Raw genomic sequence first — 55543 nt, 5'->3', positions numbered from 1 at the left:
ATTACACCTTATATTAGTTATAAACTAATATATTCATTATGAAGATTCTCAATCTAATCAAAATATTTTTAGGCACCTGATTAGGCACTTTTGAAAAATTGAATTGAACATTAGTACTATAAAATCATTTAGTTAAGCGACGAATTCAGACTCCGCCAGCGCTGAGGACAATCTATTTCTATGCGTGGCTTGCGGCTGTGGGATGAGACTCGTTTTTACATAAATACATCAAAAGCCGAAGGAAAGACTGATCATTGACTTTTATTTTCCGGCTAATGTATACAATTCCTTTATGTAAAACAAAAAATATGGATAAAACAAAAAACTGGCGAGTTTTTTCACAAGGCTGTCATACGACAACTAAAACAATACCAAGAAATGGCTGAGCATGGGATTATCAATCAAGATATAGATATATCCGACAAAAAATTACCATTCAACCCAGGGGTCGACTAGATTAGGTTACACTCTTTTCCATATAGTAATATCGCTACTAGTTGCAGCTACAATAAATTCACCATTCCATGAAAAGCCGGCGCAGACAAAAAAGTCAGACATTATTCTCAAACAGCCTTCTTGAAATCTATCTATTAATGGATCTTTACCTAAAGGCGCCCATATTAAGTATTCTAAGGGCCATTTAGGAGAAGCAACTGTCAATGTCTCGCCATAATGGTTTGCTACAGGCAATCCCCCACCGCATAAACCAGATATAGATATGGACTCATTTGATATAATACCTATCCCCATAGATGTTAGGTTAAAGGAGCTATACCAATCGCCATACTCTTCATAATCTCTCGCAATTTTTTCACCTGTATTACAATCTATTAATCCTCTGCCTGCGGATGATATTACCAATAACATATTGCTATACTGCTTAGAAAAACCGACCTCAGTTAAGCCACCAATGGCAATTATTGAACATAACTCCCATCCTAATGGTGCTTTAGCATCAGGGATACTTTCAACTATCTTAACTAACCTATGTTTTGTATTGAATAAATTGCGCAAAGCATCACCATCCCGCCAGTTAATTTTAATAATGTTAGCTTAGCGGAAGTACAAATTGAAGCAAACAAAAGACCCGCGGAATTTGGCTTTACTTACGCCATCGCGATCAAGGCGGTAATTTCAGATAAGCTAACATAGATGGTATTATGCAATCACTTCATTAAATTACTTTGAGAGAAAAGCCATGTTTGAATCTAAAAATATGCCACTAATTTCATTCAGTGCATTTTTAAAACGAATGCTATTGCATTTTAGTTACGCACTTGCGCTAGTCCTTGTTACTTTGCTAATAGGCATTGTCGGGCACATAGCCTTTGATTCGAGCATAAATTTACATGATGCAGTATTTAATAGTGCTTTTATAGCCAATGGCATTGGCCCATATATTGTTCCACAAAATATTTCAGGAAAGGTTTTTTTCGCTTTCTATGGTGTATTCACCAGTGTCGTCTTTATGACCACTCTAGGATTAATATTTGCACCTATTGCCCATCGATTATTACACAAATTTCATTTAGATGATGAATAAGAATAACCATTAGAGTGGATTATTTTAAAACAGTTTCTACTAGAAATTTAAATGGTAGATGCTCATTCACCTCAGCAATTTTTATTGGACCATAAATATAAAGGTGATACGTCTATGTCTGGATATTTTAATTCATTCTTCGCTTCCTTTTTCACTCCTCTAATTATTTTTATTATGGTATTTTTATATAACTATAGTTTTTATTAAAAAGCCTTTAATCAAAGGTTTATTGTTCCATTTCCCGAACTACCATTCTACTCTAAGAACCTTTTTATAATCTAAATGTCTATTGATGCATAATAACAACTTTTTTGGCGCATATGAAAAGTCTATTTACGTTGATATCTGTATTTGCGATAGGTATTGCAGGGTATTTGGTTTATATAGCAGTACTTTATATTAAAGTACGCTTTTAGCAGCCTCAACTTCCCGTATTGCTTGCGCGACAAGTGAAAACCTTGAACTAAGTTAAATTCATGTCGACTACTTGTAATATTTGATATAAGTCACTGATAATGTATTAAATAGTAGATTAGGTGTTATTATCGACACCACTTCAATAAGTGGATCTACACCCTTTTTGACTTTAGTGAATTTTTTTAGGTATTCTGATTTGGAATGATTTTGGAAGTGGCTCTTTTACTAAAATGATGCAAAGGTTACAATGAAGAAAACAACTATTATTAATATCTATAATCGAATAAATATTAAATATGATACAAATGACTTAAGCACACATTTTAATCATAATAGCTAACGAATTAGCACATGCTTACTTCTCATCCAACTAGGTGAATTCATGGCGAAAGTCGCAGAAAGCTTTTATTTAACATTATGTCTCGTCATAAGTTTTATCATTACCTACTATGCGGCAGGCATTGATGCAACACTCTGGAGCTCACTATCAACTCTGCATGGCTACACAATATTCAATAAAGCCAATCAATATAAAAATATCATCTATTCGCTATTGTGTTCCTTATTGGTTTTTTTGGGTTCCGCGTTAGGCTACCTTTTCGGTTTTGACTCTCTATTTTTTATCGTCCTATTCATATCGCCTTTTGTTTACTACCAGTTTTACAATATTGATTCATCATTAGATATGTCAATTAAGTACTTTATGATTTTCTACATCATAGGCGCAACACTTAATGAATCTAGTTTTGATGGCCTTGTAATAGGTCTACTAATAGGAACAATTATAACGCTTGCATTTTGCTACGCCATGAGTAAACGCGAAGAAATCACGCTATTTCAAATAAAGAAATACATCACACTAAAGAGAGATAAGTTATCTTATAATCAATTATTTCAGTCATTTATCTATTCTTTAGGGTTACTTTTATGTGTTTTAACCTCTAGAGCTATTAATCTCGACCATTTTTTCTGGGCTCCATTAACGTATATCTTTGTTTTAAATCCTAAGTTAACCAATATCATTAAGCTAACTAGAGACCGTGTTATTGGTACACTAGTCGTTGTTTTTCTACTCTATTTTTCCTTTAACCTCGTAGAATTTATGCCGTATATTGGCTTTGCACTCATACTCATTTTTGCTTTCTTGATCCCTATTAGTAATACAAAAAAAAATAACGTATTTGGTACGTTTTGTCTTACAGGACTTGTATTATCCTTAATAGAAATGTCCATTTTCTTTAATAATGTAGATTATCACCTTTTACCTGAGAGAGTCATGGAAACGCTTATTGGAGGGATATTTGCAATTATATGTAGTTATTGCATTAAATTAATGATGAAAAAAAACAAATAATAACTTCTAAAATGAATTACCCTTATTTTATCGAATGATAAAATAACTAAAGAACTTGACTGAAAAATGGAAATTTTAAAATAATCCATATAGGTTAAGTAGTTAAATAATTTAATCCGGTGACGGATGAAAGCTCCGTCAGCCCGTTTTAAAATTTATCTTTGCTTTTTGAAAGTTATCTAAATTCCGTCTATATGTTAACGCAATATATTTTCTCGAATTTCTACAAGTGTTTTTATTTGCCTTCCAGTGTCTGTAAAATTTAATGGTGATAACCATTGTTGCATAGTTTTATTGACGATATCCCATTCAGTATCAATAATTGAAAACCAATCTGTATCACGGTTTCGCCCCTTAGCAACAAGTGCATTTCTAAATGTACCTTCATATTGAAATCCAAGGCGTTTAGCAGCACGGCGGGAAGGCTCATTTAAGCTATTACACTTCCACTCATAACGTCTATATTTTAGCTCTTCAAAAACATATTTCATCAAGAGCCAATGCGCTTCAGTTGACATAATCGTGCCACTTAGTAGAGGTGAAAAGTGAACATGTCCGACTTCAATGACGCCATTATTTGCATCTATTCGCATAAGAGCAAATACACCTATGGCTGCCTGTGTGTTTTTATCTAAAATGGTAAAGAAAAATGGATCATTTTTCTGACATTTATTTTCAACCCACGAAAAATATTCAGCAAAATTTTTAGGCGCTTCATCAAACAACCATGTCCAACTTCTACCATCAGGAGATTTTAAAAATGAATTATATAAGCTTTCAGCATGATCCAAATTTAGAGGCTCAACCATACAATATTTGCCTTCCAACACAACGTCAGATGGCTGTGGACGAGGAGACCAATTTTTAACTAAATGACCTATTGGCTGTCCAAATTCATTCTGTGTGTACATAAAAACCTCTTTTTAATGGATTATCACAATTCTAGTGAAATGTTGATAACACTCAAGAACCAGTTTTTTGATATCATTAAGTACCAGTTCTCATCATCAATAATTTATTGTTTAGCTAGTCATGGATATCTAATAGCCATAAGCTATCACTCATTTAAATACTTCACACAATAACCTATTACCTTAGCGATGAATGAAAAATTTACTTTCTTTAAAGATCTTTTAAATCATCAGGAATATTCTTTTTTAAAATTCGCCAAAAATCTTCTGCGGTTTTATTTAATCTCGTATCCATTCGATAAATATATGCCTGAATAGGAATAGTTAGCTCTGGCGTATCAAGGCAGACTAATTTTTTTTCTTTCAGTTCATCAACAACAGAATAAATAGGTAACCAAGCGATACCATGTCCATCTAACGCCATATTTTTCAATAGCTCACTCATCGAGGACATAAATAATGTTTTAGAACTAATCGTCCCCGATTCACTTAATCGGCGATTAACTAACCTCCCCATATACGATGCACTCGTATAATTGAGTAACGGCACCTGTGGTTGATAAATATCGAATAATGGTGCTCCAAATTCATTTGTGGCACAAATAGGGTAAAGCTCAGACTCAAATACATTTAAACAACTAAAGGGGGGTTGCATAAGATCTTCATCATAAAAAGAGATAATAAAATCACTTTTCCCTTCCCGTAAGGTATTGACCACTTGAACAACATCAATCGCTTCAACATGATAAACAAATTCGCCACCATAACTTGATAGTGAATGAACTAACTTAGGTAACATAGTGAGCGATAATGAATGCGCCGCCGCAATTTTTATATTGGGAATACTGAGTACATTACGCCCTGAAAGCTCATTAAGATTACATTCGAGTTGCTGTAAAAGACTCCGAGCTTGAGAATGAAAAACCTTACCTTCTTCTGAAAGCTGTAACGGTAATGTTGTTCTATCAAATAACTCAACACCTATAGCTTCTTCCAGTGCTTTTATTCGGCGGCTAAATGCAGGTTGAGAAATATTGCGCTGTTCTGCTGCGTGAGAAAAATGACGACAAGACTCTAAAGTTAAAAAGTCATATAGCCATTTCGTTTCTATATTTTTCATATTATTTGACCCTAATCACACTTTACGGCAATGATGTTTAATTAATTACTTTAATTTCATTGATAATTAAAGTTAATTATTAGTTACATTATTCGGTAATATTTGTATCTTCATTATTTGTATTATGCATAACCCTACTAATTTAAACATTACTTAAAATCAATTTATATTGCTTATATTCCTCATACTCCCTTCAACACTAGGACAAATAGTCGTTCACTAAATATTTCCAATAAAATATAGACTATCTGAATTTATTTAATGCACATTTTGCATGATGCCATACATATTTGCATTTCTCTTACCCTATAAACACTGATAGAAATTAATTCCAGATTAAATAAAATCGTTAAATTTTTAATTAATCACATTTGCAACCTCATGTTAAATGAAATAGTCAGTCTATTATATTTATTTTAAATTAATCTTGCTGAGATATTAAATATTCAGGAGTAATTATAGTGAAAGGATTAATTGGCGTACTCGGTGGAATGGGTCCAGCTGCAACTGTAGATTTATTTAATAAATTTGTAACATTCACTACTGCAAATAATGATCAGGAACATATCCCATTAATTATATCTTCTATTCCCAATATTCCAGATAGGACAGAGGCTCTTTTAAATCACGGTATATCTCCGTTACCGGCTATGACCGACTATCTTAAAAGGCTCGAAGGTGCAGGTGCAGAATGTATTATAATACCTTGTAATACAGCACATTTTTGGTTTTCAGAGTTAAAGAAATCATGTCATGTAGAAATGCTAAACATCATTGAAACAACCATGAAAGAAGTGCTTTTAACAAAAAGAAAATCAATTGGTTTATTAGCAACCAACGCAACGCTATACATGAATTTATATCAAAAAAACATTGAAGACAAAGGACTTAATTGCATTACACCAGATGTTGAAAATCAAAAAAAAGTAATGAAAAGCATTTATTTATTAAAATCTGGAGATTTCAACCTTGCAGAATCCTTAATGAAAGAACAAGCCACTTTATTATTTTCCCAAGGGGCAGAAATAATAGTATTAGGATGCACTGAAGTACCGGTCATTCTTGCTAATGAAGTTAAAAATAGTCCTGACAAATATATAGACTCTACCGGTTCATTAGTACGTGCTGGAATTGAATGGTATGAAAACAGAGTCGGAAAAATAAATTTAAAAACAAATAAGAATTAACAATAAATACTCATGTGTAGTATCAAATTATAACAACTAAATTTTTCAATTACTAATGACAATATATTGTCTATTGGAGACGATTATGGTTTGGCTAGAGGTCATTGTTGTATTAGGTGCTATTTTCTTCGGTATTAGAATGGGGGGAATAGGTATTGGTTTATGTGGTGGATTAGGATTAGCAGTATTAACCATTGGATTTGGCTTACCTATCGGTTCACCACCCGTTGATGTTATTTTAATTATTATGACCGTGGTTGTGGCGGCCTCTGCGCTTCAAGCTGCCGGAGGTATGGATTTTTTAGTTCGTGCTGCCGGTACCTTTATGCGAAAAAATCCAAAATATATTAATATCATTGCGCCCATTACAACTTGGGTAATGACAATTATGGCAGGGACTGGTTTCATTGTATTTTCCATGCTTCCTGTCATTGCTGAAATTGCAAAAGACTCAGGCGTTCGCCCTTCAAGGACACTAGCAGGCTCCGTCGTTGCCTCTCAGATTGCAATATCAGGCTCTCCTATTAGTGCAGCAATGGCGGCCATGTTAACTATAATGGAAGGAAATGGTGTCACTTTTATTGTGGTGATGTCGGTTTGCCTGCCCGCTTCTTTTGTCGCGGCAATGGTAGCAGCTTTTATTGCATCGCGGCAGGGTTGTGAACTTGAAGATGACCAGGTTTATTTAGAACGTCTACAAAAGGGCTTAGTCCATAAATATGAAGAGAAAAAAGGTGACAGTACAACAAAAGAAAAATTCTCAGTTGTTCTATTCTTATTAGCCACCGTCGCCATTGTCATCTTGGCCGCATTTCCTCAGCTACGTCCAGGTTTCGATATCGGTAAACCGATGGGAACACGCGATATCATCATTATTTGTATGTTGAGTGCTGCGTGTTTGATGGTGATATTTTGTAAGACTTCACCTAATTCCATCGTACTCGCGCCAACCTTTCGCTCAGGTATGAGTTCGTTAGCGGTCATACTCGGTATTGTGACATTGGGAACGACCTTTGTTGATGCACATATGGAACAAATCAAAGAAATTGCGGGAGATGTACTCGCAGCCTACCCAATACTGCTTGCATTAGTTTTATTTTGTACCTGTGCATTATTATATTCACAAGGCGCAACAACACCTTTAATTATTCCACTAGCAATTGCATTAGACGTACCGACATGGGCAATTTTAGCCTCATTTGTCGCGGTAACGGGGGTCTTTGTACTACCGACCTACCCAACCTCCTTAGCAGCCATAGAATTTGACTCAACGGGATCAACTAGAGTGGGTAAATATATTTTAAATCATCCGTTTATGTTACCTGGGCTCGGTGGGATTATCGCCGGTGTGGCTTTTGGTTTTATCATCGCGCCAATGATTGTGTAATCAACTAATATTTGTATAACAGATTTTATTTCTCGAAAAATGAAACTAGAAAATTGAATTATTTGGCTTCAAACCTATTAGGTTAATTCGTACCTAATAAGAATGAAGCCTTTTTTCATCATGATTAATACGTTAAATTATGAACTTAAGGTGGATAAAAAAAGCGTTAGCAACCAGAGTTTATCTCAACACTTTTATCGTCATAAAATACAAATAATTAATCAGGGCATTTATCAGAAACGTTATTTAAGCCTTGCTGTTTATGTTCGAAAGTAATTGTTTTAGTACCGTTATCTCGGTTAATTCGAAGAATATAGATACTGTCAAAATCACTACCTGGCCATTTAGGGACCAAATCAGCATCACCACCTTCATGTTTCATAATATCTTTTGCAGCTTTGACCAAATTGTCATGCTCCCAAGCAATAAAAATAACTGAATTTTCATACTGTTGGCTTAACAATTCTTTGCGTAATTCTTTTGTCTCTTTTGCATGAAAATTAAGGTGAATAGGTAGTGAAACTTTAATCGCTGTCGGGGTGATCGTTTGAACTGCACGTAATGAACTGCCTAACTTACTTTGTTTAGGTGCCGAAGCAAATAATGCATCTGGCTGACCAAATTGGCTAATCAGTACGCTAGGCAAAGCTAGAGCACGGTTTAAGCCTTTACAAGTTAATTGTCCGCTATCATTATTGGGTTTTTCACCATGTCTTACAAAAATAATAGTTTGCGTTGAAAACGCTATCTGACTGAATCCCATGATAAATAAACCTAAAAATATAAGTGCTTTGTTCATATATTTACACCCTTACTCAATGAATGAATAACAACGCTAATCATAGTATAAATACACCTGTACTATTAACTAACCGAAATTCTAAAAGCTTAAATCGTTTTACGCCAGATATTTTCAATCAAGCAAATTAATTATTTATTTAGCTTCAGCCCTACAACGGCCACCTGTTCGATTGTACTTCTTTAAGTATATGTTATTCCTTTAACATGTAGACCTTTTGTTATTTCAATGTGAAAAATGCTTGATATCGATAATGATTTTAAAGATAATGATTATCAGTATCATTTTTATTATCAACAAATTTAATGTGGTAAATAACATGACCAAGCCACTTGTTGCAGATAGCATCGAAATAATCAAGCAACCGATAAAAACTGACGTGATAGAAAGCCAACAGCTATTGGGTCCGACAGGTAAAGTTGAAATACAGCATCGTGGTGAAATTTATCAATTAAGACAAACACGTACCGGTAAATTAATTTTAACCAAGTAATGTATTAAGTTAATAAATATACAATATATTCCGCAAGCCACCTAGGTCGTATATCCAGGCAGCCAGCTTAATCGAGTACATAAGGAAAGGGTTTCTTATGGTGTTTAAACTGGTGTCAGCTTTTGGGATATTACCTGCCAATCGATATCATCTTGTCAAATCCCTCATCGCATTAAGCCATGATTGGGCAAATTATCACATTGCCTATAGGGTCACACAACACCAACAAAAACAACCGCCTAACCAAACTCAAGCCACGCGCCTTTTAGCCGAAAAAACTCATCTCACTTGTTGTTTAAATAACAAGTTAGTTCTCTATTTTAATGTGAGTTATCAACGACAACTAATTCATAACTAAAACAAAAATATCATCAATTCATTTTGTATGTCGGTGATGGCAATTAATAGTGCCCCGATAAAATGAATCAATAAACTTCTGCGGAGTATCACTATTATGTCTCATGTATTACGTGTGTCAGTTTTAACCAGTGCGATTGTTTCAATTATAGCCAGTGCTCATGCAGAAACAGCGGTACCAGCTACAGCAAAAAATAGTCATGAAGTGATGACTGTTTATGCAACAGGAAATGAAAGAGATAGCTTTGACGCACCCATGATGGTGACGGTAATCAAAAATAATTCTCCTGAAACACAAACCGCGAGCACGGTGAATGATATCTTGCGCAAAGTGCCCGGAATTGGAGTGACAGGTGCCAGCCGTGCGAATGGGCAAGATATTTATATGCGCGGTTTTGATAGACGCGGAATTTTGACTTTAGTTGATGGTGTTCGCCAAGGCACTGATACTGGCCATATGAATGGTACTTTTGTTGACCCTGCCCTAATCAAGCAAGTAGAGATTATTCGTGGCCCTTCAGGACTATTATACGGTAGTGGCGCGATGGGCGGTGTAATTGCATGGGAAACCGTCGATGCTAAAGATTTACTGCGTGAAGGACAAAACAGCGGTGCTCGGGTATTTGGCTTAGGAGCAACAGGCGACCACAGTTTTGGATTTGGTGGCACGGCTTTTGGTCGTACCGATAATCTTGATGGATTATTCAGTTTTGTGACTAAGCAAGTGGGAGATACTCGCCTAAGTAATGGCGATGATATGGATAACAAAGAGACTATCGCAAACTTACTGGCAAAAGGAACTTGGCAGTTAGATGACGCACAAAAACTGTCAGGTCAGATGCGTTATTATGATAACGACGCTTATGAGCCTAAGAATCCACAAGAAATTAGCACCAGCAAAAGTAATTTAAAAGTCAATCGCACCACTCGCCAACGTGATGCACAAGCTACTTATCAACTGAATCCTGAATCACAAGACCTACTTAATCTTAAGATCACGCCTTATTATTCAGATATTAATATCACAGCAAAAGGTGTTGGTACCAATTACGAAGGCAGAACTCAAAAAACTTACGGATTGAAATTAGATAACCGTTCCAATTTTTATGACTTACCTGTTGCTGCACATAATTTAACTTATGGTAGTGAAGCTTATAAACAAAAGCAAACGCCTTACGCGTCAGCAACACAATTCCCTGATGCCGATATCACTTTTGCTTCAGGCTTCTTACAAGATGAAATCACCTTAAAAGACTTACCAATTTCATTTATTTTAGGTACACGTTATGACCATTACAAAGCCACAGCAAAAGGTCATGATGATGTTAAAAAAGGTAACTGGTCTTCTAAAGGTGCGGTAAGTATTACGCCGACTGAATGGTCAATGCTATTTGCTTCATATTCAGAAGCGTTCCGTGCTCCCACTATGATGGAAATGTATAACGACGAAATTCACTTCCAAGGCGGCCCTATCATCAATAGATGGCGTCCAAATCCAAACTTAAAACCTGAATCTACCAGCACGGCTGAATATGGTTTTGGGCTACGTTTCGATGATTTGATGATGGAACGCGATAATTTGCAATTCAAAGCGAGTTATTTTGATACCAAAGCTAAAGACTATATCGATACACATGTTAATTCCGATAAAGTTGACTTTAGTAATAACTATACTACATCAGTTAATGTCAAACGTGTAAAAATTAAGGGTTGGGATGCCTCTATGGACTATAAAACCGACTATTTCAGCTGGAATTTAGCCTATAACCATACCGAAGGTAAAAATGAAGCCAATGGCAAATCTATAACCTCTATCAAACCCGATTCAGTCACCAGTAATATCGCAGTTCCTATTGACGATAGTGGTTTTGCGGTGGGTTGGTTAGGCGAATTTACGCGTCACACTGACTTCAATACTGCGGCTAATGTGCAACAACAAGCCGGTTATGCTGTTCATGATTTTTATGTCAGCTATCAGGGTGAAGGCCAACTCAAAGGTTTAGGTACTAGTGTCGTCTTAGGCAATGCCTTTGACAAAGAATATTATTCATCGCAAGGCATTCCACAAGATGGACGTAATGCCAAACTGCTTGTCAGCTTCCAATGGTAATTCACAAAAAAATTAAGGAGATACCCGTGAATTCAGCACTTTTCGAGCGTTACCAACAGGCCAAAACAGAAAACAAAGCAAAATACGCTCGTGATCTAGCCGCTTATCTCGAGGTTTCAGAAGCGGAATTACTGCATAGCCGTGTGGGTCATGATAAAGCTCAACGTCTTAATGTTGATGCGCCAACCTTACTCACCGCTTTAGCGGCAGTAGGACAAGTCAAAGCTATCACACGCAATGAATATGTCGTTCATGAACAAGTTGGCCGCTATGACAATGCGAAATTTAGTTCTCACGGTGGTTTAATTTTAAACCCTCGCGCATTAGATTTACGCATGTTTTTCTCTCACTGGGATTCTGTATTTACCCTCAGTGAAGAAGCTAAAAATGGTGAGCGCCACAGCATTCAATTTTTTGATAAACAAGGCGATGCACTACATAAAGTTTACACCACAGATGAAACGGATCTAGCGGCTTGGAATGCATTAATCGAGCAATATTCCACGACTGAGAACCCATTACTGGAACTTGAAGCGGCTAAGCCTTATACCACTCAACCGATCAATGATGAGCTTAAACAGCAGCTAGAACAAGAATGGCGCAATATGACGGATGTGCACCAATTCTTTATTCTACTCAAGAAAAATAATTTGAGTCGCCAACAAGTATTCAGTGCTGTCAGTGATGATCTTGCATGGAAAGTGCCTACAGATTCATTTAATCAATTGGTCAATACTGCTTTTAATGACCAAAACGAAATTATGATTTTTGTTGGTAATCGCGGTTGTGTGCAAATTTTCACCGGTCAAATTAAGCGCATCATGCCTTATCAAAGCGAAGGTTCAGATCTCAAATGGCTGAATATTTTTAATCCTGATTTCACGTTACACATGATCGAAAATGATATCGCTGAATGTTGGGTGACACGTAAATCAACACAAGATGGTTTTGTCACCAGCCTTGAAGTCTTTGATAAAGATGGCAATCAAATCGTTCAAATGTATGGTCAACGTACTGAAGGCACGCCAGAACAAGAACAATGGCGAAATCAAGTGATGGCATTGCCTCACATTTAACCAGTTAGGTAATTTAATAATGAAACAATGGCTTCTAATGATCGCGACGCTGATAGTGTCCGTCAGTGCACATTCGGTTGAACGTATTGTCACCCTTGGCGGCGATGTTACTGAAATCGTGTATAAACTGGGTGCACAAGACCAACTCGTTGCACGCGATAGTACCAGTCTTCACCCCGAGCAAGCACTCGCCTTACCGGATGTAGGCTATATGCGAATGCTTAACGCGGAAGGTGTGCTATCAATGCGCCCAACGCTAGTGATTGCCAGTGAACTCGCGAAACCGTCGATGGCTTTAACACAGATAGAAAAAAATGGTGTCAAAATCATCAAGGTTACCGGAAAGCCTGCTTTAGAAGCCATTCCAGAAAAAATTACCACCGTCGCGAATGCTGTGGGGAAAACACAGCAAGGTCAGCAACTCGTTGAGCAATTCAACCAAGAGCTAGCTAAAATTAACACGACACCGATTGATAAAAAAGTATTGTTTATCATGAGTCATGGCGGTGTCCTCCCCCTAGCTGCTGGTCAACAAACTGCCGCAGATAGTCTGATAAAAGCAACTGGGGCCAAAAATGCGATGTCGGCATTCAATAGCTATCGTCCATTGTCTCAAGAAGGTTTTATTTCCAGCCAACCTGACTTAATCATATTCACCGAAGAAGGCGTTAAATCACTCGGTGGTATCGATAAAGTTTGGCAATTACCGGGAATAGCCATGACACCAGCCGGTAAAAATAAAGCCTTATTAGTGGTCGATGATGTGGGAATGCTCAGTTTTAGCCTAGGCACACCAAAAGTCATGCAACAATTACGCGAGGCGTTAGAGAAGTCCCAATGAGTCGCTTTAAACACCCGTTACTTGTGATTGTTGTTTTATTTATCGTGCTTTGCGCCATCGCGTTGATTGCATCCAACGCGGGTGCAATGAATTTGTCATTAAAAATGCTATGGCAGGCATCAGCAACAGATCCAGACTGGCAAGTATGGCTAAATATTCGTTTGCCTCGTATTTTATTAGCCATTTTAGTTGGACTGGCACTTGCTGTTTCTGGCGCTATCATGCAGGGATTATTTCGTAATCCACTGGCTGACCCGAGCCTACTAGGGATCAGCAGTGGCGCGGCCTTGTGTGTCGCCGCATTTATCATTTTTTCACTTTCACTACCCAGTGTATTGCAAAGTTATGGTCATATTGGCGCAGCATTCATTGGTAGCTTAGTGGTTTCATTGATTATTTTTAGTTTAAATCGCAGCTCTAATGGCAATTTAGCGCGATTATTACTGGCTGGAATAGCGATAAATGCACTCTGCATGTCTTTTATCGGAGTGCTCAGTTATATCAGTAATGACCAACAATTACGGACTTTTAGTTTATGGATGATGGGCACACTCGGTAATGTTGATTGGACATCCCTTTCTATTGCCGCATCAGTGATCCTGCCCATCAGTTTTATTTGTTTATGGCAAGGTAACAAATTAAATGTTCTACAATTAGGTGATGAGGATGCTCATTACCTTGGTTTAAATGTCGAGCGCAGTAAATTTATTCTGTTATTTCTGAGCGCAATGTTAGTGGGCTGCGCTGTCGCAATGAGTGGCGTGATTGGTTTTGTCGGTTTAGTGATTCCCCATTTGATCCGCATGACATTAGGTCCTGACCATCGCTGGTTGATCCCAGGCTCTGCCATTGTGGGGGCAACGCTGCTATTGGTGGCAGATACCATCGCTCGTATTGCTGTTGCACCAGCTGAAATCCCTGTTGGGCTATTAACGGGCTTGATTGGGGGGCCTTATTTTTTATGGTTGATCCTACGTCAACCCGTCGGGAAGGTTTAACGATATGGAAATGAAAATAGAACCACAATCTACATTGCTTGAAGCCAATCACTTAAGTTATCGCATCAATAATAAAACATTAATTGACGATATAAATTTTTCTATCAAACAAAATGAGATGGTGGTGATCATCGGCCCTAATGGTGCGGGTAAATCAAGCTTATTAAAGCTATTAACGGGTTATACTCATCCAACGCAGGGAGAATGTCTGTTAGAAGGCCGTTCAATTTCCGAATGGGATAACAATGCGTTAGCGCGAAAGCGAGCGGTAATGAAGCAACAGAGCCATTTGCAATTTGCTTTCACCGTTGAGGATGTGGTTGCTATGGGAAGGACGCCTTACGGTTCAGAACATAAGCACGAAGCCATTGAGGAATCCTTAATACAAACTCACTGCCAGTTATTACGTGAACGCGATTATCGCCAACTTTCGGGAGGAGAGCAGCAACGAGTGCAATTAGCCAGAGTACTTGCTCAGCTTTGGCAGCCAACAGCCAGCCCTGCATGTTTGTTTCTCGACGAACCGACTTCAGCTCTCGATTTGTACCATCAACAACACAGTTTACGGTTATTACATCAACTGACTCGCGAGCGTCCATTAGGCGTGTGTTGTGTCTTACACGACCTCAACCTTACCGCCTTATATGCAGACAGAGTGTATTTAATTCATGAAGGAAAACTGGTTGCAAATGGTACACCTACTGAAGTATTAACGACAGATAACTTAACTCGTTGGTATAAAGCAGATTTAGCCGTTAGCCAGCACCCTGAATATGCAACCCCTCATGTCTATTTACGCCATTAAATTACCATTATTTGAACAAATTTAGCATATCAATAATTGTACCTGAAAAGTTATCTATTAACTGATTAAGGTGCCATTCTTATACTTAGTAAAAATAATTAATAAACTCAATAAATACGATGCTAATAAAATCGTAAAAAATCTTTTTTTTATATTTTAAAACTAACTATTCTGATAATTTAAATATCATAAGACATTAAATATAATTTGAATTATCACTCGGATAGATTATGGAAAACAATATTGTTAATACGTTGATTAATTTAACAAATAGAACAAATGATGATATAAAAATTGCTGCAATTAATGCACTGGGAGAATATAAAGCAGCAATTGGTCATAAAACTGCAATTGAAAGGTTACTACTGTTATGTAAAGACCCTAATAAAAACATCGCTATTTCAGCAATAAACTCCATCAGTAAACTTTAACATTAGCTTAAATATTTATTATTAACTAGCTCAATAATATTAATATGACCAATACGCTATTCTTATTCACGGGTGAAACCTATAACAAGTTCCACCCTTAATGACTATTTGACGTCGTTTAAATATTTTGCATGAAAAGCAATATGTTCACCGATAAAACTACTGATAAAATAATAACTATGGTCGTAACCATCACGTAAATTTAATTGATAATGATGCTGTTTTTTATCACATGCTTCTGCAAGTAGCTCAGGTTTAAGCTGCTCATGATAAAAAGAGTCGCCCGTCCCAACATCCACTAAAATAGGCGGAATTGTAGTGGCTTCATTCAGTAAATTCACCGTGTCATAACATAACCACTGAGTACTCTCTGCACCTAAATAAGCGGTAAATGCTTTTTGTCCCCAAGGCACTTGGGAAGGCGCAACAATAGGTGAAAAAGCAGATAAGCTGGTATAGCGAGACGAATTACGCAGGCCAATCATTAATGCTCCGTGACCGCCCATGGAATGCCCAGAAATTGCACGCTTATCGGATGCGGGTAAATGCGCTTCAATCAAGGCTGGTAACTCAGAGACAATATAATCATACATCTTGTAATGAGTGCTCCACGGTTTTTGTGTCGCATTCACATAGAACCCCGCACCTTGACCGAGATCGTATGCCTCATCATCGGCAACATCTTCTCCGCGAGGGCTGGTATCCGGTACGATTAAAATAATACCATGCTGCGCGGCAAACTGTTGTGCTCCCGCTTTAGTGATAAAATTTTGTTCGTTGCAAGTAAGCCCAGACAACCAATAAATAACCGGACATGATTGTTGTTCAGCTTGCGGCGGTATATATGCAGCAAATTTCATTGAACAACCTAACACATCCGATTGATGTTGATAAACATCCTGCCAACCGCCAAAACAAGCGTGGCGTTCAACTCTTTCCATTAGTACTCCTATTAATAACTCAGATATAGGCGCTAAATTGCGCCTATATGCCTAATGAAAACTATTTATAATGAATAACGGTACGAATCGACTTACCTTCATGCATTAAATCAAATGCTTCATTAATGTTATCAAGTGGCATGGTATGTGTCACGAATGGGGCTAATTCAATGTCACCTTTCATGGCATCTTCTACCATCGCAGGTAATTGACTGCGGCCTTTTACGCCTCCGAATGCTGTGCCGCGCCAAGAACGACCTGTGACTAATTGGAATGGACGAGTTGAAATTTCTTGTCCTGCGCCTGCGACACCGATAATAATGGATTGGCCCCAACCACGATGTGCGCTTTCTAATGCCGCTCGCATTACATTGACGTTACCAATACACTCAAAGGTGTGATCAACGCCCCACTCAGTCATTTCCACCAGCACTTGTTGAATTGGCTTATCAAAATCTTTTGGATTCAAACAATCCGTCGCCCCAAACTGGCGGGCTAATTCAAATTTAGCCGGATTCGTATCGATGGCAAAAACACGTCCCGCTTTGGCTTGTCTCGCCCCTTGAATAACCGCAAGACCAATTCCTCCCAAACCAAACACAGCAACAGAATCACCGGCTTGAACTTTAGCCGTATTATGCACCGCACCAATACCGGTTGTAACACCGCAACCTAGCAAGCACACTTCTTCATGATTTGCTTCAGGATTGATTTTTGCCAGTGAAACCTCAGCAACAACGGTATATTCACTAAACGTGGAGCATCCCATATAGTGATAAACTGGCTCACCATTATAGGAAAAACGTGTTGTACCATCTGGCATCACACCTTTGCCCTGTGTTGCGCGAACGGATACACAGAGATTAGTTTTACCTGATTCACAAAATACACATTTTCCGCATTCTGCGGTATACAGAGGGATCACATGGTCACCAACACTCACACTGGTAACGCCTTCGCCCACTTCAACCACAACACCTGCGCCTTCATGGCCAAGCACCACCGGAAACAAACCTTCGGGATCATCACCTGACAAAGTAAATGCGTCGGTATGACAAACACCGGTATGACTAATTTTAACTAATACTTCGCCCGCTTTCGGCGGCATCACATCAATCTCAACAATTTTCAGTGGTTGACCCGGTCCAAATGCAACTGCTGCACGTGATTTCATGTTTATTCCTTTTGATATTTAACGCAGGTATGTGCGAATAAGTGAGATGGCATCATCTACAGAATCTTTTTGAATTTGCGTATCAGCGGAGGCTTGCAACCCTTCACGCAGGTGACTTTCTAAAACCCCTGCCATCAAGCCATTAACCGCACCGCGTATCGCCGCTATCTGTTGCAATACCGCCGAGCACTCAACTTCATCCTCTAATGCAGTCTCTAGGGCAGATAATTGTCCCTTTAATTTTCTGACACGAGTCAGTACCGCTTTTTTCTCTTTAGGTGAATGTGGCATCGTAAAGCCCTCTCACGTATACATAGGGGGAGTATAGTATTGATAATACAAACTGTACAGAAAATAGGATAAAAAACAGTTCACTGCGCTGTCATTCGAGATGAAATTCATTTTTTATTTTCTAATCAATAAATTAAATTAAAATTTTAAACTCATATAACTTAATTAATCAGTACAAAAAATTAGTAATCATGCTTAATCAGATTCCATTGCCCAATATCCAGTAAAAAACCATAAAGTTTCTGATATGAAACTAAACATCCTCATAAGCACGACGCACACCACATTTTGACACAAATTAATCACATAAAAATAACATTTGATTGACGAGTAATCACCCTAGCAATTAGTCTGGTTTTAAATAATAAACAAAGTTTTATATATGAAACAAAATAGTTATCAGGGTAAATGGAGGAAGAGATGAGCTGGATTACCGTTTGTGATGTATCACAAGTACAAGAAGAATTTCCCTACTCCGCCAAGATCCATGGTACCGAAATCGGTATTTTCTTAGTTGAGAACCAATATTATGCCATGGAAGATATTTGTCCCCACGCATATGCCTTACTCAGCCAAGGATTTGTGGAAGATGGAAAAGTTGAATGCCCACTGCATGAAGCCATTTTTGATATCAAAACAGGAAAATGTTTACGAGAGCCTGGCGGGCGCGACCTTAAAACTTATCAAACACGCGTTCACGAAAATCAAATCGAAATCAGTTTAATTGAGGAATAGCAATGGAACCGATACAAAACATCAACCCTTACTTACCCGCAAATCATCAAATTATTCCCGCCCGCGAAGGGGGTAAAGGTAGCATTCAATCTCCTGGTACTGCGCCCAATATTGTTTGGCAAACCCGTTCAAGAGTTCCGGATGAATATGAAACCAGCCTAATTGCCGCTTTAGAAACCTTATTTGCATCAGGAATTGAATCACTCTCAGATATTGTTAATGCCCTGAATCAACAGCTCCTTGTTGACCGCCAAGGTCAGTCATGGAGTGAAAGTAGTTTTCGCGAGTTTCTACAAGTCAACGGGTATTAATTCTCTGCTATTTCATAGCGATTATCACTTGAATAATACCGCCGATAACAGGAAGCAGATCAATGACAACAAATACACAACTTCATAGCGCTCAGGATTACTTAGATGTTGGACTACGAGGGCAATGGTACCCCGTATTATCAAGCTGGGAAGTCAATAGCAATCCCATTGGGATCACGCGTCTAGAAGAGCAAATTGTGCTATGGCGTGATGATAAAGGCCAAATCCATGCTCTAGAGGATAGATGTCCCCACCGTGGTGCTAGATTATCAATGGGCTGGAACCTCGGTGAACGTATTGCCTGTTGGTACCATGGTGTTGAAGTGGGTGGTGATGGCGTTGTTAAAGATGTTCCGGCGGTAAATCAATGCCCGCTTGAAGGCCAAAAGTGCTTAAAAACCTATCCCGTTAAAGAACTTAATAGCGCTATTTTTCTTTATTTTGCGATAACCGAAAATGAAACGCCGCCAGAGCTTGAATTCCCCGAGGAGTTGGCTGACCACGAAAATCACAGTCATTTTTTGTGTACTGCCACATGGAATTGTAACTATCAATATGCATTAGAAAATGTCATGGACCCAATGCATGGCACCTACTTGCATTCATCATCTCACTCAATGGCAGATGGTGATAAGCAATCAGAAATGATCTTAGTCCCTACCCAACATGGCTTTATCTTTCGTAAAAATGACCAAATTGGTGTCAATTTCGATTGGGTTGAATTTGCAAGTACCGGTGCTAACTGGATGCGCTTATCGATTCCCTATCAAAAACGTTTTGGACCCGGTGGTCATTTCTGGATTATTGGTATGGTCGTCCCTGAGGATAGATTCAACACCCGCGTATTCTTCTGGCGTATCCGTAAAGTTAAAGATTGGCAACGTGATTTATGGCGATTCATGTACCGCAATCGCTTAGAAGGCTTGCATTGGGATGTTTTAGAACAAGACCGCATCATCTTAGAAAACATGGCTCCAAATGCACGCGGACAAGAGTTCTTATATCAACATGATGTGGGGTTATCACGCCTACGCCGAATTATGCAACGAGAAGCAAAAAAACAATTTGACCTGATTTATGGCAAGGAAACGTCAAATGCATGATTTATTAGCCGCAAAACGTATTGTGATTACTGGCGCCGCAAGAGGACTCGGTTTTAGCTTTGCACAAGCGGCGGCTAGGCAAGGTGCGAATGTGATTTTATGCGATATTTTAAGTGACCGATTGCAAGAGAGTGTCGAATTGCTGTGCCGTGAAGGGCTAAATGCCGAAGGGTTAACATTCGATATTGCCAATCCTGATGCAATTAATCAAGCCTTTGACACTATTGGAAAAAAGGGTTCGATTGATGGATTAATCAACAATGCCGCTTTAGCAACTGGCGTCGGTGGAAAACCATTAGATGAATACGATTTAACGCTGTGGGATAAGGTGATGACAGTCAATGTACGAGGTACTTGGTTAGTCACAAAAGCTGCGCTGCCATTATTAAAACAGTGTGCATCAAAACAAGGTTCATCAACCGCTAAGATCGTAAATATTGCCTCTGATACCGCATTATGGGGAGCCCCAAAACTGATGGCTTACGTCGCCAGTAAAGGTGCCATTATCAGTATGACACGTTCAATGGCGCGTGAACTTGGTGTACATCGAATCTGTGTTAATGCCATCGCTCCGGGATTAACCAAAGTAGAGGCTACTGAATATGTTCCTGTAGAGCGCCACCAGCTCTATGAAAATGGGCGAGCTTTACAAGGTGAACAAATGCCTGATGACGTAACGGGAACCGCCTTATATTTATTATCACCGATGTCTGATTTTGTCACAGGGCAATTAATTCCTGTCAATGGCGGCTTTATTTTTAACTAAAAACAAAATCGCACCAAGCAAAACCGCTTTGGCGGGGAGATTAAGACGATGAGTTCAACATGTAAATATTTAGTTCCAGGTTTGGAAAAAGGTTTACAACTGCTACTTCTCCTCGCGAAGCAGCACCGCGAGCTGACTTTTGCGGAAATTCTTCGTTTAATCGATATGCCAAAAGCGACTGCATATCGGGCAATTCAGACCTTAGTACATTTAGATTTTATTGAACAGCATCCACGAACGGGAGCATTTTCCCTAGGTCGTAAGGTACTTAGTCTCGGATTGGGTTATATCGCTTCACTCGATTTAACCCAGCTAGGCCAACCCATTATTGAACAGCTGCGCGACCGCAGCCAGTGCAATAGCCATTTAGTCATACGCGATGGGCGTGACATTATTTACATTGCCAGAGTCAGCGGCGCAGAATCAAAAATTAACCATGTGAGTGTTGGAACTCGGTTAGCAGCGCACCGAACATCTCTCGGTCGTATGTTATTAACCAGTTTAAGTCGTGCTGAGTTTGACTTGCTCTATCCCGATGAGGAATTACCTGATGATGCGGGCAGTAAACAGGTGTTTTGGAACATGATCCAAGCAGACAAATTACGCGGTTATGTGCTTGGCGAATCATTTTATCGTCGAGGTATTTCCTCGATTGTTTATCCTGTTTACAACCAAACCAATGAAGTTGAAGCCGTTATCAGCATTATGGTGCCAATGGATAGCATCCCAGCTCAGGAACGTCAGCGTTTACAAAATGAAGTTAGCAGTGCAGCACAAAAACTTACGGAGTTTATTGGCGGCATAAGACCCGCCAAAGCCGTTTAGCTTCCACCTTATTATCGACAACAAAATTTTAGGTTTATTGCCATAAGCCTCGGCCTCTGTTTGCTCAAAATGCGCATCTGGCAATAACACTACTCTATAGAGGGCTATACTATGTCAGTGATTGGAATAGAAAAAATGGAATTCGGGGTTGAAGACGTTGCTGCCTGTACTCGATTCTTTCAAGACTTTGGTCTGCACGCTTGCGCTGATAATCCAACTTATTTTACGACATTATCAGGTGCCGGGATCAACGTTTCTCCCCTTGATGATAATACCCTTCCAGCGCCTTTTGAATCGGGTTCAACCCTACGCCGAATCACATGGGGGGTAGAAAATACGGCTTCACTCGCTGAAATTATCACGCAAATAGCACAGTGTGATGGTTTCCGATTAACCGAAAATGGTGCCGAATGCCGCGACCCTAATGGCATGACAGTGGCATTTTGCGTTAGCCAACAAAAACCGGTTTCACTCGATATTTCCCCAATTAACCAATGGGGTGATATACGCCGCATAGATGCCCCGAGTCCTGTTTATGAAAAAGCGACTCCCATTAATATTGGTCATGTGGTGTTTTTTGTCGATGACCTGCCCGCGACTGAGGCATTTTACTGCCAAAAATTAGGATTTCAGGTTTCCGACCGTTATATCGATCGGGCTGTATTTTTGCGGGCACAAATCAATGGCTGCCACCATAACTTATTCTTACTCAAACTCCCCCATCGTGGTCGCGGTCTAAATCATGTGGCATTTACAGTCAGAGATATTCATGAGGTCATCGGCGGTGGTTTAGCAATGAACCGCCATCAATGGAGCACCTTTATTGGCCCCGGCCGTCATCCTATTTCATCTGCCTATTTTTGGTATGTAAATAGTCCAACGGGCGGTGCTTTTGAATACTACACCAATGATGACTACCTCACTGAAAAATGGCAGCCGCGGGAACTGGAACACTCTTTAGTGTCATTTACCGAATGGGCAGTTGAAGGTGGTCTCGATTATGACACTCGTCGCCAAGTCAAACCCAATAAGGAGTAGACCATGGACGCAATTATCCAAGGCGGTATTGTGATTATTGGTGGAGGGCAAGCCGGAGGCTGGGCAGCGAAAACACTCAGAGATGAGGGCTACCAAGGCACACTGTCTGTTATCAGCGATGAGATCCATGATTTCTATGAAAGGCCGCCTTTATCAAAGGCAGTATTAACTCAAGATACTTTAGCGCTTTCACGCCTGTTCAGTGAAGCCGATACCGATGCACTCAACTTGCAATGGTTTCGCCCTGTCCGTGCGACTCGAATTGATAGTAATCAAAAACAAATCCAACTCAGTGATGGACGCCAACTTGCCTTTGATAAACTATTGATAGCCACAGGTGGACGACCTCGTTATCTCTCAAAAGCATGGCAAATACACCCACAAGTTTTTGCACTTCGTTCTTGGGATGATGCGCAGCAGCTACGCACAGCGCTACTTTCAGCTCAAAAAATCGCAATCATCGGGGGGGGCTGGATTGGTTTAGAAGTTGCCGCTTCCGCACGAAAAATGGGGCTTGATGTGACGATTTTCGAACGTCAATCACGTCTATGTGAGCGCAGTGTACCCCAAAATGTGTCCGATGCTTTAGCGCAACGTCATCGACAAGCCGGTGTGCATGTCATCACGGATTGCGGCGATATTTACCTTGATGAAACGACATCTGCACTCAACATTGGTTGTCAAAAACAACCTACGCAATCTTTTGACCTTGCCGTCATGGGCATTGGTGTCGAGCTCAATTTAGAGTTAGCCGCACAAGCCGGGCTTACTCTCACTCAAGGTATTGTCGTCAATGGCCATGGGCAAACATCCCACGCTGATATTTATGCAGCAGGCGATGTAGCATGCCATCCAACACTTTCGTTGTGTTTACAGTCTTGGGCCTATGCTCAAAACCAAGCTATTGCGACAGCAAAAGCCATGCTAAATAGCCAAAGCGAAAAATTTAACGAACCAGCTTGGCTTTGGTCTGATCAATATCAGGACAACATCCAAATTCTCGGTATTCCCACAGGGCAAGCTTTACAACATATTCAGCGCCATACTTCGACTTCTGAAATCCATTTTTCACTCAATGAAATCAATGAATTGGTGCAGATGGTTGCATTTAACGATGCACGTGCGATCAAACTCGGTAAACGTTGGATACAAAACAATCGCAGGTTAGACCCGTCAGAGCTTGCTGACCCAGCCTTTTCATTAATGTCGCTGAAATAGTGTATAGCTAAGAGAGATAATATGGCAAATCAAGGTATTACTGTACACACCAAGATACCAGAACAAACCAGCGTCCAAGCGACAGTCCAAAATGACGCTCAAGAAAAAGTGAATTGGTTGATCCCGATAGCCTTGTTTTCTTGCGTATTGCTGGCTTTTTTCGACAAGATTAGTATTGCGGCACTATTTTCTGATGAGAAATTTCAACAAGCGCTTGGCATTGATTTCGACCCCACTCGTCTTGGCCTATTAATGAGCGCGTTTTTATTCGCTTATGGCGTTTCATCAATGTTATTGAGTGGCATTGGCGATCGTTTTCATCCCACTAAAATGCTACTTTTCATGGTCAGTAGCTGGTGTATCTTGATGATTCTCATGGGCTTCACACACCATTATGGCACCATGATTTTCTTACGTGTTTTGCTCGGGATTGCTGAGGGGCCGTTGCTCGCTATCTCATATGCCATCGTGCGCCGTACATTCCCACAAAGAATGCAGGCTCGAGCAACCATGCTTTGGCTTTTAGGTACCCCATTAGGCGCCGCGCTGGGTTTTCCTATCGCACTATATCTTTTACAAAATTTTGGTTGGCAAAGTACGTTCTTTGTCATGGCAGCCTTTACGGTTCCAGTTTGGTGGTTAGTGATTATAGGTATCCGTCACCCAAATCTAGCTAAAAAAGTAGCTCCGATTGGTAACAAAGCCCTGACAGCGAATATCATTGAAGCAAAAACACAACGAAACATCTTACTGCGCAATTCACACTTTTGGATTATCTGTCTATTTAACATCGCCTTCCTTGTCTATCTGTGGGGAATGAACGGCTGGTTGCCGAGTTATTTAATCAAAGGTAAATCGATTGATTTATCACACGCAGGGATCCTATCTTCCCTTCCCTTTATCGCAATGTTGTTTGGTGAAGTAATTGGTGCTTGGTTATCAGACCGTTATGACCGCCGTGCACTAGTTTGTTTCATATCCTTACTCGGCGCAATTATCGGACTTTCTGGCGTGTTATTTCTCACGGAAACCTACAGCATCATAATGATGATGGCATTTAGCATGTTTATGTGGGGAGCCGGCGCACCAAATATTTTTGCACTACTCGCCAAAGCAACGCAAAAACAAGTCAGTGCACTGGCTGGTGGTATTTTCAATGGGCTAGGAAACTTGGCTGGCGCAGCGGCTCCGCTCTTAATGGGTATGCTTATTGCCTTCACTGGAAATATGGATAACGGACTTTTATTTATCGTAATTATAGGTTTGGTTGGCAGTTTTTTATTACTGCCGCTACTCAAAAAATACTGATTAATCTGTGTCTTATCAGGAGAGAACACTATGTCACAACTTTCGAACCAAGTTAAACCTCAAGATATTTCAATGGCGCAATGGATTGAGTCTCGCGTGGCACGCTTTGAAGGGCGCAAATACGATTGGAATGCACTGAAGTTTCAAGCGGATTTTGATCCTAAATACCGTCGTGCACAAATGCGCTATATCGGAACAGGGGCAACAGGAGTCGCCAACGACACCAATACCGTACCCGCTGAAAACTTCACTTTTTCGACCATGGTGCTTCCGGCGAAATGTGAAGGACCGCTGCATTTACACCCCGATGTTGAAGAAGTTTTTTTCATGCTCAAAGGCACCATCACCTTATTTATTAAAGATGGTGATGAAGAGTTTGAAACGGTACTAAAAGAACGCGATCTCATTTCTGTTCCCGCTGGAATTTACCGTGGTTTATTTAATCATGGGGAAGAAGAAGCATTAATGTGCGTCATGATTGGTACACAAAAACCCGCTATTCCGACGTATCCAGAAGATCATCCTTTATCAAAAGTTAAGCGCGGATAATAGGAGAAATCAATGATGAGACTGCCAATTGACAAGCTCCCTAACTTACAATTTGCTGAATTTGGCCAATATCGTCTTAATTGGCGTGAATCTGGTGACGGCTTTCCTATCGTCCTGCTCCATGGTATCAGCTCAGGTTCGACTTCATGGATATGTCAGTTCGCAGACTCATCACTGACAGATAACTATCATTTATTTGCATGGGATGCGCCGGGCTATTTAGACAGCGATCCCCTTGCAACCCACACACCTGTTGCACTTGATTATGCTGATGCGCTAACGGATTTTTTAAATGATTTAGGATTACAACAAGTCATTTTAGTTGGGCACTCTTTAGGGGCATTAATGGCTTGTGCCTTTGCTTCTCTACATCCACAAAGAGTTAGAGGATTATTATTGGCGAACCCTGCGCAAGGATATGCCACTAAAAGCCCAGAAGAACGTCATCGTGTTTATGATAAGCGCCGTGAAATTGTCTGTGATTCAGGTATTGAAGCTTATGCACAAAATCGTGCAGCCGCATTACTTTCCCCTTCGGCATCCGCTGAAAAGATTGAATGGGTAAAACGTAATATGCAAAAACTCAATCCAGAAGGATTTTTAGCCGCTGCGTGGATGTTGGCTCATGACGATATCAGCCTTTATTTAAACGCCTATCAAGGCCCTGTCGAGATGATTGTTGGCTTAGATGACACCATTACACCACCAGCACAAGTTCAGCAATTATCAACCGATAAACAATGTCCATTGAAAGTGATAAAGCAAGCAGGACATGCCAGCTACCTTGATGCACCGATAGAATTTAATCTCTATTTAAAGCAATTTTCAGATGCCTTGGAATGTACTGACTCACCCAAAAATCGTTTTCCAAAAGACAGTTCACAAAATAAAGCTTCACAAAGGAAAGTGCCATGAATTTACAGTTACATGATCGTGTTGCTGTTGTGACGGGGGGAAGCTCCGGTATTGGTTTTGCGACAGTCAAATTATTACTCGATGAAGGTTGTAAAGTCGCCTTTTGCGGTCGCTCTCAAGATAAATTGCAACAAGCCCTCGACACATTGCAAAAAACTTATTCTCAAGAAAAGTTTATGGCGGTTAATTGTGATGTGCTAGATAAAACACAAACTTTGGCATTTGCTGAACAAGTTAAACAGCAGTATGGGCAGGCAGACTTACTGATTAATAACGCCGGACAAGGCTATGTGGCGAGCTTTACAGATACACCAGATGAGGCGTGGTTACAGGAAGCACAGCTCAAACTTTTTGGTGTTATTAATCCCGTTAATGCATTTTTACCATTACTCGAACAGTCGAATATTGCCTCAATCACCTGTGTTAATTCGCTCTTGGCCTTACAACCGGAGCCTCATATGGTCGCTACATCTGCGGCACGGGCGGCATTACTCAATATGACGCTTAATCTATCAAAAACCTTGCTACCTAAAGGTATTCGAGTGAATTCAATTTTACTAGGGATGGTAGAGTCCGATCAATGGCATCGCCGGTTTGAAAATCGCAATGATAAAACAAGCGATTGGGCGAGCTGGATTGGCGATATTGCCAAAAAACGCGGTATTCCTATGCAACGTTTAGGCAAACCTGAAGAACCGGCTCGTGCACTGGTTTTTTTAGCATCACCGATGGCTTCTTTTACATCAGGCGCTGCATTGGATGTTTCAGGTGGTTTTAGTCACCATATTTAAAGGATTTTATGATGAAAACATTGATGCTTATTGGGTATGGTGCGATGGCCAATGAAGTGATTGACCGCTTACCCAATGGAATTGTACTTCGCTGGATTGTTGCTCGCCCTAGCCATCACGATGACATTATGACTCGTTTTCATGGCCAAGTAATACCGATCAACGACCCCGCGACAGTGACCGAAAAACCCGATTTAGTGTTGGAATGCGCGAGTCATCAAGCGGTTAAACAATATGCTCCCATCGCGCTTAAACGAGGTTGGACAATAGCCATCATTTCAACGGGTGCCCTTGCTGATGCCATATTCGCTCGCGAGTTAAGTGATCTTGCTCGCCAACATCATGGTCAGTTAATTCCACTCAGCGGCGCCATTGCAGGGTTAGATGGTCTTCGCGCAGCAAAAGAAGCCAATATTACACAAATTACCTATCAATCACGAAAAAGTCCCGCCAGCTGGCGTAATGGCCCTGCCGAGCAATATATCGACCTTAATCAAGTATCAGAACCAACCGTATTTTTTAGCGGAACGGCGCGAGAAGCGGCGCTCAATTTCCCAGCCAATGCCAATGTCGCCGCAACCGTCGCACTGTATGGGATAGGTATGGATGCAACAAAAGTTCAGCTCATGGTTGACCCTACAACACAACAAAATACCCATCGAATCGAAGTCGTCGGTGACTTTGGTCGTTTCTGTATTGAGCTTAATGGTCAACCGTTAGCCTCGAATCCTAAAACGTCTTTATTGTCAGCCTTAAGTGCGGTCGAAATGTGTCGCCGAGTTGCTGAACACAATGCCATTATCTGACAGGAGCAGCACAATGAAAAACAGGGATATTTTTGTCGGCGGTAAATGGCAACAAGGCCGCGGTCAGCAAATGCAATCACGTTTTCCTGGTGATAACCACGTTGTCGCAACCCTCAATAGCGCTAGCCTTGAGGATGTTGAGGATGCAGTGATCGCCGCCGAAAAAGCTTGGCGTGACCCGAAGTGGCGTCATATGCCATCTCATCAACGCGCCGCTATTCTACTCAAAGTCAGTACATTAATTGACGAGCAACGTGAAGAATTGGTCAGGTTACAGACTCTCGACAATGGAAAGCCTTGGGCTGAAGCCCGTGGATTGGTGATGAGTGCCGCCGCAACCGCCCGTTATTTTGCGGCAGTATGTGAAGTCAGTGGTGGCGAATTGCCACCCCGTCGCCAACCTGACATCATGACCCTTAGCACCTATCAGCCCCTTGGTGTCATCGCCGCAATCACTCCTTGGAATTCACCCATTGCCAGTGATATGCAAAAAATTGCGCCTGCAATTGCAGCCGGTAATGCAGTTATTTTAAAACCCGCAGAAGCGACTCCTCTTGTTTCACTTAAACTTGCCGAACTCTTTGAACAAGCAGGGTTACCCGCAGGATTATTAAGCGTGCTTCCCGGCAAAGGCTCAATTATTGGCGATGCATTAGTGCGTCATCCACTAGTACGAAAAATTTCATTTACAGGTGGCACCAATACGGGACGCCAATTAGCTCATATTGCTGCCGATAAACTGATTGGAACCTCATTAGAATTAGGCGGAAAATCCCCAACGATTGTCTTAGATGATGCGGATTTAGATTTAGCAGCCCACGGTGTTTGTTATGGTATTTTCAGTTCAATGGGACAAGCCTGTATTGCAGGTTCTCGCTTATTTGTCGCCCGAAGCGTCTATCAAGCTTTTATTGAAAAACTGACGAAACTCACACAAGGGCTCATCATCGGTGACCCACGTCAAGAACGCGTACATATTGGTCCGCTGATCTCCTCTGCACATCGAGATAGTGTCATAGCTTACGTCTCGCAAGCTATTGCAGAAGGGGGCAAAATTCGTGTCGGGGGCAAGGTACCAACGGATCCCGCACTGCAATCGGGTCACTATTTCGAACCCACGATTATCGAAGGCTTAACTAACCAAGCGCATGTGTGTCAGGAAGAAATTTTTGGCCCAGTGCTCGTTGTTATTCCTTTCGATGATGAAACCAGCCTGATTCATGATGCTAATGATTCTATTTATGGCCTTGCAGCCGGTATTTGGACGCAAGATTATACTCGTGCATTTAAATTAGCCGATACGCTAGATGTCGGTACAGTTTGGATTAATACCTACAAAGTTTTTTCCATCTCAACACCTTTTGGCGGTTTTAAAGATAGTGGACTTGGAAGAGAGAAAGGCCTTGAGAGCCTCAAAGCCTATATGCAACAAAAAAGTATTTTTCTGGCGCTTAACCCACAACCAAACCGTTGGTGTGAATAAATGTCCTTAAGTGGATTATTGACGTATTAAGGAGAACACAATGTCTGAAACTATCACGGTTGGCGAAGCTGTCGCCAGAACATTAGAGCAGTACCAAGTCAGCACAGTTTATGGTGTTATTTCAATTCATAATTTACCGATTGCAGATGCTATTGGTCAGCGTGGTATTATCGATTTCACACCCAGCCGAGGTGAAGCTGGTGCGGTAACGATGGCAGATGCTCACAGCCGCTTTCGTGGACTCGGTATCGCACTCACCAGCACTGGCGCTGGTGCGGGTAATGCTGTCGGATCAATGATTGAAGCCATGAATGCCAGCTCCCCCATGATCCACATTACCGGACAAGTTGAAAAAGCATTTTTGGATATGGACGCTGGGTTTATTCATGAAACACGCGATCAATTAAGCTTTTTACGCGCGAGCTCCAAACAGGCGTTTCGAGTGCATAGTGCAGAACAAGCTGTTGCAGTACTACATAAAGCTATTCAAGTTGCACAAACAGTACCTTGCGGCCCAGTTTCAATAGAAATTCCTATCGATATTCAAAATACCCAAGTTCCATTATCGGTGCTCAGCGCCCCACTTCATCGCGCGCCATTGCCACCCATATCAACCACTGAAATTGATATAATTTGGGAGCAATTTAAATCTGCACAACGTCCATTATTATGGATTGGTGCCGGCGCACTTCAAGCCACAGATGCAGTAAAAAGGCTGGCTGATTGTGGTATTGCCGTCATCAGTAGTACCCATGGGCGAGGCATTTTATCAGACGAACACCCATTTAGCCTTAGAGCCTTTCATAATGCTGACGCCATTGATGCATTAATGCGTACTTGTGATTTAACACTTATTGCAGGCTCTCGTTTACGCAGTAACGAAACCAAAACATGGTCACTGCCGCTGCCTCATCCATTGATCCAAATCGATATTGACCCTCTGGCCGCAAATCGTAACTATGTTGTCGATCTCAGTGTCACAGGAGACTGCAAAGCTTTACTTGAGGGACTTGCCGATAAAGTAGAGCAAGAAAATCGCCCAATAGCATCCTCATGGCGCCAACAGGTACAAAAGGCTGTCGAGCAAGCCGAGCAGCAATTACGAGAACAATGTGGCCCTTATAGTTCCCTTAGTGATGCCGTTGAACAAACCTTACCTGAGCACGGTATCTTTGTACGTGATATCACCGTTTCGGGGAGTTTATGGGGAAGCCGTTTGCTTAAAGCCACTCACCCAATGCATAACATTCATTCATTAGCTGGAGCTATTGGTTTAGGCTTATCCATGGCAATTGGAAGTGCAAAGGCCAATCCAAATAGCCCTGTAGTGGGCTTAGTCGGCGATGGTGGGTTGATGTTAGGAATTGGTGAGCTTGCCACCATGGCGCAAGAGCAATTACCAATTGTTTTAATCATTATGAACGACAAGGGTTATGGCGTTATGCGCGGTATTCAAGAAAAATATTTTGCGGGCAGGCAATACTATAATGAATTATTAACGCCTTCATTTAGTAAACTTGCTGAATCGATGGGAATAACCGCGTTCACAGTAGCCAAAGCAACGGATTTTAAATCCACGCTTGAACAGGCTATTGCGTTAAATCAACCGGTTGTCGTTGAGGTGCTAATGGATAATATTGGCACAATGAATTTTTCGGGCCCACCTCAGAAAAAATTATTTTAGCAAATACATTAAGTAGCGTGACCTTTATAAGAAATCACGCTACTTTTTCAAAATAGATAACCGTTCCTTGCGTTTTCTAACGAACTAATACCATTTCCCTCTTTAGGTGAACTTAATATTATTGAGAATATCTGCAAAAAAATAAGTTAAATTCAGTTTTACCTATTAAATTTATTGAATATGTCCATTGCTAATTATTAGACACATCAATATAATTAATTATTATCATTCAATTTGACGGGTTTTTTATGCTGCGCAAATCTATTTTTATTATCATATTTTCCTTTCTAGTCATATCCTGTAGTCAGTCTAATATAACGTCATCGGCAATAATGGAGCCTACAGAAAAAAATGTTCATAACACTTGGTTAAAAGTAAAGTACGATATTGAGACTGATGGGCAAGTCACAAACATTGAATTAGTCGATAGCTATAAAGCGAGTCATAAAGTTAAAGTTGATACCATTAATGTGATAAAAAAATGGAATTTTCCCAAGAGTAATGCAAAAAATGGGAATATAGTCATCATATATTTTCGCCCTGCACCATCAGTTTGATAGAAAAATTAACTCAATATCTAAATTATGCGTATTATTCCTTTTTTAATCGCTCAATTTCTTTTTTAAGAATTTCAATTTCTCGCACTAATTCTTGAGTTTTAGAAAATGCATCATCGTGACTATATCTCGTTGCTCCCGTAGCCCCAGAATAATGGTCATAGCAATGATTTTGAGTATTTACTATTGCTCTTTCAAGGCCTTCAACTCTATATTTGTTACCATAACGCTTTGCATAGCTGAGTTGTTTTTCAAGCTGAGTAATTTTTTTATCACAACCATAATATTGCGACCCAGCTTGGGAAGAGAATGGAAATATTATTATTGATAGCATGATAAAAAATATACGTTTCATTTATTTTCCCTAATAGATAATTATTTAATCTTCATCTAATGGAAACATTTAAATATAATTATTCATATAGGTAACATTCTTAATGTTGATATAAAATCAAGAACACAATCACTTATTACTCAAAATAGTTGTATTGAAGTAAAAATAATTGTAAATAAAATCGTTGTTATATTTCAATTTAATTTATTACAGACAGATACATATTTATTAGTTATATTAGTATCAATGGATTAAATTACATGGATGTAACTCTTCAACCCCACTTTGTCTCTCCCCTTTCCCACAAATTAATTACATTATGTTATTAGTTTAATATAAACACAACGCCCACAAAAAATACAACCAAAGCTAAATTTAAGAATGTATAAACTTAAATCTAAAATAAAATGTCTTAAATCAATCTGGTGAAAGTCATAAAATGCGTATTCTCAGCACTATTTTATTTTAAAAAAATAATAATTAAGAATAAGTTTAAAGCAGTGAAACTAACACTAATTGTTTTGCGATAACTGTAGGGCAAACGATATAATCTCTGTAATTATTTTTTGTAAAACATAGGCAAGAGAAATATGTGTTCCGCTGAACCAGAACTGCAGTTTACACAAACTCATGAGCAGCATTTTCATCTCGCTTTAAAACAGGCTAGCCGAGATTATCTGCAAGGAAAACAAGACCATGTATATGCTAGTCATTTAGATATTGCTGTAATCATCAGTTTGTTTATGGTCGCTATTTTGTGTTATCTCCCCACGCTTTCGACCTCTTCAACACTGATTTACTCCCTTTGCTATTTTAGCTTCGTTTTATTGACCATGTTTTTAAATGTCATCGGCCAACATGATGCCTGTCATAACACCTTATTTAAAACGAGTTGGAAAAACCGAGTGTTTGGTCGCCTCGTGACACTGCCACTAGGCCTAGAACCCGAGTTTTGGCGTGCAAGACATGTTTATTTTCACCATCATTATGCCAATATTGAACATTACGATCTTGATACTGAAGAGAATGGAATTTTTCGCCAAACACCATTTCAAAAATGGCGACCATTTATGCGGTTTCAACATATCTATTGGCCATTTGTAGCTTCGTTATCATTAACTTGGATTGCTTTAGTCTTTGATTGGTCAGATAGAACGGGAAAAACCCCAATAAAAACGAAGAAAATACTCAATGGGAAATTAGGCTGGTTGCTATTTCTGTCCAGTAAATTATGCCATCTGGCTTTAATGTTAGGATTACCTTTAATTATTGCTCACGCCAATGGCATCAGTATTATGGCTATATTATTAACTTATTTAGCTAGCCAAATGGTTGCTTCATTATTTGTAATCTACCTATTACTTGGCACCCATTGGGCTGAAACCCAATTTTTCACACCACCAGACGACAAAATAATACCTCATGGTTGGTATCACCATAATTTTGTCACCTCGTGTGATTGGATCCCTTCACCACATTATTTATGGCGTTTAACTGGTGGGCTTAATTACCACTTAACACACCATTTATTTCCTCATTGGCATCATCGCCACTACCCTGCTCTTGCGCACATCATTTCTCAACTTGCAAAAGAATATAATATGCCATACCGCTGCATTAACTATCGCGAACTAGTTAAAGCGCAAATACGTTTTTTACGTAAAATGGGTGAGCCGCCAATTCATCAATAAAAATAGGTCTAAATAACATAGTTCAAAATGCAGGCTGGTATCCACTGCATCTTGAACTATCATTGTGCTATTTTTCAACCTGAAAATTGAGCCAGTCCGGTATAACCATTACCTTGGTGAATCTTATCAAATTGTCCATTACTCAGCATTACTCGATAGACTCCCCCACTAAGATCAGCAATATACATGATATTTTCCGGCTTATTATAAGCTAAGCCAATCGCCTCTTTAAATCCCCGACAAATAACTCGATAATTATTTAGCCCATCATCAGTCACGTTCGCACAATTCAAGCTATTTCCATTAGGCTCTGAGCCTCTGTCGGTCCAATAAAGAATTTGAGTCTCTTTATCGAATAAGAGGTCAATGGGCTCAGGCAGTTTGTCCAGCAGTAGCTGAATATTATCAGCATCAGATTCATCAACGAAATCACCTGATGACTTTGATAATGGCATCCGGAATATTCGTCCTTTATTTCCTTTTGCAGGCCCTTTTTGAGTCCAATATAACCAATCCGCATCCAAATCTAATGCAATACCAACACATTGATCCAAGATATCAACGCTATCAGTCACTGTCCTAGGTCGCTGAATGTGTGTTTGGAGATCAGTCCCATCCGTCTTGCAGGAACAAACCTTACCGCCTTCTCTATCACACCAATATAGACGTTGGCTTTGACTTTCCAATAACAGCTGCTTAGGTGTTCGAAGTTGCCCATGACCTAATAGCATTTTTCGACCACTACCATCAAAATTAATTAAATTGAGTGAACCGTCATCAGCTTCATAGTTATCGCCCATATTAGTCCAATAAATCAAACGATTGATATGGTCAATAGCAATACCATCAGGCGTACCACCGAGCTCATCAATCAGATTGAAAGTCACTAAACTTGTCGTGTCCAACTGAATAATAGCGGGATTGATGGCATCAAGTAATAGCAGATAAGGGTAAGATATTTCAGGATTTTGGGACATACAAACCTCATCATATATTTCGATATAATTAAATATAGTTGATGAAAAATGCATTAGCCAATGCACTAAATAAATCCTTAATGTTTCAAGCTAAATATCCGATATTATACAGTCATAAAGTATAGGGATTAATAAAATGAAGAGTGCTATGAAAAAAACTTAATAAAACCATTTAATAAAACAAATGATTCGATTATTGATATAAATTCATCCAGATTTTATATTTAATAACCGTTTATTTTTATGGTTGTTTACTCTTTGTTTAATAAACTATCAATTCATTAAACAAAGTATTGAAATAGTGTTTTTATTCTTAAAACTAAAATCTATTTACTCTTTATTTAAAATAGCCGAAATATACTTAAAAAATAATTATATTCCATAACAACACCAATTATATTTTCAGAATGGTTGCCACTCTCATGAAAAAATTAGAGTATTTTCTCAAAAAATTACGCACATTTATTATCAGTGATAAAGCCTATCTTACTAATAAATTTACTAAAAAATTAGGTTACATACCTAATATCAAGACACCGAAAAGCTTTAATGAAAAAGTAAATTTTAGGATGATATATGACAAAAACCCACTTTATACACAATTAGCAGACAAGCTTGCAGTAAGAGATTATGTTTCTCGTACAATAGGCCATGAATATTTAGTACCAATTTTAGCCGCCTTTAATCATGTAAATGAAATCAATATTGATAAACTCCCTAAACGCTTTGTATTAAAGTGTAATCATGATAGTGGCAGTAGTATTATTTGCCAAAATAGAGCCAAATTTGATCTACATAAAGCCAAAGAAAAATTATCATTTCATTTAATGAAAAATCTTTATTACATTACACGTGAACGTCACTATAAAGATATTGCTCCTCAAATAATTTGTGAAGAATATATTGATTTATTTGCTAATAAAAATAGAAAGTTAGTTCCTGAAACCTGCCGCATTCATTGTTTTTCTGGCAAACCCGTCTATGCAGAGATCGATTATACCGATGAATTTGGTCATGAATTCATCAATATCTACGATATCAATTGGCAACTACAACCCGTGACTTTTGATTACCCTAATATGTTAGAGCCCGTACCTGAGCCACCTTTATTCCAAGAAATGCTAAGGCTAGCTCAAATATTAGTCACACCATTTGACTATTGCCGTGCTGATTTTTTAATGTCAGATGAAAACACCTTGTATTTTAGTGAACTTACCTTCGCACCAAATGCAGGACGCACAGTTATTTCACCGCTTTCGTGGGATTTCAAGCTCGGTGAATTATGGGAACAAAGGATCACAGAAACGCAATCAATCACACAAACTGAACCCGCATTTGCAACAGCATCAATAAATAAAAAAAAATAAGCTAGTTCCAATAAAAATGCCGCGATATTTCTATAAGTAAAACAGAAACATCGCGGCATTATTTTTTATCGCATTTAAAACGATAAATAACTGATTAGTTCGCCAGCACACTCGCTTTACGGCGTAAACTTGCGACTAGCATATAAATCGCCGTCACAATCAATACAATAAAGAAGAAATCAACTAAACCATTATACTGCGCTAAGAAGGTCCCAGCAGCTAATGGTCCCATCGCTGAACCTACACTATAGCTAAATAGCATCACTTGAGTTGCAGCCACGATATACGATGAATCTAAGTTATCGCAAGCTAATGTAATAGCAATTGGATAGAGTGCAAATGAGGACATGCCAAGCAATGCTAACGCAATAATCATCACTAAATAATCGCTCGAAATGTAAATAACACCCATTGCGAATACGCCAAGCAAAGACACCATTGCCAGTAGCAATGTTTTGCTTATCATCACAGATAACTTGCTAATAATTGGCTGTATTATCATACCACCAAGAATGATTGAGGCCATTAACACCCCGACTTGCTCAGTGGTAAACTGATCTTTTTTCAGCGATAACGGCATCAAACCATAAATCGTTCCCATTAAAATGCCAGAAACCATGCAACCAATAATAGCAGGCTTACTTAGGCGGCTAATTTTTTTAAACGATAACTTTTGGTGAATTCCACTTTCTGGTTGGCCTTGACGAAACAATAATGGTGGCATCACCGCTAAAAGCAGTAATCCCAGCACCACCATAAACGGGTAAGCACCTTGTGTTCCAATAAATCCAATAGCTAGTTGCCCAAGCGTTGTGCCACCATACAAAGACGTCATATAAAAACTAAGACGCTTTGCACGCTCTTTTTGGTTATCACCAATTAATAGCCATGATTCAACAACAACAAAGATCCCCGCCACTGCAATACCAGCAATCAACCTATTGGGTAACCATGCTTCAATTGTTGGTGTCCAAGGTAAAACCACAACTGTTGCAGCAAGCATCAATAAAAAACCAATAAAGGCCAGTCGATGACCAATTTTGGCAATAATAGGTTCAATCAACAACGAACCTATTAGCAGACCAATATAGTAGGCACTCGCCAACCAACCCGCATAACTAATGTCGATATTAAAGCTTCCCATCGATAACGGGATTAAGCTCATTAAATAACCCGATGCAATAGCAAAAATCGTTAAACCTGCAACGGGTACGAATGTATTGTCGCGCTTGCGCATGATAGTAGTGGACTGATTCACGCCCCACTCTCCAACTAACAAAATAAAAATAATATGCGCTGCAACTACATCGTAGAATAAGCCAAATTTGCGTTCTCTAAAAAGAACACATTATGGTGAGATTTCGGCGAATAGCGCAGTGGTTAATAAATTGATAAGACTAATTTGAGCGCAATATAGAACGTTAATTCATTAAGTTAAAATGAGAAAATCTAATGGTAACTAACAAAAAAATTTATGTGAGAAAAATCACGTTTTTTTAAAAGTAGAATCAAGATCAAAAAACGTAAAAAATACCCATTTTATTCTATAAAAACAATAGGATATTTAATATTACTGTTTTGATGGTATGGTTATTTTTTAATGTACCTTAAGTGATATTAAAACGTATTCAAAAATAGGTTATAGCAAAATATTGTCTTTATCATTTTGTCCTACTAATTTATTTATATAAAGTAGGTTATTAGGCTCAATCAGATAAATTACGTAGACTATTAATCTGTTTATTTATAAATTGGTCTATAGTTTAGGTAATGACTAGCTTGACTTAAAACTTCACCTATTTACTCTAACTATTTAGCGACATAAAGAATACCAACGCCACAAATACTTGCATGTAAAACCGGTTATTTCCGATTAAACATACCCAAAACGGGCAAGAAGTGTGTTTACATTCCTGCCCGTTATTATTACGGATAATAAGTACTTATTAAGTCATACTCTACCAAAGTAAAGCATACAACACACAAAGAATGACCATAATGATATAGGATGCAATATTAAATCCAGCGGATGTTTTAAAGGTTTCAGCGGTTAAAACTATCGCGCCATCACTATCATCCTGTTTTGATGTTGTCAGACTAATTAACCCAATCACCACCGCGGTAAAGAAGAAGGTGTACATCATTTGATCTAAGAATGGCATTCCAAGTGGCATCAATTTCAAGAACAATGCGAATGGAATTGATAATAAGACCCCAATTGTCGCACCTTTTGCATTCGTTTTTTTCCAAAATAATCCTAATAAGAAAACGGCTAAAATCCCAGGGCTGACTAAGCCTGTATATTCTTGGATATACTGAAAAGCCTGACCAATATTGCCAAGTAATGGCGCAATAAAGCAAGCAATCACTAATGCAACTACCGCACTGGTACGTCCCACATTCACTAATTTATGGTCGTCCGTCGCTGGAGCAATATATTCTTTATATATATCCATGGTAAAAATAGTCGCGACGGAGTTCAGCATAGAAGCTAATGATGAAACAATAGCAGCAGCTAATGCAGCAAAAACAATACCTTTAGCGCCAACAGGTAAAAATTGAGTTAACCAAGGATAGGCTTTATCGGCTTGAGCCAGTGTTGGCATATGTTCATGTGCCATAGAGCCGAGCCCAGCAAGTAAAACAGGGTCTGACACAATCACATAAGCAGCAATACCCGGCAGAACCACTAATATTGGCACAATCAATTTTAAGAATGCGGCAAAAACTAAACCTTTTTGCGCTTCACCGATAGATTTAGCCGCTAAAGCACGCTGAATGATATATTGATTAAAACCCCAATAATAAAGGTTCGCAATCCATAACCCGCCAATTAATACCGCAATACCCGGTAAATTACTAAACTGCGGATTATCCTGGCTTAAGATCATTTCAAAATGGGCAGGCGCTTCACTTACCATACGGCTCATACCGGCAAAAACCCCTGCATCGCCACCAATATAACTTACCGCCATAATCGTCGTTAAAAACCCGCCGAGAATTAAGAAAAAAACCTGTACAACATCAGTCCATGCTACCGCAGATAAACCACCGTACAGAGAATACGCGACCGCAAATAATGCCAAGCCAAAGATGGCATAATACATCGGAATACCAAGGATAGTTTGTAACGCTAATGCGCCTAAATATAAAACCGACGTTAAATTAACAAAAATAAATAAAGCTAACCAAAATACCGCTAAAATTGTTTTTAATGTTTTATTAAAGCGTTTTTCAACAAATTCAGGAATAGTAAAAATGCCTTTATCGATAAAGACAGGCATAAAATATTTCGCCACAATAATCAGCGTTAGTGCTGCCATCCACTCATATGATGCAATAGCTAATCCGATAGAAAAACCAGAGCCTGACATACCAATAAATTGTTCAGCAGAAATATTTGCAGCAATCAGTGAAGAACCAATTGCCCACCAAGGTAATGTTTTTCCTGCAAGAAAATACTCTTTAGTTCCTTTTTTTTGCCCATTTTTATCTCGGGACACCCATAGCCCGACGGTGATAATGATAAGCACATACAGAATAAAAACCCCATAATCTAATGTACTTAATCCAATACCTTCTGTTTGCATATTAAAATTCCTTCCCAAATGATAACGCCATGAGTGTAAACGTTACCACAACTATTCTCCGTTACTTGAATCACATATTTTCATTAAATATTAAGCAATACTTATCAAAAAAGTTTAATTAGTTATAAATCAATGGATTATATTTATTTCTAATGAGCTAGAATTGAGATGGAGGTAAGGAAGAACTCAAATTATTGAACGTCATCACAGAATAATGATAACGTTTTCACAAGGTGGCCGTATTATACTTGTATTGGGCGAACAGAATTACGTTGAACCAGCGTTGGTGAATAAATAAGATCTTCCTCTATCACCTGCTCATGACGCGCTAAAGCAAGTGCTAGCTGTGTTGCACGTTCAGCCATCATTTGAATAGGGTAACGGATCGTGGTCAAACGAGGATGAATATAACGGGCAATCAATACGTCATCAAAACCAATGACAGAGACTTGCTCTGGCGAGCGTATTCCATTTTCATCTAAAACAGCAATTGCCCCCGCTGCCATAAAATCGTTATAACCAACCACTGCGGTAATATCCAAAGATTTAACCAAAAGATTAGTCATGGCTTGCTCGCCACCTTCACCGTAAGGGGAACCATATTCTATATAGGTTTCAGGTAAATAAATGCCATTATTTTTTAATGCATCCCGGTAACCTAATAAACGCTGATCGGCATCTTCAATTAAATGATTTGAAGATATATAAGCAATTTTAGTATGTCCCTGACGAATAAGATGTTCAGTCGCAAGATAAGCACCTTTGTAGTTATTGAGTGAAATACAACGATTAGCAATTTGTTCAATACGTCGATTAATCAATACCATGCTAGGAACTTCATTTGCATACTCAATCAATTCTTCATCAGCTAATGCTTTAGAATGAATAACCAGTGCATCACAACGATTATTAATTAATAGTTCAATCGATTGCCGCTCTTCTTTGGCGTTATGATATCCATTACAAATTAAAATATGCTTACCATTTTTGTGAGCAATCCCATCAACGGCTTTAACCATCACACCAAAAAAGGGATCAGAAACATCATTCACCAATACACCGATTGTATTTGAACTTTGATTGACTAATGCGCGGGCGGCGGCATTGGGCCTATAGCCAAGTTTATGCATTGCACTTTTTACAGAGGCTATCGACGCTTGGCTTGCTTTAGGTGATTGATTTATCACACGTGAAACAGTGGCGACAGAGACCCCTGCTTCTCTTGCCACATCTTTTATTGTCGCCATTATGAACCTCTATATACCAAATGCCTTATTAGACAATACACAAGATATAAAAACAAAGCATAACGTATATTAAGCTGATTTAAATGGTAATAATTTGATCTCTTGCGTTAAAATAAAAATAGAAACGCCACAATGAAGTCGCATTTCTATTAGGAAAAAGTACTGAGAATTTTATTATCAAAAAATAAATTGATAACTGGTTTGGCTAGTATAAATATTATTAGGCTCTGCAATACCGCGGTATTGCTCACCCCACTCAGGATGATTAATCGCATCGGGTGGGAACTGTGTTTCAAATGCCACCCCAGAAAATGGCGTGTATACTTGAGATTTACCCGATACAGCAATAAGGTAATTACCCGTATATAATTGCATCGCTGGTCGGGTTGTGGTGACATTCATGCGAACATCACCGTCAGGAGATATTAATGAAGCGACAGCTTCTTTGCCATCAGTCAAAGTACTATCTAAAATAAAAGTGTGGTCATAACCACCAACTGTGCGTTGCTCATCATCTTGTAAAAAGTCACGCCCAATACGCTTCCCTTGTCTAAAATCGAAATGTGTATCCGTCACATCACGCCATTCCCCAGTAGGGATCCCTTCATTATCCGTTGGTAAAAAATGCGTGCCATTAATTTGTAAATCATGTTCTAACGCAGTTTTAGCTGAGTTTTCACCCGCTAAATTGAAGTAAGTATGATTAGTCAAATTGACAGGGCAACCTTTATCTACTTGATACTTATAACTAATAATAACCTGATTATCATCTGTCAGCTCATAGCGAACTTCGACTTTCAACTCACCAGGAAACCCTTGGTCACCATCGGGAGATACTAATGTGAAAACAGCTTGTTGCTGATCAGGTTGTGTGATTGACCACACACGATGGCTAAAATTATCTTTTCCACCATGCAAACAATGCACACCTTGATTATTAGTTACGGAATACTCGTTGTTATCTAAGATAAATTTTGCGTTAGCAATACGATTAGCAACTCGCCCAACCGTAGATCCTAAATAAACACCTTGCTCCATCTGTGCACTCATATTCGGAGAACCAAGAACCACATCACGTTTACCTGTTGATAGCGGTAATATACAACTCACCCAGCCAGCACCTAAACTTGTTAAAATAATCTTCATGCCATGTTGATTGGCCAACGCAATGACTTTTGGTGTTTTCAACGTATGACGCTGTTCCTTGGTAAACTGCATGCTATCCTCACTGAATACGTAAATAACTCATGATATGGTAATAATAAAACATAAAATTAGGCAATGACTACACTAGCACCTTCACTCGGTTGGCAGACATAAATATCAGCTTTAAGCCCTGTCATTACTTGATATTGTTGCTCTACTGCCGCTATCACAGGTTGTACAAGTTGTTGTTTCATCAATGCGACAACACAACCGCCAAACCCCCCTCCCGTCATGCGCACGCCACCTTCACTCCCCAACACCGATTTTACAATATCCACTAACGTATCAATCTCTGCCACTGTTATTTCAAAATCATCACGCATAGACGCATGAGATTGTTCCATTAACTGGCTTAGTAATAATAAATTATTCTCAGTCAATGCCTTAGCAGCTGTCAGGGTACGTTCATTTTCGGTAATAACATGTTTAGCGCGCTTTGCAACCAGAGGGTCTAATTGATTTTGCTTTTCAATAAATTGTTCAAAAGTCACATCTCTGAGTGCTTTTACTGCAAACTGCTTCGCCGCCACTTCACATTGTTGGCGACGTGTATTGTACTCGCTATCCACAAGACCCCGTTTTTTATTTGAATTTATAATCATTACAACCAAATCATTGGGTATTGGAATAGGAAAAACGGTCAAACTACGGCAATCAATAAGTAATGCATGCCCCGCATCACCACTCGCCGAAATTAATTGATCCATAATGCCACAATTACAACCGACAAATTGATTTTCAGCTTGTTGCCCATTCAACGCGATATCTTGCTGACTAATATCAAGTTGATAAAGCGCTTTAATCGTTTGTCCAATCACAACCTCTAAAGATGCTGATGAGCTTAGCCCTGCTCCTTGTGGAACATTTCCGCTCACCGCGATATCACATCCTCCAAAAATAAAACCGCGTTGTAATAAGAATTTAACCACACCACGAATGTAATTCGCCCACATTTTTTCAGGTAAAAAAGTGATTTCTTGGTCTAAATTAAATTCATCGTAATCATTATGATAATCGGCGGCAACAACACGAACGATTCGATCATTACGCTTTGTTGCCGCAGTCATTGTTTGATAATTAATGGCACAAGGCAGTACAAAACCATCATTATAATCAGTATGTTCACCAATAAGATTTACTCTTCCTGGCGCTTGTACATAAATATCTGCTTGATAACCAAACTTAGTTTCAAATGAATTTGCCACTATTTTTTTGAGCTGTTCCATTTTACGCATCCTTCACATTTTAAATTTTAATTGCTCGCTTTTTCACTGGAAAACAAACAATTATTGATTCGATTAATCGCTTATTACTGCTGTTTATAATGAATATCACTGACTTCACGTAACCGCTGTGCGGCTTGCTCTGGCGTTAAATCTCGCTGGGTTTCCGCTAACATTTCATACCCCACCATAAATTTTTTTACCGTCGCAGAACGCAGTAAAGGTGGATAAAACAGCGCATGTAGCTGCCAATGCTCAATATTTTCATCTGGGTTAAAAAAAGGCGCAAAATGCCATCCCATGGAATAAGGGAAAGCGCAGTGAAATAAATTATCGTAACGGCAAGTGAGCTGTTTAAGTGCCACACTCAAATCAGAACGCACAGATTCATTCATTTCATCCATACGTTTTATATGTTGCTTAGGTAATAACATGGTTTCAAACGGCCACGCCGCCCAATAAGGCACCACTGCTATCCAATGCTCCGTTTCAACCACAGTTCGTGAACCGTCGTGCATTTCAGCCTGAACATAATCAACCAGTAAATTGGTGCCATGCTGCTGATAATACTGTTTCAAAAAATCATCTTTACGTGCAATTTCATTAGGTAAAAAATCACTCGCCCAAATTTGTCCATGAGGGTGTGGTTGAGAACACCCCATCGCTTCACCTTTATTTTCAAAAACCTGAACCCATAAAAATCGATCACTTAGCTCTGCAATTTGCTGCTGCCAAGTTTCAATAACTCGTCCAATTTCAGTGAGCGATAATTCTGGAAGCGTTTTACTGTGATCAGGTGAAAAACAAATAACTCGACTTAACCCACTCACCGCTTGAGCTTTAAATAAATCCGATTGCAAACTTGGTTGCTCACATTGTTCTGGAAGTAAGGCCGCATAGTCATTTTCAAAAACAAAAGTGCCCTGATAGTCAGGGTTTTGGTCTCCAGAAACGCGTTTATTCGTTGGGCATAAAAAGCAGTTTTTATCGTAATGGGGTAGCTCGCTAAGTGGCGGCTTTTCATCTTGTCCACTCCAAGGCCGCTTTGCACGATGTGGGGAAACCAGCACCCACTGCCCAGTTAATGGGTTATAACGACGATGCGGGCAATCGGCAGGATCAAATTGATTTTTCATAAAGATAATTTCCTAATTAATTACTCATTACCATAGCCATTTGGATTCTGTGACTGCCAACGCCATGAATCTATCGCCATATCCTCTATTGAATGAATTGCACGCCATCCGAGCTGCGTATCCGCTTTAACTGGACTTGACCAATACTGTGCAATATCACCAGCACGACGTGGCTCAATAACATAAGGAATCGGTTTACCCACTGCTTTTTCAAAGGCATGAAGGACTTGAAAAACGCTGCTGCCATTGCCTGTGCCTAAATTGTAAATATGCAAGCCTGATTTCTGACCGACGACTTTTAATGCGGCAACATGCCCATTAGCTAAATCCATCACATGGATATAATCTCGTACGCCTGTTCCATCAATTGTAGGGTAATCGTTTCCATAAATAGCCAACTTTTGACGTCGTCCTACGGCAACCTGTGCAATATAAGGCGTTAAGTTATTTGGAATACCTTGAGGGTCTTCTCCCATCAAACCTGATGGATGCGCCCCTACTGGATTAAAATAACGTAGTATTGAAATTAACCATGTTTTATCTGCTTGATAAAGGTCTGATAAACAACGCTCTACCATATATTTACTTGTACCGTAAGGGCTTTGCGTATTACCTGTCGGAAAATCTTCTGTAATCGGTAACGTACTAGGTTCGCCGTAAACGGTCGCTGAAGAGCTAAAAATAAGGCTCTTCACATTCGCTTTACGCATACATCTAGCTAAAACTAGTGAGCCATTCACATTAACATCATAATATTCCAATGGTTTCTCAACAGATTCCCCTACAGCTTTTAAGCCAGCAAAATGAATCACAGAATAAATTTGATGAGAGGCAAAAATAGGCATTAAACATTTATCATCACGAACATCACCTTGATAAAATGATGGGCGATAACCTGTTAATTTCTCAATACGATTAAGGACTTCCATCTTAGCGTTACATAAATTATCCACGATAATGGGTAATATCCCTGCTTTTATCATCTGCACGCAAGTGTGACTACCTATGTAGCCAAGTCCACCGGTTACTAATACTTGAGATTGCTGCATATTCCACCTCTTGACTCGTCTAAAAGTATAATTTTCGACTTTCTCACTCTATTGCTGGTGAGTATAGCAATGAGTTTACTGTCGATTCTGTGATCAAAACCACTTTAGTGTAAACGTTTACACTAAATTTTAAAATCATGCGTAAAAGACGATAAAAATAATAAAGCCCATTAACCGGAAACTATCTATTTTCGGCTAATGGGCCATCTGAGGTTTTTCATTCAAAAAGGGAATTAGTGCGGACCATTTTCGTCATAAGGGTCAAGGTGAGTCATCACATTGAGTATTTGTGGGTGCTGCATTAATCTTTTTTGCACATTAACAGTGATTTCATGACCTTTAAAAATAGTCATATTTCCATCCAATTCTAAATGCACATCAACCAAGTAAAAATCACCCGATTTACGCGTTTTCAGATCATGATAACCAGCAATCTCATTACTATTATCAAGAATCTGGCGGATCTCCATCAACGTTTCTTCATCCGCACCTTTATCCATCAGATCTTGTATTGATTGATTGGTAAACTTGTATCCCATTCGAAAGACAAAAGTACCTACAATTAACGCTGCTATGGGGTCAAAAATACGAAAACCACATAAGCTACCAATAATACCAATTGCAACAACTAAAGAAGATGCTGCATCTGAACGTGCATGCCAAGCATTTGCGACTAACATACTGGAATTAACTTTATTCGCTACCCGTAACATATAACGAAATAACCCTTCTTTTGCGACAAGCGATATCAATGCCGCTACTAGCGCTATCATATGAACTTCTTGAATCAGCTCAGGATTCAACATTTTTTGTATGGCAGACCACACCATACCAACCCCAACTATCAATAAAATAATACCTAAAATCAATGACGCGCCATTTTCATAACGAAAGTGGCCATAAGGATGGTCTTCATCCGGTTTTTTATGACTTTTTTTATTCGCAATAAGTACTACAAAATCAGCAATTAAATCAGATAAAGTATGAATACCATCAGCAATTAAACCAGAAGAATGGGAAAATATACCAATGATAATCTGCCAAACAGACAATACTGTATTCACAGCCACACTAATAAGTGTACTTTTCCTAGCTGCCTTAAATTTAACTTTCTGTAATTCAAACTCATTATCTCCCTTCAATGGGAGTTCAGATTTATTCATAATTTACTTTCTTTAATGAAAAACAAAACAATTATCATTCAGTATATACTTTCAAATCAATAACTTAAAAGACACCAAATATTGACATATTATTTGTTAAAAGTCTCATTCTAATTTGTAAACTCTCTGTTGAATGATAACAGTTATCCTTTATTTTTATATTCTTAATAAGATAATCTTAAATGGATTAATTTAAGAGATAACAATAAATGCTAAATTTGGCTCATTTCATTGATGCCTATTTAACTTATAGTATATTGACACTCAAGAGTTATAATAAAATCTAAATAACATATGAACGAGGTAGCTATGTATAAGAAGATATTAGTTCCTATTGATTTGTTAGAGGATGATTTAAATCTCGTCATCATCAAACATGTCGAAGAGTTGGCAAAACTTGGTAAATCGGAAATTCACTTTTTGTCAGTGATCCCAAGTCTTGAGTTATTTTTTGGGATTGAAGTCGCTATATTACCGGAAAGCCATAAAGATTCAGCCCAACGCTCTATACTAGCAATGCGTGCCCTAGAAGAAGTTATCAAAGATATTAAAATCGCAGATGATAGAATTAGCTGCCAAATCGGTATTGGCTCTGCAAAAGATGAAATATTAGATTATGCTGAAGAAATTAATGCTGATTTAATTGTTGTTGGCTCTCATCACCCGAGTACATCAACTTATTTACTGGGTTCTACCGCTTCTGCAATTGTACGTCATGCGAAAACATCTGTATTTGTTATCAGATAAAAACTAATCAATAAGTAACCCACCAATGCGTAATAAGTGCCGCTATCTATATATGCGGCACTTATTAGATGTTAGCTTAGTTTTATTGCTTAGCAGATTCGATTAATTTATCATCTGTTGACCAAATACGGTATTTAACGTCCATATCGGATGGAGTGTAGACAACAATAGGAAGCTTACTGTTATAACGGATGAAAGCATCATCACCTAATTGCGTGGTGACGAAACGATCTTTCGCAGGTTCAGAGCAAGCCATCATTGTAGATGCAGGTCCTTTGACCTTATCTAATTTATAGAAATCATATCCCCAACCTTCCAACGTTTTAGTATCTAACTCCCCCATAAACCATTGGCGATTACAATCCGCTTTTATTGTTTTACCGATAACAAGCTCAACCATAAAATCATTTTCATTTTGCTGATTAGCCAACTGGATCACATGGCGGGTCATACCTGATTCGGCTTTTGGATATGGCGCAACCTTTTCCAATCCCTCAGTTGCCACTGCACATGATGAAACTAATACCGCAGCCATTACAGATAAAATTGCCTTTTTCATTATTATTTCCCATTTCAAAAGAATAAATCAATTTAAAATACTACCATTCACTCTATAGTAAGTCATTAATACCATTATTTTCACTATAGATGATTCTTAATTACAAAAATATAGATATAGACACTTAAAGCCGAGCCATCTTACTTAATTTTAGTATAAGGATCATAAATCTGATAAAAATTATGTAAATTACTCGCCATGTTGATGCATATAAAGTAGTCAATGCTTATACTGAATTTGAGGCTTAATACATTCTGAGGAGGTAGTATGTTATCTACAGAGCAAGATTTAGTTTCAAAATTGGTTGCTACACATCCACGTTTTCAAAACCTTTATGAAAAACACCATCAACTTAATAAAGAAATAAGTAAACTTGAAGGGCCTTCTGGCGCTGGCTATAACGAACATGTAGCCAAACTAAAAAAAGAAAAACTGCATATAAAAGATGAAATGCAAAAAATCATGCTAACCATGCAGGCCAACGAGTAATCAAATCATCAAAAGCAAAGCAATTAAGCACGTTGAAATTAATCTTAAATTTCAAACTAAACGGGATTAGCTGTCGCTAAGTACATTAAAGCCTTTCTATACTATTTATACTTAAAGACCTTTCCGTTTAGAGGTAAGCCCACTGAATTGCTGATGTACTACATTTTATCTTCATGGCATAAGCACTAACTTATGCCATTTTACGTTTATGAGCCTGCCTTTTACTTTCTATTAGAAAGTAAAACGGGTATATTAAACATATATTTAATATACCTGTTTAATGATCCACACAGAGGTAGGATATGAATAGTAAACGCATTAATCGAGAAATCCGTACAATCGAAAAAATGATAAGAATCTATGAACGAGCCCACCCTGCCCCTGTGAATTCCCCTAATGATTACAATAAACTTTATGCCTATGCCATCAATCGACTTGAAAAATGCCGTTATGGTGAACAGAAACCGGCTTGTAAGCAATGTCCCGTTCATTGTTACCAACCTAAAATGCGCGAACAAATGAAAGTCATTATGCGTTGGTCTGGCCCTAAAATGCTTTTTCATCACCCTATTTTAGCGATTCGTCATTTACTTGATGATAGAAAGCCAGTCCCTGAACTACCTAAGAAGTCGCGTAAAGCAATACGAGAAACAAATACTCGGCTTTAAATCGTATTATCATGGCCTGTTTTGCTCATCCAAAATCAGATAACAATATAATAGCTAGTACTATCACTCTTCGTATCCATCATATTATTAGACTTTCTTACGTTACACGTAACATTGATAAAATCATTCATTTATCATAATTAATCGGTAACTTATTGTTTTCATATATATCACAATTCTACTTACTATCCTCTTCAATCATCTATCAAGAATACAAAATAACCAACAAATACCCAGCACAGTTGTTATGTGGTTTATCTAAAAAATAATAACCTTTAAAAACTAATTACTAAAATCCATGTTTATTTTACCTATCATAGCTATAGAGCCGGCCTATGAGTTAGATTTTGAGACTTAAATCACAAAATACGCTTTTTTAGCTCACATTAATCAACAAAACAAATCATAACGATAAAAAAAACTAATAACTAAATTTAATAACTAATAAATAGTTAAGTTTTATTTATTAGTACTGTTTTTGCGAGTTTAATGACAATAATTTACATAGCTATAATTACGTATAGATCACGAAATATGACTACTTGGCCTTTATATGTAAAAAAACATAAATATTTATTAATTTTTTGGGATTATTAACATCTGGTTTAACAAATAAAAGCAGCATAATAAGCTGCAAGTCTGGCTCATATTATAAATATTGCCAACGCATCACCATTTAATACTGTATTTTTTCCGATATAAATAGCGAAATAGGACGAAAAAAGTATATTTGGAAACATTTATTAATACTTTGCATTAAAATGTGACACAAAAATGATCGTTTTATATAATTTTCGTCATTGAAGTCATGGTGACTTTTTATATCAACCTCAACAAACAAACCGATATAAAATTTTGAGCTAAGGCAAAGTAATCAACATAAGGCACTACTATGCAAGGTATGAGCAATTTAAATAACCAAACTATTAATAAGATCTGTATCGATAAGAATAACCCGCATTCAATACTCGATATGACATCGAAAGGCATTATTATCATTGAAAAAGGTTCTCTGTTGCTAGAAACACCCGCAGCAACAAAAACATTAAATGAAGGCGATATTTTATACCATAAGCAAGGTTCATACTCATTTCAAATTACCGATAATAGTATTGATTGTGAGTTTATTTGGTTGCCACTAGAAGACCACTTTTTACGTGAATTTATTAATCAGCATGGATCTCAGCTAAGTAAGATAGAACGCATTGAAAACGATCCAAGTGATGTAATTAAATTTTCGACTTGCGCTTTAATTCGAGATATTAAAAATAGTTTCAATTCATTTTCTCACAATCAATTTCCTGAAGTGATAGTCAGCTTAAGAGTTTCAGAACTCTTATTATTATTATCATATGGCGAGCAAGGACCACATTTGCTTTCTAATTTTCGACAATTAAGTAATCGACAAGCTGAACGTTTACAATCCTTCATGGAACATAATTATCTAAAGGAATGGAAATTAAGTGACTTTGCTAAAACCTTTGGAATGGGCTTAACTACATTTAAAGAGCTTTTTAATACCGTCTATTCCACATCGCCTCGCTCTTGGATCAGCGAAAAAAGGATTATGTATGCACACCAGTTGCTGGTTAATACTGCAATGAGTATTGTTGAAGTTTCAATGGAAGCAGGTTTTTCAAGCCAATCTTATTTCACACAAAGTTATCGGAAGCGTTTTGGATACACGCCGAGTAGATCGCGAATAGCAGCTTAACCTACACATCGTTTGTATCGCTTATACAGAATACATGCCCTGTCAGTTATAGAATTAATGTTTTATCTATACACTGGCAGAAAGGCAATGCTATTAAATACTTACTACAATTCACTTTTCACACCCCTTTCAATAAATCCAGCTTATTATTCAAATCACTTTTTTAACATAAGCCTCAGAAGGCAACAAAATATTTCCTTGCTCATTAACCACCTGCATCAATGGTATTGGCTTTTGCGTTTGCGCTTCAACCAATACAGAATGGGGTTCATTACCACTAAACAGATAAGTTTCCCCCCACTGCCTAAATGCAACAATGAGTGTAAACAGGCTTGTTCCTTTAGATGTTAAAACGTATTCCTGATATGCAGTACCATCTGATGCAGCTCTAGTTTCCAGTATTTCGCTCTCAACTAGCTTTTTCAACCTATCAGATAGAATATTACGTGCAACCCCCAGACTTTTTTGGAAATCTTTGAAACGACAGATTCCATCAAATGCATCTCTCACAATCAGAAGAGACCAACGGTCACCGACCAAATTAAGTGCTCTGGCAACTGGGCAAAATTCAACTATAGGATCATTTGTCATGGAGTCCTCCTGACTGAATAATTAAGTTGCATTTTAAAACCACTTTAAATAACATACAACTAGTTTCAAATTAAAACTAGGTTAGTGTATGTCAATAATGACACTGCAACAAAAAATAATATCGACAAAGTTAACATGGCTGTTTGCAACTGCCTGCGGCTTGAGCGTTGCCAATGTTTATTATGCCCAACCTTTGTTAGATAGTTTGGCGCTTGAATTTGCAATCAGCCATGCTGCTATAGGTGGCATAATAACAATCACACAAATTGGCAGTGCGTTAGCCTTACTTTTTTTGGTGCCGCTAGGTGATATCATCAACCGCCGAAGTCTAATGCTAGCCCAACTTATTGGCTTAATGGTTGCTTTAATGATTGTCGGATTAGCTCAATCATCAATAATGTTATTAATTGGTATGCTAAGCGTTGGATTACTTGGTACAGCAATGACCCAAGGACTAATCGCCTATGCAGCCAGTGCATCTGAAGGGAATAATCAAGGAAAAACGGTTGGAGCAGCGCAAAGCGGCGTATTTATTGGCTTGTTGCTCGCCAGAGTTTTCGCTGGTGGTGTCAGTGATATTGCAGGCTGGAGAAGTGTTTATTTAGGCTCGGCAATACTTATGTTAATTGTTTCAATTCTTCTATTTCGTTTGTTACCAAATATAGCAACCCGTACAAACAATTTAAGCTATTCACGTTTAGTTTTATCAATGTTTACTTTGTTACGAAAAAATAGAACTTTACAAGTTAGAGGCATCTTAGCCATGCTAATGTTTGCTGCTTTTAACGTTTTTTGGAGTGCTTTAGTTTTACCACTAAGCGCGCCACCTTATGCGTTTTCCCATACTCAAATTGGGGCATTTGGCCTTATTGGTGCTCTTGGTGCACTTGCTGCAACGAAAGCTGGAATATGGGCAGATCATGGATATACACAGAAAGTAAGTTTATTTTCCTTAATATTCATGTTACTAGCGTGGATACCCTTATCGCTTTTGGAGCAATCTTTATTCGCATTATTTATTGGAATAATACTATTAGATATGGGCGGACAAGCTTTGCATGTTACAAGCCAAATAATGATCTTTCGTGGAGATACAGGTTCTCATAGCCGACTCGTTGGTATTTACATGTTATTTTATGCAATCGGTAGTGGTATTGGTGCAATAACCACAACAATAACCTATACATATGCAGATTGGATTGGTGTTTGTTTCTTAGGATTTTTAATCACCATGATTGCATTAATATTTTGGCGGCTAACCTTATCGTACGTTTCTAAACAAAGTATTGAAGGGAGCTAACGTTGACAGTGATGAGGACTTGAATGAATTGTATAAGATAAATAAATTAAGGTAGCTTATTTTTCAACAAGCTACCTTTTTAATCATAGACTAAAATTACTTCGCTTTAATAATTTTCAAGTCAATAATTGACATAGAATTCGGTGGTATTTCACCAGGTATACCCTGAACACCATACCCACCTTCGGGTTTAATATAAACCTTGACCATTCCCCCTTCACCCGCTTTTTCAACAAATGAATTTAATGGCGTAGGTAACTCATTATAAGGTAGTGTCACTGGGTTTTTGTCCGTATACATAACAGTTACCGTACCATCCGTTAACTGCTCTCTCATAATGAATGTAATATCTTTATTTTTAACATTCGTAATTGGCGAGCCTGCTTGTAACACTTTATAGTAAGTATTGCTGTCTAACTTACTGTATTTTTGCTGTGTTACTTGCTCAATTATTTTTTGATTCCGTTTACTATTATCATCAGCAATCTGTTTTAATTCTTTCGCTGAAGCCTCTTTTGAAGGAACCTTAGCGGCTAAACCTCTATTACCACTAGTCGGTTTTGTTTTTAACGCATTATTTTCTGCCTGAAGTTGCGTTATTTGTTTATTCAGGTCCATAATTTGTGATTTTAATGCATTATCAGTCGCTAAAGATTTTTGAGACGCTAACTCAGCCTGTAATTTTTTCAAATTCTCTTGTGCTAATGCGAGCTCTTTTTGCGACTTCGTATCAACTTCAACTTTATCATTCAACTGTTTTTTAAGTTTTTCTAACTCTAGTGTTTGAGTTTGAACTTTAGTATTAGCAACATTCAGTTTTTCAGCATCGAGTTTTAGTGAACTAATTTGTTTATTTGCATCAGCTAACCGTTGTTCAGCTTCATTCTGCTTTTTATGTTTATCTGCAATGTCACTTTCAAGTTTTAAGATCAGTTCTTCTCGAATTTTACTTTGTTCTGCAAGCTGAACATTCTGTAATTCTAATTTTTTCTTATCAGATTGCTGAATAGCAAGAGACTCTTGAATTGATTTTTTATCTGTATCTAATTTAGATAAATCATTCTCTTTTTGCTTCAATAAGGCAATTTGTTTATTCAGATCGGCTGTTAATGCTTTGACCTGTGATTCACTGGCTTGTCCCATCAAGGCCGTTTGCTTCTCGACATCTTTTTGCAATTTTTGCAAATCGACATTCGCTTGTGTGAGCTGTTTCTGCGCCGCTGCATAGTTCTGTTCATTTTGTGTCAATGCTGTTTGCAACTGCTGTTGTTGCTTCTGGCTATCAACATACTGTTTAGATAGCGTATTTTGAGCTGTTTGGTGCTCTTTCAGTTGTTGCATTGCACTGGCGAGCTCTGCTTCTAAGACCGTTTTTTGTTTGGCTTGTGCGGTTTGCTCGGCTAGCGATTGGGCGATTTTCTCCGCCTGCTGCGCTTTTTCAGTTAACTGTTTGGTTAACTGCTGGTTTTGTGTTTCCAACAGTTTCGCCGCTGCTTGCTGTTTAGCTAATGCCTCGCGAGTGGTTTGACTGTCCACTTCGGCTTTTTTCAGACCATCTTCTTTTTGTTTCAGCAACGCAATTTGTTGATTCAGATCGGCGGTTAATGCCTTCACTTGAGAATCACTAGCTTGCCCCATCAAAGCAGTCTGCTTCTCAACATCTTTTTGCAATTTCAATAAATCTGCATTCGCTTGCGTCAGTTGTTTCTGCGCGGCCGCATAGTTTTGTTCATTTTGTGTCAATGCTGTTTGCAACTGCTGTTGTTGTTTTTGGCTATCAACATACTGTTTAGATAGCGTATTTTGAGCTGTTTGATGTTCTTTCAGTTGTTGCTTTGCACTGGCGAGCTCCGCTTCTAAGGCAGTTTTTTGTTTGGCTTGTGCAGTTTGCTCGGCTAACGATTGAGCGATTTTCTCCGCCTGCTGTGCTTTTTCAGTTAACTGTTTGGTTAACTGCTGGTTTTGTGTTTCCAACAGTTTCGCCGCTGCTTGCTGTTTAGCTAATGCGTCGCGGGTAGCTTGACTGTCCACTTCGGCTTTTTTCAGCCCATCTTCTTTTTGTTTCAACAAAGCCACTTGTTGATTCAGATCGGCGGTTAACGTTTTCACCTGCGCATCACTAGCTTGGCTCATCAAGGCCGTTTGTTTTTCAACATCTTTTTGCAATT

General features: G+C 38.7%; 51 protein-coding genes and 1 pseudogene. 32 read left to right on the top strand and 20 right to left on the bottom strand.

Annotated elements, in window-relative coordinates; translation table 11 throughout:
- Window positions 1-462: 462 nt before the first annotated feature.
- Window positions 463-1014 (bottom strand): hypothetical protein, encoded by a 552-nt coding sequence (locus ACTH6U_RS15690; RefSeq protein WP_294110460.1) that lies wholly within the window; start codon window positions 1012-1014, stop codon window positions 463-465.
- A 184-nt stretch (window positions 1015-1198) separates the two neighbouring features.
- Between ACTH6U_RS15690 and ACTH6U_RS15685 the strand changes: the two genes are divergently transcribed.
- Both ACTH6U_RS15685 and ACTH6U_RS15680 read left to right on the top strand, forming a co-directional pair.
- Complete coding sequence (locus ACTH6U_RS15685) at window positions 1199-1543, top strand: two pore domain potassium channel family protein (RefSeq protein WP_434719309.1); 345 nt, start codon at window positions 1199-1201, stop codon at window positions 1541-1543.
- Window positions 1544-2342: 799 nt separating this feature from the next.
- Complete coding sequence (locus ACTH6U_RS15680) at window positions 2343-3314, top strand: FUSC family protein (protein ID WP_294110456.1); 972 nt, start codon at window positions 2343-2345, stop codon at window positions 3312-3314.
- Between the two features lie 197 nt (window positions 3315-3511).
- Here the strand turns inward: ACTH6U_RS15680 and ACTH6U_RS15675 are convergent, their stop codons facing one another.
- Entirely contained in the window at window positions 3512-4225 is a 714-nt protein-coding gene (locus ACTH6U_RS15675) for a GNAT family N-acetyltransferase (protein WP_294110455.1), read from the bottom strand.
- 211 nt (window positions 4226-4436) lie between these two features.
- Entirely contained in the window at window positions 4437-5345 is a 909-nt protein-coding gene (gene hypT, locus ACTH6U_RS15670) for a hypochlorite stress DNA-binding transcriptional regulator HypT (protein ID WP_294110453.1), read from the bottom strand.
- A gap of 461 nt (window positions 5346-5806) precedes the next feature.
- Between hypT and ACTH6U_RS15665 the strand changes: the two genes are divergently transcribed.
- Both ACTH6U_RS15665 and ACTH6U_RS15660 read left to right on the top strand, forming a co-directional pair.
- Entirely contained in the window at window positions 5807-6532 is a 726-nt protein-coding gene (locus tag ACTH6U_RS15665) for an aspartate/glutamate racemase family protein (protein ID WP_441832581.1), read from the top strand.
- An 85-nt stretch (window positions 6533-6617) separates the two neighbouring features.
- Window positions 6618-7919, top strand: coding sequence for an anaerobic C4-dicarboxylate transporter (locus ACTH6U_RS15660; protein ID WP_294110447.1), 1302 nt, complete (start codon window positions 6618-6620; stop codon window positions 7917-7919).
- Window positions 7920-8136: 217 nt separating this feature from the next.
- Here the strand turns inward: ACTH6U_RS15660 and ACTH6U_RS15655 are convergent, their stop codons facing one another.
- Window positions 8137-8718: a phosphoglycerate mutase family protein gene (locus ACTH6U_RS15655; RefSeq protein WP_294110445.1), complete on the bottom strand. Its 582-nt coding sequence runs from the start codon at window positions 8716-8718 to the stop codon at window positions 8137-8139.
- A 319-nt stretch (window positions 8719-9037) separates the two neighbouring features.
- Between ACTH6U_RS15655 and hemP the strand changes: the two genes are divergently transcribed.
- The 7 genes from hemP to ACTH6U_RS15620 all read left to right on the top strand — a co-directional run bounded on the left by hemP (window position 9038) and on the right by ACTH6U_RS15620 (window position 15829).
- The gene (hemP, locus tag ACTH6U_RS15650; RefSeq protein ID WP_294110444.1) at window positions 9038-9211 is read left to right on the top strand and encodes a hemin uptake protein HemP; all 174 of its coding nucleotides are present in this window, start codon (window positions 9038-9040) and stop codon (window positions 9209-9211) included.
- Between the two features lie 454 nt (window positions 9212-9665).
- A complete protein-coding gene (locus ACTH6U_RS15645) occupies window positions 9666-11678 on the top strand; it encodes a TonB-dependent hemoglobin/transferrin/lactoferrin family receptor (protein ID WP_441832580.1) in 2013 nt (670 codons plus the stop codon).
- A gap of 26 nt (window positions 11679-11704) precedes the next feature.
- Entirely contained in the window at window positions 11705-12754 is a 1050-nt protein-coding gene (locus ACTH6U_RS15640) for a hemin-degrading factor (RefSeq protein ID WP_441832579.1), read from the top strand.
- Window positions 12755-12773: 19 nt separating this feature from the next.
- The gene (locus ACTH6U_RS15635; RefSeq protein ID WP_441832578.1) at window positions 12774-13595 is read left to right on the top strand and encodes a heme/hemin ABC transporter substrate-binding protein; all 822 of its coding nucleotides are present in this window, start codon (window positions 12774-12776) and stop codon (window positions 13593-13595) included.
- Window positions 13592-14593, top strand: a complete 1002-nt coding sequence (locus ACTH6U_RS15630; protein WP_294110435.1) for a FecCD family ABC transporter permease — start codon at window positions 13592-13594, stop codon at window positions 14591-14593. The genes ACTH6U_RS15635 and ACTH6U_RS15630 overlap by 4 nt, the downstream gene beginning before the upstream one ends.
- A gap of 10 nt (window positions 14594-14603) precedes the next feature.
- Window positions 14604-15398 carry a heme ABC transporter ATP-binding protein gene (locus ACTH6U_RS15625; protein ID WP_441832584.1) on the top strand — a complete coding sequence of 265 codons (795 nt, stop codon included), beginning with the start codon at window positions 14604-14606 and terminating at the stop codon, window positions 15396-15398.
- A 230-nt stretch (window positions 15399-15628) separates the two neighbouring features.
- Complete coding sequence (locus tag ACTH6U_RS15620; protein WP_294110433.1) at window positions 15629-15829, top strand: HEAT repeat domain-containing protein; 201 nt, start codon at window positions 15629-15631, stop codon at window positions 15827-15829.
- Between the two features lie 104 nt (window positions 15830-15933).
- Here ACTH6U_RS15620 and fghA read toward each other — a convergent pair whose 3' ends face one another.
- The 3 genes from fghA to frmR form a co-directional block, all read right to left on the bottom strand.
- Window positions 15934-16770 (bottom strand): S-formylglutathione hydrolase, encoded by an 837-nt coding sequence (gene fghA / locus ACTH6U_RS15615; RefSeq protein WP_441832577.1) that lies wholly within the window; start codon window positions 16768-16770, stop codon window positions 15934-15936.
- A 61-nt stretch (window positions 16771-16831) separates the two neighbouring features.
- Window positions 16832-17944: an S-(hydroxymethyl)glutathione dehydrogenase/class III alcohol dehydrogenase gene (locus ACTH6U_RS15610; protein WP_294110429.1), complete on the bottom strand. Its 1113-nt coding sequence runs from the start codon at window positions 17942-17944 to the stop codon at window positions 16832-16834.
- 18 nt (window positions 17945-17962) lie between these two features.
- Window positions 17963-18235, bottom strand: a complete 273-nt coding sequence (gene frmR / locus ACTH6U_RS15605; RefSeq protein WP_294110427.1) for a formaldehyde-responsive transcriptional repressor FrmR — start codon at window positions 18233-18235, stop codon at window positions 17963-17965.
- Between the two features lie 420 nt (window positions 18236-18655).
- Here frmR and ACTH6U_RS15600 point away from each other — a divergent pair, with 420 nt between their 5' ends.
- The 14 genes from ACTH6U_RS15600 to ACTH6U_RS15535 all read left to right on the top strand — a co-directional run bounded on the left by ACTH6U_RS15600 (window position 18656) and on the right by ACTH6U_RS15535 (window position 31767).
- Window positions 18656-18970, top strand: coding sequence for a Rieske (2Fe-2S) protein (locus ACTH6U_RS15600; protein WP_294110424.1), 315 nt, complete (start codon window positions 18656-18658; stop codon window positions 18968-18970).
- A gap of 2 nt (window positions 18971-18972) precedes the next feature.
- Window positions 18973-19281, top strand: coding sequence for a recombinase-like helix-turn-helix domain-containing protein (locus ACTH6U_RS15595; protein WP_294110422.1), 309 nt, complete (start codon window positions 18973-18975; stop codon window positions 19279-19281).
- 62 nt (window positions 19282-19343) lie between these two features.
- Window positions 19344-20384 (top strand): aromatic ring-hydroxylating dioxygenase subunit alpha, encoded by a 1041-nt coding sequence (locus tag ACTH6U_RS15590; protein WP_336431035.1) that lies wholly within the window; start codon window positions 19344-19346, stop codon window positions 20382-20384.
- Complete coding sequence (locus ACTH6U_RS15585) at window positions 20377-21150, top strand: SDR family oxidoreductase (protein ID WP_441832576.1); 774 nt, start codon at window positions 20377-20379, stop codon at window positions 21148-21150. The genes ACTH6U_RS15590 and ACTH6U_RS15585 overlap by 8 nt, the downstream gene beginning before the upstream one ends.
- 48 nt (window positions 21151-21198) lie before the next feature.
- Complete coding sequence (locus ACTH6U_RS15580; protein WP_441832575.1) at window positions 21199-21975, top strand: IclR family transcriptional regulator; 777 nt, start codon at window positions 21199-21201, stop codon at window positions 21973-21975.
- A 111-nt stretch (window positions 21976-22086) separates the two neighbouring features.
- The gene (locus ACTH6U_RS15575) at window positions 22087-23013 is read left to right on the top strand and encodes a VOC family protein (protein WP_441832574.1); all 927 of its coding nucleotides are present in this window, start codon (window positions 22087-22089) and stop codon (window positions 23011-23013) included.
- A gap of 3 nt (window positions 23014-23016) precedes the next feature.
- Window positions 23017-24231: an NAD(P)/FAD-dependent oxidoreductase gene (locus tag ACTH6U_RS15570; RefSeq protein ID WP_441832573.1), complete on the top strand. Its 1215-nt coding sequence runs from the start codon at window positions 23017-23019 to the stop codon at window positions 24229-24231.
- 54 nt (window positions 24232-24285) lie between these two features.
- Window positions 24286-25539 carry an MFS transporter gene (locus ACTH6U_RS15565; protein ID WP_434719647.1) on the top strand — a complete coding sequence of 418 codons (1254 nt, stop codon included), beginning with the start codon at window positions 24286-24288 and terminating at the stop codon, window positions 25537-25539.
- 30 nt (window positions 25540-25569) lie between these two features.
- A complete protein-coding gene (locus ACTH6U_RS15560; RefSeq protein ID WP_294110680.1) occupies window positions 25570-26088 on the top strand; it encodes a cupin domain-containing protein in 519 nt (172 codons plus the stop codon).
- A 15-nt stretch (window positions 26089-26103) separates the two neighbouring features.
- Entirely contained in the window at window positions 26104-27003 is a 900-nt protein-coding gene (locus tag ACTH6U_RS15555; RefSeq protein WP_441832583.1) for an alpha/beta fold hydrolase, read from the top strand.
- Complete coding sequence (locus ACTH6U_RS15550) at window positions 27000-27794, top strand: SDR family oxidoreductase (RefSeq protein WP_441832572.1); 795 nt, start codon at window positions 27000-27002, stop codon at window positions 27792-27794. Before ACTH6U_RS15555 ends, ACTH6U_RS15550 begins: the two co-directional genes overlap by 4 nt.
- Before the next feature lie 11 nt (window positions 27795-27805).
- Window positions 27806-28600: an aspartate dehydrogenase gene (locus tag ACTH6U_RS15545; protein ID WP_441832582.1), complete on the top strand. Its 795-nt coding sequence runs from the start codon at window positions 27806-27808 to the stop codon at window positions 28598-28600.
- A 13-nt stretch (window positions 28601-28613) separates the two neighbouring features.
- Entirely contained in the window at window positions 28614-30083 is a 1470-nt protein-coding gene (locus tag ACTH6U_RS15540) for an aldehyde dehydrogenase (RefSeq protein WP_441832571.1), read from the top strand.
- A gap of 40 nt (window positions 30084-30123) precedes the next feature.
- Window positions 30124-31767: a thiamine pyrophosphate-binding protein gene (locus tag ACTH6U_RS15535; protein WP_441832570.1), complete on the top strand. Its 1644-nt coding sequence runs from the start codon at window positions 30124-30126 to the stop codon at window positions 31765-31767.
- 591 nt (window positions 31768-32358) lie between these two features.
- On the opposite strand, the gene ACTH6U_RS15530 is transcribed toward ACTH6U_RS15535, so the two are convergent.
- Complete coding sequence (locus tag ACTH6U_RS15530; protein ID WP_294110400.1) at window positions 32359-32679, bottom strand: DUF1090 family protein; 321 nt, start codon at window positions 32677-32679, stop codon at window positions 32359-32361.
- Window positions 32680-33248: 569 nt separating this feature from the next.
- On the opposite strand from ACTH6U_RS15530, the gene ACTH6U_RS15525 reads away from it, so the two are divergent.
- Window positions 33249-34349 (top strand): fatty acid desaturase family protein, encoded by a 1101-nt coding sequence (locus ACTH6U_RS15525; protein ID WP_441832569.1) that lies wholly within the window; start codon window positions 33249-33251, stop codon window positions 34347-34349.
- 74 nt (window positions 34350-34423) lie between these two features.
- On the opposite strand, the gene ACTH6U_RS15520 is transcribed toward ACTH6U_RS15525, so the two are convergent.
- Window positions 34424-35326 carry a YncE family protein gene (locus tag ACTH6U_RS15520; RefSeq protein ID WP_441832568.1) on the bottom strand — a complete coding sequence of 301 codons (903 nt, stop codon included), beginning with the start codon at window positions 35324-35326 and terminating at the stop codon, window positions 34424-34426.
- A 422-nt stretch (window positions 35327-35748) separates the two neighbouring features.
- Here ACTH6U_RS15520 and ACTH6U_RS15515 point away from each other — a divergent pair, with 422 nt between their 5' ends.
- A complete protein-coding gene (locus ACTH6U_RS15515) occupies window positions 35749-36693 on the top strand; it encodes an ATP-grasp fold amidoligase family protein (RefSeq protein WP_441832567.1) in 945 nt (314 codons plus the stop codon).
- A 94-nt stretch (window positions 36694-36787) separates the two neighbouring features.
- Here the strand turns inward: ACTH6U_RS15515 and ACTH6U_RS15510 are convergent, their stop codons facing one another.
- The 8 genes from ACTH6U_RS15510 to ACTH6U_RS15475 form a co-directional block, all read right to left on the bottom strand.
- Complete coding sequence (locus tag ACTH6U_RS15510) at window positions 36788-37930, bottom strand: MFS transporter (RefSeq protein ID WP_294110678.1); 1143 nt, start codon at window positions 37928-37930, stop codon at window positions 36788-36790.
- A 721-nt stretch (window positions 37931-38651) separates the two neighbouring features.
- A complete protein-coding gene (locus ACTH6U_RS15505) occupies window positions 38652-40283 on the bottom strand; it encodes a sodium/sugar symporter (protein ID WP_434719327.1) in 1632 nt (543 codons plus the stop codon).
- Between the two features lie 242 nt (window positions 40284-40525).
- Complete coding sequence (locus ACTH6U_RS15500) at window positions 40526-41530, bottom strand: substrate-binding domain-containing protein (protein WP_294110388.1); 1005 nt, start codon at window positions 41528-41530, stop codon at window positions 40526-40528.
- 177 nt (window positions 41531-41707) lie between these two features.
- The gene (galM, locus tag ACTH6U_RS15495) at window positions 41708-42748 is read right to left on the bottom strand and encodes a galactose-1-epimerase (RefSeq protein ID WP_441832566.1); all 1041 of its coding nucleotides are present in this window, start codon (window positions 42746-42748) and stop codon (window positions 41708-41710) included.
- Between the two features lie 56 nt (window positions 42749-42804).
- On the bottom strand, window positions 42805-43962 hold the full coding sequence (gene galK, locus ACTH6U_RS15490; RefSeq protein ID WP_294110384.1) for a galactokinase: 1158 nt from the start codon (window positions 43960-43962) through the stop codon (window positions 42805-42807).
- Between the two features lie 83 nt (window positions 43963-44045).
- Window positions 44046-45095 (bottom strand): UDP-glucose--hexose-1-phosphate uridylyltransferase, encoded by a 1050-nt coding sequence (locus ACTH6U_RS15485; protein WP_441832565.1) that lies wholly within the window; start codon window positions 45093-45095, stop codon window positions 44046-44048.
- A 20-nt stretch (window positions 45096-45115) separates the two neighbouring features.
- Window positions 45116-46144: a UDP-glucose 4-epimerase GalE gene (galE, locus tag ACTH6U_RS15480; RefSeq protein WP_441832564.1), complete on the bottom strand. Its 1029-nt coding sequence runs from the start codon at window positions 46142-46144 to the stop codon at window positions 45116-45118.
- Between the two features lie 233 nt (window positions 46145-46377).
- Window positions 46378-47307 (bottom strand): cation diffusion facilitator family transporter, encoded by a 930-nt coding sequence (locus tag ACTH6U_RS15475; RefSeq protein WP_294110378.1) that lies wholly within the window; start codon window positions 47305-47307, stop codon window positions 46378-46380.
- A gap of 309 nt (window positions 47308-47616) precedes the next feature.
- Between ACTH6U_RS15475 and ACTH6U_RS15470 the strand changes: the two genes are divergently transcribed.
- A complete protein-coding gene (locus ACTH6U_RS15470; protein ID WP_294110376.1) occupies window positions 47617-48054 on the top strand; it encodes a universal stress protein in 438 nt (145 codons plus the stop codon).
- Between the two features lie 82 nt (window positions 48055-48136).
- Here ACTH6U_RS15470 and eco read toward each other — a convergent pair whose 3' ends face one another.
- Window positions 48137-48613, bottom strand: a complete 477-nt coding sequence (gene eco / locus ACTH6U_RS15465) for a serine protease inhibitor ecotin (protein ID WP_294110375.1) — start codon at window positions 48611-48613, stop codon at window positions 48137-48139.
- A 267-nt stretch (window positions 48614-48880) separates the two neighbouring features.
- Here eco and ACTH6U_RS15460 point away from each other — a divergent pair, with 267 nt between their 5' ends.
- The 3 genes from ACTH6U_RS15460 to ACTH6U_RS15450 all read left to right on the top strand — a co-directional run bounded on the left by ACTH6U_RS15460 (window position 48881) and on the right by ACTH6U_RS15450 (window position 51484).
- Window positions 48881-49102, top strand: a complete 222-nt coding sequence (locus ACTH6U_RS15460; protein WP_294110372.1) for a DUF465 domain-containing protein — start codon at window positions 48881-48883, stop codon at window positions 49100-49102.
- Window positions 49103-49404: 302 nt separating this feature from the next.
- A complete protein-coding gene (locus tag ACTH6U_RS15455; protein ID WP_441832563.1) occupies window positions 49405-49770 on the top strand; it encodes a nitrous oxide-stimulated promoter family protein in 366 nt (121 codons plus the stop codon).
- Window positions 49771-50662: 892 nt separating this feature from the next.
- Window positions 50663-51484: a helix-turn-helix transcriptional regulator gene (locus tag ACTH6U_RS15450; protein WP_294110369.1), complete on the top strand. Its 822-nt coding sequence runs from the start codon at window positions 50663-50665 to the stop codon at window positions 51482-51484.
- Between the two features lie 150 nt (window positions 51485-51634).
- Here the strand turns inward: ACTH6U_RS15450 and ACTH6U_RS15445 are convergent, their stop codons facing one another.
- Window positions 51635-52075 carry a winged helix-turn-helix transcriptional regulator gene (locus ACTH6U_RS15445; RefSeq protein ID WP_336431031.1) on the bottom strand — a complete coding sequence of 147 codons (441 nt, stop codon included), beginning with the start codon at window positions 52073-52075 and terminating at the stop codon, window positions 51635-51637.
- Between the two features lie 88 nt (window positions 52076-52163).
- Here ACTH6U_RS15445 and ACTH6U_RS15440 point away from each other — a divergent pair, with 88 nt between their 5' ends.
- Window positions 52164-53375 carry an MFS transporter gene (locus ACTH6U_RS15440; protein WP_441832562.1) on the top strand — a complete coding sequence of 404 codons (1212 nt, stop codon included), beginning with the start codon at window positions 52164-52166 and terminating at the stop codon, window positions 53373-53375.
- A gap of 96 nt (window positions 53376-53471) precedes the next feature.
- Here the strand turns inward: ACTH6U_RS15440 and ACTH6U_RS15435 are convergent.
- Window positions 53472-55543, bottom strand: a pseudogene (locus ACTH6U_RS15435) (hypothetical protein); the annotation flags it as partial.

The organism is Providencia sp. (assembly GCF_052096715.1).
Classification (GTDB): Bacteria; Pseudomonadota; Gammaproteobacteria; order Enterobacterales; family Enterobacteriaceae; genus Providencia.
This window is presented reverse-complemented; position numbering and strand designations above follow the sequence as displayed.

Bases quoted from the DNA above. Each gene is read 5' to 3' on its own strand.
- ACTH6U_RS15595 (WP_294110422.1), top strand. From the start codon at position 18,973: ATGGAACCGATACAAAACATCAACCCTTACTTACCCGCAAATCATCAA.
- hypT (WP_294110453.1), bottom strand. From the start codon at position 5,345: ATGAAAAATATAGAAACGAAATGGCTATATGACTTTTTAACTTTAGAG.
- ACTH6U_RS15645 (WP_441832580.1), top strand. From the start codon at position 9,666: ATGTCTCATGTATTACGTGTGTCAGTTTTAACCAGTGCGATTGTTTCA.
- ACTH6U_RS15500 (WP_294110388.1), bottom strand. From the start codon at position 41,530: ATGGCGACAATAAAAGATGTGGCAAGAGAAGCAGGGGTCTCTGTCGCC.
- ACTH6U_RS15555 (WP_441832583.1), top strand. From the start codon at position 26,104: ATGAGACTGCCAATTGACAAGCTCCCTAACTTACAATTTGCTGAATTT.
- ACTH6U_RS15655 (WP_294110445.1), bottom strand. From the start codon at position 8,718: ATGAACAAAGCACTTATATTTTTAGGTTTATTTATCATGGGATTCAGT.
- ACTH6U_RS15470 (WP_294110376.1), top strand. From the start codon at position 47,617: ATGTATAAGAAGATATTAGTTCCTATTGATTTGTTAGAGGATGATTTA.
- ACTH6U_RS15575 (WP_441832574.1), top strand. From the start codon at position 22,087: ATGTCAGTGATTGGAATAGAAAAAATGGAATTCGGGGTTGAAGACGTT.
- eco (WP_294110375.1), bottom strand. From the start codon at position 48,613: ATGAAAAAGGCAATTTTATCTGTAATGGCTGCGGTATTAGTTTCATCA.
- ACTH6U_RS15680 (WP_294110456.1), top strand. From the start codon at position 2,343: ATGGCGAAAGTCGCAGAAAGCTTTTATTTAACATTATGTCTCGTCATA.
- ACTH6U_RS15535 (WP_441832570.1), top strand. From the start codon at position 30,124: ATGTCTGAAACTATCACGGTTGGCGAAGCTGTCGCCAGAACATTAGAG.
- ACTH6U_RS15485 (WP_441832565.1), bottom strand. From the start codon at position 45,095: ATGAAAAATCAATTTGATCCTGCCGATTGCCCGCATCGTCGTTATAAC.
- ACTH6U_RS15550 (WP_441832572.1), top strand. From the start codon at position 27,000: ATGAATTTACAGTTACATGATCGTGTTGCTGTTGTGACGGGGGGAAGC.
- ACTH6U_RS15540 (WP_441832571.1), top strand. From the start codon at position 28,614: ATGAAAAACAGGGATATTTTTGTCGGCGGTAAATGGCAACAAGGCCGC.
- ACTH6U_RS15590 (WP_336431035.1), top strand. From the start codon at position 19,344: ATGACAACAAATACACAACTTCATAGCGCTCAGGATTACTTAGATGTT.
- ACTH6U_RS15455 (WP_441832563.1), top strand. From the start codon at position 49,405: ATGAATAGTAAACGCATTAATCGAGAAATCCGTACAATCGAAAAAATG.
- ACTH6U_RS15510 (WP_294110678.1), bottom strand. From the start codon at position 37,930: ATGCGCAAGCGCGACAATACATTCGTACCCGTTGCAGGTTTAACGATT.
- ACTH6U_RS15520 (WP_441832568.1), bottom strand. From the start codon at position 35,326: ATGTCCCAAAATCCTGAAATATCTTACCCTTATCTGCTATTACTTGAT.
- ACTH6U_RS15530 (WP_294110400.1), bottom strand. From the start codon at position 32,679: ATGAAACGTATATTTTTTATCATGCTATCAATAATAATATTTCCATTC.
- hemP (WP_294110444.1), top strand. From the start codon at position 9,038: ATGACCAAGCCACTTGTTGCAGATAGCATCGAAATAATCAAGCAACCG.
- ACTH6U_RS15515 (WP_441832567.1), top strand. From the start codon at position 35,749: ATGAAAAAATTAGAGTATTTTCTCAAAAAATTACGCACATTTATTATC.
- ACTH6U_RS15600 (WP_294110424.1), top strand. From the start codon at position 18,656: ATGAGCTGGATTACCGTTTGTGATGTATCACAAGTACAAGAAGAATTT.
- ACTH6U_RS15505 (WP_434719327.1), bottom strand. From the start codon at position 40,283: ATGCAAACAGAAGGTATTGGATTAAGTACATTAGATTATGGGGTTTTT.
- ACTH6U_RS15685 (WP_434719309.1), top strand. From the start codon at position 1,199: ATGTTTGAATCTAAAAATATGCCACTAATTTCATTCAGTGCATTTTTA.
- ACTH6U_RS15585 (WP_441832576.1), top strand. From the start codon at position 20,377: ATGCATGATTTATTAGCCGCAAAACGTATTGTGATTACTGGCGCCGCA.
- ACTH6U_RS15660 (WP_294110447.1), top strand. From the start codon at position 6,618: ATGGTTTGGCTAGAGGTCATTGTTGTATTAGGTGCTATTTTCTTCGGT.
- ACTH6U_RS15675 (WP_294110455.1), bottom strand. From the start codon at position 4,225: ATGTACACACAGAATGAATTTGGACAGCCAATAGGTCATTTAGTTAAA.
- fghA (WP_441832577.1), bottom strand. From the start codon at position 16,770: ATGGAAAGAGTTGAACGCCACGCTTGTTTTGGCGGTTGGCAGGATGTT.
- ACTH6U_RS15580 (WP_441832575.1), top strand. From the start codon at position 21,199: ATGAGTTCAACATGTAAATATTTAGTTCCAGGTTTGGAAAAAGGTTTA.
- ACTH6U_RS15610 (WP_294110429.1), bottom strand. From the start codon at position 17,944: ATGAAATCACGTGCAGCAGTTGCATTTGGACCGGGTCAACCACTGAAA.
- ACTH6U_RS15445 (WP_336431031.1), bottom strand. From the start codon at position 52,075: ATGACAAATGATCCTATAGTTGAATTTTGCCCAGTTGCCAGAGCACTT.
- ACTH6U_RS15620 (WP_294110433.1), top strand. From the start codon at position 15,629: ATGGAAAACAATATTGTTAATACGTTGATTAATTTAACAAATAGAACA.
- ACTH6U_RS15450 (WP_294110369.1), top strand. From the start codon at position 50,663: ATGCAAGGTATGAGCAATTTAAATAACCAAACTATTAATAAGATCTGT.
- galE (WP_441832564.1), bottom strand. From the start codon at position 46,144: ATGCAGCAATCTCAAGTATTAGTAACCGGTGGACTTGGCTACATAGGT.
- ACTH6U_RS15570 (WP_441832573.1), top strand. From the start codon at position 23,017: ATGGACGCAATTATCCAAGGCGGTATTGTGATTATTGGTGGAGGGCAA.
- ACTH6U_RS15625 (WP_441832584.1), top strand. From the start codon at position 14,604: ATGAAAATAGAACCACAATCTACATTGCTTGAAGCCAATCACTTAAGT.
- ACTH6U_RS15460 (WP_294110372.1), top strand. From the start codon at position 48,881: ATGTTATCTACAGAGCAAGATTTAGTTTCAAAATTGGTTGCTACACAT.
- galM (WP_441832566.1), bottom strand. From the start codon at position 42,748: ATGCAGTTTACCAAGGAACAGCGTCATACGTTGAAAACACCAAAAGTC.
- ACTH6U_RS15635 (WP_441832578.1), top strand. From the start codon at position 12,774: ATGAAACAATGGCTTCTAATGATCGCGACGCTGATAGTGTCCGTCAGT.
- galK (WP_294110384.1), bottom strand. From the start codon at position 43,962: ATGGAACAGCTCAAAAAAATAGTGGCAAATTCATTTGAAACTAAGTTT.
- ACTH6U_RS15475 (WP_294110378.1), bottom strand. From the start codon at position 47,307: ATGAATAAATCTGAACTCCCATTGAAGGGAGATAATGAGTTTGAATTA.
- ACTH6U_RS15545 (WP_441832582.1), top strand. From the start codon at position 27,806: ATGAAAACATTGATGCTTATTGGGTATGGTGCGATGGCCAATGAAGTG.
- ACTH6U_RS15525 (WP_441832569.1), top strand. From the start codon at position 33,249: ATGTGTTCCGCTGAACCAGAACTGCAGTTTACACAAACTCATGAGCAG.
- frmR (WP_294110427.1), bottom strand. From the start codon at position 18,235: ATGCCACATTCACCTAAAGAGAAAAAAGCGGTACTGACTCGTGTCAGA.
- ACTH6U_RS15440 (WP_441832562.1), top strand. From the start codon at position 52,164: ATGTCAATAATGACACTGCAACAAAAAATAATATCGACAAAGTTAACA.
- ACTH6U_RS15560 (WP_294110680.1), top strand. From the start codon at position 25,570: ATGTCACAACTTTCGAACCAAGTTAAACCTCAAGATATTTCAATGGCG.
- ACTH6U_RS15630 (WP_294110435.1), top strand. From the start codon at position 13,592: ATGAGTCGCTTTAAACACCCGTTACTTGTGATTGTTGTTTTATTTATC.